This window comes from Brevundimonas faecalis, assembly GCF_040549405.1.
Classification (GTDB): Bacteria; Pseudomonadota; Alphaproteobacteria; order Caulobacterales; family Caulobacteraceae; genus Brevundimonas; species Brevundimonas faecalis.
The window spans coordinates 114,571-170,760 of the sequence record NZ_JBEPTF010000003.1; the positions used below are offsets into that span (position 1 = coordinate 114,571).

General features: G+C 67.8%; 47 protein-coding genes (2 of these 47 cut by a window edge). 28 read left to right on the top strand and 19 right to left on the bottom strand.

Going from position 1 to position 56,190, the window contains the following annotated elements:
- Positions 1–465, bottom strand: the 5' portion of a protein-coding gene (locus ABIE19_RS11435; RefSeq protein ID WP_354089326.1) for a LysR family transcriptional regulator. It extends 429 nt beyond the left edge of the window; 465 of the gene's 894 nt are visible here — the first part of the coding sequence; it begins with the start codon at positions 463–465; its stop codon lies beyond the left edge, outside the window.
- Positions 466–568: 103 nt separating this feature from the next.
- Here ABIE19_RS11435 and ABIE19_RS11440 point away from each other — a divergent pair, with 103 nt between their 5' ends.
- The gene (locus ABIE19_RS11440) at positions 569–2,071 is read left to right on the top strand and encodes a CoA-acylating methylmalonate-semialdehyde dehydrogenase (RefSeq protein ID WP_354089327.1); all 1,503 of its coding nucleotides are present in this window, start codon (positions 569–571) and stop codon (positions 2,069–2,071) included.
- A gap of 172 nt (positions 2,072–2,243) precedes the next feature.
- Here ABIE19_RS11440 and ABIE19_RS11445 read toward each other — a convergent pair whose 3' ends face one another.
- Positions 2,244–3,656: a short-chain fatty acyl-CoA regulator family protein gene (locus ABIE19_RS11445; RefSeq protein WP_354089328.1), complete on the bottom strand. Its 1,413-nt coding sequence runs from the start codon at positions 3,654–3,656 to the stop codon at positions 2,244–2,246.
- A gap of 156 nt (positions 3,657–3,812) precedes the next feature.
- Here ABIE19_RS11445 and ABIE19_RS11450 point away from each other — a divergent pair, with 156 nt between their 5' ends.
- The 5 genes from ABIE19_RS11450 to mce are packed head-to-tail and all read left to right on the top strand — an operon-like array spanning position 3,813 to position 11,289.
- A complete protein-coding gene (locus tag ABIE19_RS11450) occupies positions 3,813–5,348 on the top strand; it encodes an acyl-CoA carboxylase subunit beta (RefSeq protein ID WP_354089329.1) in 1,536 nt (511 codons plus the stop codon).
- 9 nt (positions 5,349–5,357) lie between these two features.
- Positions 5,358–7,334, top strand: a complete 1,977-nt coding sequence (locus tag ABIE19_RS11455) for an acetyl-CoA carboxylase biotin carboxylase subunit (protein ID WP_354089330.1) — start codon at positions 5,358–5,360, stop codon at positions 7,332–7,334.
- Positions 7,335–8,714 (top strand): methylmalonyl-CoA mutase family protein, encoded by a 1,380-nt coding sequence (locus ABIE19_RS11460; RefSeq protein ID WP_354089331.1) that lies wholly within the window; start codon positions 7,335–7,337, stop codon positions 8,712–8,714.
- Positions 8,711–10,870 (top strand): methylmalonyl-CoA mutase, encoded by a 2,160-nt coding sequence (gene scpA, locus ABIE19_RS11465; RefSeq protein ID WP_354089332.1) that lies wholly within the window; start codon positions 8,711–8,713, stop codon positions 10,868–10,870. The genes ABIE19_RS11460 and scpA overlap by 4 nt, the downstream gene beginning before the upstream one ends.
- The gene (gene mce, locus ABIE19_RS11470; RefSeq protein ID WP_354089333.1) at positions 10,867–11,289 is read left to right on the top strand and encodes a methylmalonyl-CoA epimerase; all 423 of its coding nucleotides are present in this window, start codon (positions 10,867–10,869) and stop codon (positions 11,287–11,289) included. The genes scpA and mce overlap by 4 nt, the downstream gene beginning before the upstream one ends.
- Before the next feature lie 38 nt (positions 11,290–11,327).
- Here the strand turns inward: mce and ABIE19_RS11475 are convergent, their stop codons facing one another.
- Together ABIE19_RS11475 and ABIE19_RS11480 are read right to left on the bottom strand one after the other, a co-directional pair.
- Positions 11,328–14,021, bottom strand: coding sequence for a TonB-dependent receptor (locus tag ABIE19_RS11475; RefSeq protein ID WP_354089334.1), 2,694 nt, complete (start codon positions 14,019–14,021; stop codon positions 11,328–11,330).
- A gap of 223 nt (positions 14,022–14,244) precedes the next feature.
- Positions 14,245–16,350: a TonB-dependent receptor domain-containing protein gene (locus tag ABIE19_RS11480; protein WP_354089335.1), complete on the bottom strand. Its 2,106-nt coding sequence runs from the start codon at positions 16,348–16,350 to the stop codon at positions 14,245–14,247.
- A gap of 139 nt (positions 16,351–16,489) precedes the next feature.
- On the opposite strand from ABIE19_RS11480, the gene ABIE19_RS11485 reads away from it, so the two are divergent.
- Genes ABIE19_RS11485 through tdh form a run of 4 tightly spaced genes read left to right on the top strand, consistent with a single transcriptional unit; the run spans position 16,490 to position 19,984 of the window.
- Positions 16,490–17,380: a DUF4232 domain-containing protein gene (locus ABIE19_RS11485; RefSeq protein ID WP_354089336.1), complete on the top strand. Its 891-nt coding sequence runs from the start codon at positions 16,490–16,492 to the stop codon at positions 17,378–17,380.
- Between the two features lie 39 nt (positions 17,381–17,419).
- Complete coding sequence (locus ABIE19_RS11490; RefSeq protein WP_354089337.1) at positions 17,420–18,622, top strand: glycine C-acetyltransferase; 1,203 nt, start codon at positions 17,420–17,422, stop codon at positions 18,620–18,622.
- An 11-nt stretch (positions 18,623–18,633) separates the two neighbouring features.
- Positions 18,634–18,933: a barstar family protein gene (locus ABIE19_RS11495; protein WP_354089338.1), complete on the top strand. Its 300-nt coding sequence runs from the start codon at positions 18,634–18,636 to the stop codon at positions 18,931–18,933.
- Positions 18,934–18,937: 4 nt separating this feature from the next.
- Positions 18,938–19,984 (top strand): L-threonine 3-dehydrogenase, encoded by a 1,047-nt coding sequence (gene tdh / locus ABIE19_RS11500; RefSeq protein ID WP_435521150.1) that lies wholly within the window; start codon positions 18,938–18,940, stop codon positions 19,982–19,984.
- Between the two features lie 58 nt (positions 19,985–20,042).
- On the opposite strand, the gene ABIE19_RS11505 is transcribed toward tdh, so the two are convergent.
- Positions 20,043–22,418, bottom strand: coding sequence for a TonB-dependent receptor (locus ABIE19_RS11505; protein WP_354089339.1), 2,376 nt, complete (start codon positions 22,416–22,418; stop codon positions 20,043–20,045).
- 274 nt (positions 22,419–22,692) lie between these two features.
- Between ABIE19_RS11505 and rlmJ the strand changes: the two genes are divergently transcribed.
- The gene (gene rlmJ, locus ABIE19_RS11510; protein WP_354089340.1) at positions 22,693–23,514 is read left to right on the top strand and encodes a 23S rRNA (adenine(2030)-N(6))-methyltransferase RlmJ; all 822 of its coding nucleotides are present in this window, start codon (positions 22,693–22,695) and stop codon (positions 23,512–23,514) included.
- Here the strand turns inward: rlmJ and ABIE19_RS11515 are convergent.
- On the bottom strand, positions 23,511–23,828 hold the full coding sequence (locus tag ABIE19_RS11515; protein WP_354089341.1) for an antibiotic biosynthesis monooxygenase family protein: 318 nt from the start codon (positions 23,826–23,828) through the stop codon (positions 23,511–23,513). The genes rlmJ and ABIE19_RS11515 overlap by 4 nt on opposite strands.
- 80 nt (positions 23,829–23,908) lie before the next feature.
- On the opposite strand from ABIE19_RS11515, the gene ABIE19_RS11520 reads away from it, so the two are divergent.
- Both ABIE19_RS11520 and ABIE19_RS11525 read left to right on the top strand, forming a co-directional pair.
- Positions 23,909–24,640: a glutamine amidotransferase-related protein gene (locus tag ABIE19_RS11520; RefSeq protein WP_354089342.1), complete on the top strand. Its 732-nt coding sequence runs from the start codon at positions 23,909–23,911 to the stop codon at positions 24,638–24,640.
- Positions 24,641–24,705: 65 nt separating this feature from the next.
- Positions 24,706–27,195 carry an ATP-binding protein gene (locus ABIE19_RS11525; RefSeq protein ID WP_354089343.1) on the top strand — a complete coding sequence of 830 codons (2,490 nt, stop codon included), beginning with the start codon at positions 24,706–24,708 and terminating at the stop codon, positions 27,193–27,195.
- A 42-nt stretch (positions 27,196–27,237) separates the two neighbouring features.
- Here the strand turns inward: ABIE19_RS11525 and hemF are convergent, their stop codons facing one another.
- Positions 27,238–28,092, bottom strand: a complete 855-nt coding sequence (gene hemF / locus ABIE19_RS11530; protein ID WP_354089690.1) for an oxygen-dependent coproporphyrinogen oxidase — start codon at positions 28,090–28,092, stop codon at positions 27,238–27,240.
- 178 nt (positions 28,093–28,270) lie between these two features.
- Here hemF and ABIE19_RS11535 point away from each other — a divergent pair, with 178 nt between their 5' ends.
- A complete protein-coding gene (locus ABIE19_RS11535) occupies positions 28,271–29,533 on the top strand; it encodes a dipeptidase (RefSeq protein WP_354089344.1) in 1,263 nt (420 codons plus the stop codon).
- Between the two features lie 3 nt (positions 29,534–29,536).
- On the opposite strand, the gene ABIE19_RS11540 is transcribed toward ABIE19_RS11535, so the two are convergent.
- Positions 29,537–30,307, bottom strand: coding sequence for a tRNA1(Val) (adenine(37)-N6)-methyltransferase (locus ABIE19_RS11540; protein WP_354089345.1), 771 nt, complete (start codon positions 30,305–30,307; stop codon positions 29,537–29,539).
- Between the two features lie 102 nt (positions 30,308–30,409).
- Between ABIE19_RS11540 and ABIE19_RS11545 the strand changes: the two genes are divergently transcribed.
- Positions 30,410–31,426, top strand: a complete 1,017-nt coding sequence (locus ABIE19_RS11545; RefSeq protein ID WP_354089346.1) for a polyprenyl synthetase family protein — start codon at positions 30,410–30,412, stop codon at positions 31,424–31,426.
- Positions 31,426–31,842 (top strand): hypothetical protein, encoded by a 417-nt coding sequence (locus tag ABIE19_RS11550; RefSeq protein ID WP_354089347.1) that lies wholly within the window; start codon positions 31,426–31,428, stop codon positions 31,840–31,842. Before ABIE19_RS11545 ends, ABIE19_RS11550 begins: the two co-directional genes overlap by 1 nt.
- Before the next feature lie 7 nt (positions 31,843–31,849).
- Here ABIE19_RS11550 and ABIE19_RS11555 read toward each other — a convergent pair whose 3' ends face one another.
- Complete coding sequence (locus ABIE19_RS11555; RefSeq protein ID WP_354089348.1) at positions 31,850–33,055, bottom strand: pyridoxal phosphate-dependent aminotransferase; 1,206 nt, start codon at positions 33,053–33,055, stop codon at positions 31,850–31,852.
- Between the two features lie 121 nt (positions 33,056–33,176).
- Here ABIE19_RS11555 and ABIE19_RS11560 point away from each other — a divergent pair, with 121 nt between their 5' ends.
- The 8 genes from ABIE19_RS11560 to ABIE19_RS11595 all read left to right on the top strand — a co-directional run bounded on the left by ABIE19_RS11560 (position 33,177) and on the right by ABIE19_RS11595 (position 41,303).
- Positions 33,177–33,899: a TVP38/TMEM64 family protein gene (locus ABIE19_RS11560; RefSeq protein WP_354089349.1), complete on the top strand. Its 723-nt coding sequence runs from the start codon at positions 33,177–33,179 to the stop codon at positions 33,897–33,899.
- A gap of 19 nt (positions 33,900–33,918) precedes the next feature.
- Positions 33,919–34,536, top strand: a complete 618-nt coding sequence (locus tag ABIE19_RS11565; protein ID WP_354089350.1) for a glutathione S-transferase family protein — start codon at positions 33,919–33,921, stop codon at positions 34,534–34,536.
- Between the two features lie 254 nt (positions 34,537–34,790).
- Positions 34,791–35,831, top strand: a complete 1,041-nt coding sequence (locus tag ABIE19_RS11570; RefSeq protein ID WP_354089351.1) for a rod shape-determining protein — start codon at positions 34,791–34,793, stop codon at positions 35,829–35,831.
- A 116-nt stretch (positions 35,832–35,947) separates the two neighbouring features.
- A complete protein-coding gene (gene mreC / locus ABIE19_RS11575; protein WP_354089352.1) occupies positions 35,948–37,135 on the top strand; it encodes a rod shape-determining protein MreC in 1,188 nt (395 codons plus the stop codon).
- On the top strand, positions 37,132–37,650 hold the full coding sequence (locus tag ABIE19_RS11580; RefSeq protein ID WP_354089353.1) for a hypothetical protein: 519 nt from the start codon (positions 37,132–37,134) through the stop codon (positions 37,648–37,650). Before mreC ends, ABIE19_RS11580 begins: the two co-directional genes overlap by 4 nt.
- A complete protein-coding gene (gene mrdA / locus ABIE19_RS11585) occupies positions 37,647–39,644 on the top strand; it encodes a penicillin-binding protein 2 (RefSeq protein WP_354089354.1) in 1,998 nt (665 codons plus the stop codon). Before ABIE19_RS11580 ends, mrdA begins: the two co-directional genes overlap by 4 nt.
- A complete protein-coding gene (rodA, locus tag ABIE19_RS11590) occupies positions 39,641–40,798 on the top strand; it encodes a rod shape-determining protein RodA (protein ID WP_354089355.1) in 1,158 nt (385 codons plus the stop codon). The genes mrdA and rodA overlap by 4 nt, the downstream gene beginning before the upstream one ends.
- A gap of 28 nt (positions 40,799–40,826) precedes the next feature.
- Entirely contained in the window at positions 40,827–41,303 is a 477-nt protein-coding gene (locus ABIE19_RS11595; protein ID WP_354089356.1) for a DUF6173 family protein, read from the top strand.
- A 41-nt stretch (positions 41,304–41,344) separates the two neighbouring features.
- Here ABIE19_RS11595 and pip read toward each other — a convergent pair whose 3' ends face one another.
- On the bottom strand, positions 41,345–42,319 hold the full coding sequence (gene pip, locus ABIE19_RS11600; RefSeq protein ID WP_354089357.1) for a prolyl aminopeptidase: 975 nt from the start codon (positions 42,317–42,319) through the stop codon (positions 41,345–41,347).
- Between the two features lie 34 nt (positions 42,320–42,353).
- A complete protein-coding gene (locus ABIE19_RS11605; RefSeq protein ID WP_354089358.1) occupies positions 42,354–42,725 on the bottom strand; it encodes a DUF423 domain-containing protein in 372 nt (123 codons plus the stop codon).
- Positions 42,726–42,774: 49 nt separating this feature from the next.
- Between ABIE19_RS11605 and ABIE19_RS11610 the strand changes: the two genes are divergently transcribed.
- Entirely contained in the window at positions 42,775–43,935 is a 1,161-nt protein-coding gene (locus tag ABIE19_RS11610) for an MFS transporter (protein WP_354089359.1), read from the top strand.
- 4 nt (positions 43,936–43,939) lie between these two features.
- Here the strand turns inward: ABIE19_RS11610 and ABIE19_RS11615 are convergent, their stop codons facing one another.
- The 3 genes from ABIE19_RS11615 to ABIE19_RS11625 all read right to left on the bottom strand — a co-directional run bounded on the left by ABIE19_RS11615 (position 43,940) and on the right by ABIE19_RS11625 (position 47,531).
- Positions 43,940–44,533 carry a hypothetical protein gene (locus ABIE19_RS11615; protein WP_354089360.1) on the bottom strand — a complete coding sequence of 198 codons (594 nt, stop codon included), beginning with the start codon at positions 44,531–44,533 and terminating at the stop codon, positions 43,940–43,942.
- 116 nt (positions 44,534–44,649) lie between these two features.
- Positions 44,650–47,205: a coiled-coil domain-containing protein gene (locus ABIE19_RS11620; RefSeq protein ID WP_354089361.1), complete on the bottom strand. Its 2,556-nt coding sequence runs from the start codon at positions 47,203–47,205 to the stop codon at positions 44,650–44,652.
- Positions 47,206–47,351: 146 nt separating this feature from the next.
- Positions 47,352–47,531: a hypothetical protein gene (locus ABIE19_RS11625; protein WP_354089362.1), complete on the bottom strand. Its 180-nt coding sequence runs from the start codon at positions 47,529–47,531 to the stop codon at positions 47,352–47,354.
- Positions 47,532–47,687: 156 nt separating this feature from the next.
- On the opposite strand from ABIE19_RS11625, the gene ABIE19_RS11630 reads away from it, so the two are divergent.
- Positions 47,688–49,166 carry a phospholipase D-like domain-containing protein gene (locus ABIE19_RS11630; RefSeq protein WP_354089363.1) on the top strand — a complete coding sequence of 493 codons (1,479 nt, stop codon included), beginning with the start codon at positions 47,688–47,690 and terminating at the stop codon, positions 49,164–49,166.
- On the opposite strand, the gene ABIE19_RS11635 is transcribed toward ABIE19_RS11630, so the two are convergent.
- The 5 genes from ABIE19_RS11635 to ABIE19_RS11655 all read right to left on the bottom strand — a co-directional run bounded on the left by ABIE19_RS11635 (position 49,151) and on the right by ABIE19_RS11655 (position 53,240).
- Positions 49,151–49,897 carry an endonuclease/exonuclease/phosphatase family protein gene (locus tag ABIE19_RS11635; RefSeq protein WP_354089364.1) on the bottom strand — a complete coding sequence of 249 codons (747 nt, stop codon included), beginning with the start codon at positions 49,895–49,897 and terminating at the stop codon, positions 49,151–49,153. The genes ABIE19_RS11630 and ABIE19_RS11635 overlap by 16 nt on opposite strands.
- A 65-nt stretch (positions 49,898–49,962) precedes the next feature.
- Complete coding sequence (locus ABIE19_RS11640) at positions 49,963–50,643, bottom strand: TPM domain-containing protein (RefSeq protein WP_354089365.1); 681 nt, start codon at positions 50,641–50,643, stop codon at positions 49,963–49,965.
- Entirely contained in the window at positions 50,643–51,476 is an 834-nt protein-coding gene (locus ABIE19_RS11645; protein WP_354089366.1) for a TPM domain-containing protein, read from the bottom strand. The genes ABIE19_RS11640 and ABIE19_RS11645 overlap by 1 nt, the downstream gene beginning before the upstream one ends.
- Positions 51,477–51,507: 31 nt before the next feature.
- Positions 51,508–52,206 (bottom strand): LemA family protein, encoded by a 699-nt coding sequence (locus tag ABIE19_RS11650; protein ID WP_354089367.1) that lies wholly within the window; start codon positions 52,204–52,206, stop codon positions 51,508–51,510.
- A gap of 110 nt (positions 52,207–52,316) precedes the next feature.
- Positions 52,317–53,240 (bottom strand): bifunctional methylenetetrahydrofolate dehydrogenase/methenyltetrahydrofolate cyclohydrolase, encoded by a 924-nt coding sequence (locus ABIE19_RS11655; protein ID WP_354089368.1) that lies wholly within the window; start codon positions 53,238–53,240, stop codon positions 52,317–52,319.
- A 95-nt stretch (positions 53,241–53,335) separates the two neighbouring features.
- Here ABIE19_RS11655 and ABIE19_RS11660 point away from each other — a divergent pair, with 95 nt between their 5' ends.
- Complete coding sequence (locus tag ABIE19_RS11660; RefSeq protein WP_354089369.1) at positions 53,336–55,180, top strand: PPC domain-containing protein; 1,845 nt, start codon at positions 53,336–53,338, stop codon at positions 55,178–55,180.
- A protein-coding gene (fni, locus tag ABIE19_RS11665) for a type 2 isopentenyl-diphosphate Delta-isomerase (RefSeq protein ID WP_354089370.1) crosses the window boundary here: on the top strand, positions 55,170–56,190 show its 5' portion. Its footprint extends 11 nt past the window's final position; 1,021 of the gene's 1,032 nt are visible here — the first part of the coding sequence; the start codon lies at positions 55,170–55,172; its stop codon lies off the right edge, out of view. The genes ABIE19_RS11660 and fni overlap by 11 nt, the downstream gene beginning before the upstream one ends.

Genomic DNA, 56,190 nt, shown 5'->3' on the forward strand with positions numbered 1-56,190 from the left:
AGGCTCGACGATCAGACGCGGGCTGTCGGTCGGGCTCAGGGTGATGGCCATGTCCACCTCACGGCGGCTGGGGGAGAGGAAGCCGGAACTGGCCGCCAGTTCGACGTTCAGGCCCGGGTGGGTCGCCAGCAGGCTGGGCAGGGCGGGAGCCAGGACGGCGCCGCCGAAGCCTTCCGAAGCGCTGATCCGTACGGTTCCGGCGATCAGGTCCGGTTGAGTGACTCGTCCCGCCGCCTCCATGGCGCTTTCGGCGTCCAGCGCCCGTTCCAACAGTTGCGCGCCCGTCGCCGTCAGGTGCAGGCCGGAGGCCGAACGCACCAGAAGCGTCGACTTCAGCGCCGTCTCCAGCCGCGCCACGCGCCGCCCGACGGTGGCCGCGTCCACGCCAAGTCGCTGCGCGGCCACAGCCAGCGACCCCGCCCGCGCGGCGGCCAGGAACAGTCTCAGATCATCCCAATCGAACATATGCAGAAATGCACATCATCACCTGCAAGATTGCAATGGGCCTGATCGATCCGCTCTGCTAGGGCAGGCTCACGAAGAACCATAATCAGCGGGAGAGACGCCAATGCGCGACATTCGCCACTTCATCGACGGTGCGGCTTTCGAAGGGGGCTCGGGCCGCTTCGGCGACGTCTTCAACCCCAACACCGGCGAGGTTCAGGCCCGCGTCCAACTGGCGACGCCGTCGGAACTGGATCGTGCGGTCCAGTCGGCGCAGGCCGCCTTCGAAGGTTGGTCCTCGACCAACCCGCAGCGCCGCGCCCGCGTCATGTTCGAGTTCAAGCGCCTGGTCGAGGCGAACATGAACGAACTGGCCGAACTGCTGTCCAGCGAGCACGGCAAGGTCATCGCCGACTCCAAGGGCGACATTCAGCGCGGCCTGGAAGTCATTGAATTTGCTTGCGGCATTCCCCACGCCCTGAAGGGCGAATACACCCAGGGCGCGGGCCCCGGCATCGATGTCTATTCGATGCGCCAGCCGCTCGGCGTCGTGGCGGGCATCACCCCGTTCAACTTCCCCGGCATGATCCCGATGTGGATGTTCGGCATGGCGATCGCCGCCGGCAACACCTTCATCCTGAAGCCGTCGGAGCGTGACCCGTCCCTGCCGGTCCGTCTGGGCGAACTGATGATGGAGGCCGGCGCGCCCAAGGGCGTGCTGAACGTCGTCCACGGCGACAAGGTCGCGGTCGACGCCATCCTGACCCACCCCGACATCCACGCCGTCAGCTTCGTCGGCTCGTCCGACATCGCTCACTATGTCTATCAGATGGGCGCCCAGCACGGGAAACGCGTCCAGGCCATGGGCGGCGCCAAGAACCACGGCATCGTCCTGCCTGACGCCGACATGGATCAGGTGATCAAGGACCTGACCGGCGCGGCCTATGGCTCGGCCGGTGAACGCTGCATGGCCCTGCCGGTCGTGGTGCCGGTCGGTCAGCGCACGGCGGATGAACTGCGCGAGCGTCTGGTCTCGGAAATCCCGAACCTGCGCGTCGGCGTCTCGACCGACGCCGAGGCCCACTACGGCCCCGTCGTCACTCAGACCCACAAGGATAAGGTCCTGGGCTGGATCAACAAGGGCGTCGAGGAAGGCGCCGAACTGGTTGTCGACGGCCGTGAGTTCAGCCTGCAGGGTCATGAGAAGGGCTTCTTCATCGGCCCGTCGCTGTTCGACCATGTGAAGCCGGAGATGGAATCCTATCGCGAGGAGATCTTCGGCCCGGTGCTGCAGATCATGCGCGCCGCCAGCTTCGAGGAGGCGCTGAGCCTGCCTAGCAAGCACCAGTACGGCAACGGCGTCGCCATCTTCACCCAGAACGGCCGCGCGGCCCGCGACTTCGCCGCCCGCGTCAACGTTGGCATGGTCGGCATCAACGTGCCGATCCCGGTGCCGGTGGCCTATCACTCGTTCGGCGGCTGGAAGCGTTCGGCCTTCGGCGACATCAACCAGCACGGCATGGAAGGTCTGCGTTTCTGGACCAAGACCAAGACCGTGACGGCCCGCTGGCCGGACAGCGATCTGGAACACGCGGACAGCAGCTTCGTCATCCCGACGATGGGCTAACTCTGACCCTCTCCCGATGGGAGAGGGCTTGAGTCTCGGAGAGCGAAGCGATCCGTTTAGGCGAAAGGGTGAGGGTTCCGCAGTCAGCCGTTTTTGCGGCGGCTTACGCCGACTGAGGCAGGGAGCCCTCATTCCGCCCCTTCGGGGCGCCTTCTCCCATCAGGAGAAGGATTCAGGTGAGTGTATAGGGGATCACCCCTCGCTCGTTCTCCGGTACGGCCAGGGTCCGGTCGATCGGCGGAAACGCCCTTTGCGTGCAATCCGTCCGTTCGCAGATGCGGCAGTTGACCCCCATGCGGGTCGGCGGGCCGTTCAGGTCCAGCCCGTCCGCATAGACCAACTGCGCCGCGTGTTCGATCTCGCACCCCAGCCCCAGGGCGTAGCGCCGGTCTGGCTCCAGGAAGGACCCGCCCGGCTTGGACACGCTCTTGGCGAGGCAGACGTAGCGGGCGCCGTCCGGCATTTCCGACAGGTTGACCAGGATGCGGTCCGGGGCGCTGAAGGCCTCGTGCACGTTCCACAGCGGGCAGGCGCCGCCGAAGCGGGCGAACTGGAAACGCGTCGCGCTGTGCCGCTTGGTGATGTTCCCCGCCATGTCCACTCGCGCGAAGTAGAAGGGCACGCCGCGCCAGCCCGGCCTCTGTAGCGTACTCAGCCGGTGGCAGGCCTGCTCGAAGCTGACGTGGAAGCGGTTGCGCAGGCGGTCAACGTCGTGCCGCAGTTCCCGCGCCGCCTCCAGAAAGGCGCGATAGGGCAGCAGCAGCGCCCCCGCCGCATAGTTGGCCAGACCGACCCGGCACACGTCGCGCGCGGCGGGGATGTCGAAGGCGGCGCGGTCCAGTTCGTGCTCGATCAGGTCCTCGAACCGTAAGCGAACCAACTGGTGCGTCATCTGGAAGGCTCGGGTGGCGCCCGGCAGGCTGGCGTCGACATGGAGGATGCGCGCGCCCGGATCGAAGCGCCGCATGGCGCCGTGCCCCTGACCCGTGGCGACGCGCACGCCGCACAGGTCGTTCAAGGCGGCCTCCAACTCGCGCTCGGGGTGGACGCCGTCGCCCAGGTTCAGCCGCGCCGCCAGATCCTCCGCCGCCCGGTCCAAAGCGTCGATGTAGTTGTCGCGATAGTGGAAGAAGTCGCGCACCGCCTCATAGGGCAGGGCGGGGGCGGCGACCGTGGCGTGTTCGTCGCGGCCCAAGGTTTCGTTCAGCGTCTTCAGCCGCTCGTCCAGACGGCGATAATCCTGATGCAGGGCCAGGAACTGCCGCGCCAGTCGGGGCGCGTTCATGGCCGCCTGCTTCAGCTCGCCTGCGGTCGGGGCTTCGGCGTGGCCGGTGACGTCGGTGGTCGCCTCGCGCAGATCGGCGATCAGCCGGGCGTCGCCGTCCAGATCGAACAGGCTGGCGTCCACGTCGAAGGCCCGCGTCAGGGCGATCAGCACCCGCGCCGTGGCCGGGCGCTGGTTGGTCTCGATCTGCGACAGATAGGAGGGCGACAGGGCCAGCCGCCCGGCGCACTGCTCCAGCGTCCAGCCGCGCGCCTCGCGCAGCTTGCGGACCCGGGTTCCGAGATAGAGTTTTTCAGCCATCGTCCCGCATCGGTCTTCCGGCATTGCAACTTTGCAAAAACGCCTGTGTCCCTTGGCAGGCTTACGCACTTGCATGGCTTTTGCAAAGTTGCGATTGCCTTTTTGCGATGAAGCGGCTTGTTGGACCCTGAACCAAGTCAGGGAGTCGCCCCAACCATGAGCCAGGCCATCCTCGAGGAGCTCGAGCGCCGTCGCGCCGCCGCCAAGCTGGGCGGGGGACAGAAGCGCATCGAAAGCCAGCACGCCAAGGGCAAGCTGACCGCCCGCGAACGTATCGGCGTCCTGCTGGACGAAGGCTCCTTCGAAGAGACCGACATGTTCGTGGAGCATCGCAGCCACGACTTCGGCATGGCCGAGCAGCGCATCCCCGGCGACGGCGTCGTCACCGGGCGCGGAACTATCAACGGCCGTCTGGTCTATGTCTTCTCCAAGGACTTCACGGTCTTCGGCGGCTCCCTGTCGGGCGCCCACGCGGCCAAGATCGTCAAGCTGCAGAAGATGGCTCTGACGGCGGGCGCGCCGATCATCGGCCTGTTCGACGCGGGCGGCGCTCGTATTCAGGAAGGGGTGGAGAGCCTGGCCGGCTACGCCGACATCTTCCTGCAGAACACGCTCGCCAGCGGCGTCATCCCGCAGATCTCGGTTATCATGGGCCCGTGCGCGGGCGGCGACGTCTATTCGCCCGCCATCACCGACTTCATCTTCATGGTGAAGGACACCTCCTACATGTACGTGACCGGCCCGGACGTGGTGAAGACCGTCACCAACGAGGTGGTCAGCCACGAGGACCTGGGCGGCGCCCGCGTTCACGCCGGCAAGTCGGGGGTCGCCGACGGCGCCTTCGAGAATGATCTGGAGGCCCTGTCGGAGGTCCGCCGCCTGATCGGCTTCCTGCCCTTGTCGAACCGCGAAAAGCCGCCGGTCCGCGACACTTATGACGAGCCGGATCGCGACGAGGCCTCGCTGGACACCCTGGTTCCGGCCAATCCGAACCAGCCCTACGACATGAAGGAGCTGATCCTGAAGACGGTCGACGAGGCCGACTTCTTCGAGATCGGCGCCGACTTCGCCAAGAACATCATCTGCGGCTTCGGTCGCCTGGACGGCCAGCCGGTCGGCATCGTCGGCAACCAGCCCCAGACCCTGGCGGGCGTGCTGGACATCGACAGCAGCCGCAAGGCCGCGCGCTTCGTGCGTTTCTGCGACGCCTTCCACATCCCGCTGGTCACTTTTGTGGACGTGCCGGGCTTCATGCCGGGTACGAAGCAGGAATACGGAGCCCTGATCAAGCACGGGGCCAAGCTGCTGTTCGCCTATGCCGAGGCCACCGTGCCCAAGCTGACGGTCATCACGCGCAAGGCCTATGGCGGCGCCTATGACGTCATGAGCTCCAAACACCTGCGCGGCGACGTCAACTACGCCTGGCCCACCGCCGAGATCGCGGTCATGGGCGCCAAGGGCGCGGTCGAGATCATCTTCCGCAAGGAGGCCGGCGACCCCGAAGCCCTGGCGGCGCGCGAGGCTGAATACAAGGAACGCTTCGCCAACCCCTTCGTCGCGGCTGGGCTCGGCTACATCGACGACGTCATCATGCCCCACGGCACCCGCCGCCGCCTGATCAAGGCGCTGAAGACGCTGAAGAACAAGACCCAGGAAAATCCCTGGAAGAAGCACGACAACATTCCGCTGTAAGGCCCAGAAATGTTCGATAAAATTCTGATCGCCAACCGCGGCGAGATTGCTGTTCGCGTCATCAAGACCTGCCGCCGCATGGGCATCAAGACGGTGGTCGTCTACTCCGACGCCGACGCCGGGTCGCTGGCGTGCGAGATGGCCGACGAAACCGTCCACATCGGCCCGTCGCCCGCCGCCCAGTCCTATCTGATCCAGGACAAGATCGTCGATGCGGTGAAGCGGACGGAGGCGCAGGCCGTGCACCCCGGCTTCGGCTTCCTGTCGGAAAACGCCAGCTTCGCGCGGCGACTGAAGGCCGAGGGCATCGCCTTCATCGGGCCGAACCCCGAGGCGATCGACGCCATGGGCGACAAGATCACGTCCAAGAAGTTCGCCGCCGAGGCGGGCGTCTCGACCGTGCCGGGCCACATGGGCCTGATCGAAACGCCGGACGAGGCGGTGAAGATCGCGCGCGAAATCGGCTATCCGGTCATGATCAAGGCCTCGGCCGGGGGCGGGGGCAAGGGCATCCGCGTCGCCCATTCGGACGACGACATGGCCGAAGGCTTCGCCGCCGTGAAGGCCGAGGCGCTGAACGCCTTTGGCGACGATCGCGTCTTCCTTGAGAAGTTCATCGTCGATCCGCGCCACATCGAAATCCAGGTGCTGGGCGACAAGCACGGCAATGTCATCCACCTGTTCGAGCGCGAATGCTCGATCCAGCGTCGCAACCAGAAGGTCATCGAAGAGGCGCCGTCGCCCCTGCTGGACGAGGCCACCCGCGCCGCCATGGGGGCCCAGGCCGTCGCCCTGGCTCAGGCGGTGAACTATGACTCGGCCGGGACGGTCGAATTCGTCGCCGGTCAGGACAAGTCCTTCTACTTCCTGGAGATGAACACCCGTCTGCAGGTCGAACACCCGGTGACGGAGCTGATCACCGGCGTCGATCTGGTCGAGCAGATGATCCGTTCGGCCTGGGGCGAACAACTGGCGATCAAGCAGGACGACCTCTCGATCAACGGTTGGGCCATCGAAAGCCGCATCTACGCCGAAGACCCCTATCGCGGCTTCCTGCCGTCGATCGGCCGTCTGGTGCGCTATGAGCAGCCTGAGGAAGGCGATCAGGGCGACTATACGGTCCGCAATGACTCGGGCGTCCGCGAGGGCGACGAGATCAGCATGTTCTACGATCCCATGATCGCCAAGCTGTGCGCCTGGGGCGAGACGCGCGACGACGCGGTGCGCGGCATGGCTCGCGCCCTGGAGGACACCCATCTGGCCGGTCTGGGCCACAACGTGCCCTTCCTGGCGGCGGTCATGGATCAGGAACGCTTCCAGTCCGGCCAGCTGTCGACCAGCTATATCAAGGACGAGTTCCCCGACGGTTTCCACGGCCTGGCGCCGACGCGGGAGCAGGTGAAGATCCTGATCGCCTCGGCCGTGGCCATGAACGAGGTCGTCGCTGAGCAGGACGGCGACCCCAGCGAGCGCACCGACTGGACCGTCCTGATCGACAAGACGGCCCATGAGGTCGAGGTCGGCTATGACGAGGCCGAGGACCTGATCGTCGTCATCGACGGCGAGGAGGTCTCCCTGTCCGAGATCGACTGGCGTCCGGGTCTGTCCCTGTTCAAGGCGGCGCTGGACGAGGACGCCTTCACCGCCGAGGTGAAGCGCGCCGCCGACGGCTTCGACATTCGCCACCGCGCGGCCAAGGCGCGGGTGCGGGTGTTGCGCCCCGACGTGGCGCACCTCTACGCCCTGCTGCCCGAGAAGCAGGCGGCCGACACCTCCAAGCTGGTGCTGTCGCCGATGCCGGGCCTGGTGGTCGACATCCCCGTGATCGAGGGCCAGGAGGTCAAGTCCGGCGAGACCGTGGCCATCATCGAGGCCATGAAGATGCAGAACATCCTCAAGGCCGAGCGCGACGGCAAGGTGAAGGCCGTCAAGGCCAAGGCCGGCGACCCTGTCGCCGCCGACGACGTGCTGGTGGAGTTCGAGTAGATGACGGAGTTCGCCGTCCCGACGCCGCTGGAATGGCGGGAATCCGCCATCAAGGCGCTGAAGGATCGCCCGCTGGAGAGCCTCGTCCATCTGGACGCGGACCAACTGGCGACGCGGCCGCTCTATGGGGCGGCGACGGGCGGCGAGGCCGTCTTTGCGCCCCGGCCCTCGGACTCCGAAGGTCGGGCCTGGGACGTGCGGACACTGAACGAGGGCGAGGACGCGGAGGCCCTGAACCGCGCGATCCTGACCGATCTGGTGAACGGGGCGGCTTCCGTCCTGATCGCCGGACCGGTCGCGACGGACGTCGAGCGACTGGCGCGCGCGCTGGACGAGGTGGCGCTGGAGCTGGCGCCGGTCGCGCTGGACGCCGGGTTCGACGGCGTGAAGGCGGCGGAGGCCCTGTCGGCGGCCGCCAAGGGCTCGCCACGCGCCAAGCTGGCCTTCCACCTCGATCCCATCTCGGCCTATGCCGAGGCGGGCGGGACGCCGGGCGATTTCGCAGCCCTCATGGCCGAGACGCCCACGGCCGCCGCCGCCCACGCCGCGACCTATCCCGAGGCGACGCTGTTCATGGCCTCTGGCCGCGTGGCGTATGAGGCGGGCGGCTCCATCGCGCAGGAACTGGCCTTCGCCGCGTCGTCGGCTGTCGCCTATGTGAAGGCCGCCGTGGCGGCGGGCCTGTCCGTCGAGGCGGTGCTGAAGGGCGTGGTTCTGGGCGTCGCCGTGGACCAGGCCTATTTCGACTCCCTGGCCAAGATCCGTGCGCTGCGCCTGGTCTGGGCCAGCGTTTCCAAGGCTTTCGGCGCCGAGGTTCCGGCGATCATCGAGGCGCGCTCGTCGCGGCGGATGCTGTCGGCGCGCGATCCGTGGCCGAACATGCTGCGTCTGACCGCCGCCGGGTTCGCCGGGGCCGTGGGCGGAGCCGATGCGGTGGTGCTGGACGGCTTCACCCGCGCGGCGGGCCTGCCGGACGACTTCGCCAAGCGTCAGGCGCGCAACACCCAGCTGATCCTGATGGAGGAGTCCAATCTGGGCCGTGTCGACGACCCGGCCAGCGGCTCCTGGTATCTGGACGCCCGCACGCGTGAGTTGGCCGAGGCCGCCTGGGCCGAGTTCCAGGCCTATGAGGCCGAAGGCGGCGTCATCGCCTGTCTGGAAGGCGGGGTGATCCAGCCCCGCATCGCCCGCGCTCGCGACATGGCCAAGAAGGCCTTCAAGAACGGCGCCGCCCAGATCGTCGGCGTCACCAAGTTCGTCGATCCGGACGTGCGTCCCGCGCCGGTGACGTCTCTACCTGCTGCGCCTGCTGTCGCCGGGACGTTCGAAGCCTTGGCGCCTGTCCGCTTCGCCGCCGCCTTCGAGGAGGCCGCTCAATGAGTTTCCCCGACTTTTCCAAGGTCGCCCTTGATCTGGACGCGACCGGCGCCGGGCCGGACCGCGCGGCATGGACCACGCCCGAGGGGCTGACGGTCGAGACGGCCTATGGGCCTGATGCACTGGACGGGCTGGACTTCATCCACGGCCTGCCGGGCTTCGCCCCCTTCGTGCGCGGGCCCTATCCGACCATGTATGCGGGCGCGCCGTGGACCATCCGCCAGTATGCGGGCTTCTCGACCGCCGAGGAGTCCAACGCCTTCTATCGCCGTAACCTGGCGGCGGGGCAGAAGGGTCTGTCGGTCGCCTTCGACCTGGCCACCCACCGGGGCTATGACAGCGACCACCCGCGGGTGAAGGGCGACGTCGGCATGGCGGGCGTGGCCATCGACAGCATTCTGGACATGCGGACCCTGTTCGACGGCATTCCGCTGGACCAGATGTCGGTGTCCATGACCATGAACGGGGCGGTGCTGCCGATCCTGGCCCTCTACGTCGTGGCGGGCGAGGAGCAGGGCGTCGACCACGCCAAGCTGACCGGGACCATTCAGAACGACATTCTGAAGGAGTTCATGGTCCGCAACACCTACATCTATCCGCCCGCGCCCTCGATGCGGATCATCGCCGATATCTTCGAATGGACGGCGAAGGAAACGCCCAAGTTCAACTCCATCTCCATCTCCGGCTATCACATGCAGGAGGCGGGGGCCTCGGCGGACATCGAACTGGCCTATACCCTGTCAGACGGGATCGAATACCTGCGCGCGGGCAAGGCGGCGGGCATGGAGATCGACCGCTTCGCGCCGCGCTTGAGCTTCTTCTGGGCCATCGGCATGAACTACTTCATGGAGGTGGCCAAGATGCGCGCCGGCCGCCTGCTGTGGGCCGAGGCGGTCAAGCGGGAAGGCGGCGTCAATCCGAAGTCGCTGTCCCTGCGGACCCACTGTCAGACCTCGGGCTGGTCGCTGGCGGCGCAGGACGTGTTCAACAATGTGCCCCGCACCATGGTCGAATGCATGGCGGCGGCGGGCGGCCAGACGCAGAGCCTGCACACCAACGCCCTGGACGAGGCCCTGGCCCTGCCGACCGACTTCTCGGCCCGGATCGCGCGTAACACCCAGATCCTGGCCCAGGCTGAGACCGGCCTGACGCGCGTCATCGACCCGTGGGGCGGCAGCTTCTACGTCGAGCGCCTGACCCAGGAACTTGCGACCAAGGCCCGTGCCCTGATGGAGGAGGTCGAGGCCTACGGCGGCATGGCCAAGGCCATCGAGGCGGGCATCCCCAAGCTGCGGATCGAGGAGTCCGCCGCCAAGACCCAGGCTCGCATCGACACCGGCCAGCAGACGGTCGTGGGCGTGAACAAGTATCTGAACCCCGTGGTCGACGACATTCCGATGCTGAAGGTCGACAACGCCGAGGTGCGCGCCCGCCAGATCGAGAAACTGCAACGCCTGAAGGCCGAGCGCGACGAGGCGGCGACGCAGGCCGCCCTGGACGCCCTGACCGAGGGCGCGCGCGGCAGCGAGAACCTGATGGAGCTGGCGGTGCGGGCAGCCCGCGCCAAGGCCACCGTGGGCGAAATCTCCGACGCGCTGGAGGCCGCCTTCGGCCGCCACGTGGCCACGGTGAAGACGGTTTCGGGCGTCTATGCGAAAGAGGCCGGGAACGATCCCAAGGTCGCCCGCGCTCGCGAAATGGTCGCCGCCTTCGTCGAGAACGACGGCGGTCCGCCGCGCATCCTGATCGCCAAGCTGGGGCAGGACGGCCATGACCGGGGCCAGAAGGTGGTCGCCACCGGATACGGCGACATCGGCTTCGACGTGACGGCGGGGGCGCTGTTCCAGACGCCGGCCGAGGCGGCCAAGGATGCGGTGGAGAAGAACGTCCATGCGGTCGGCGCCTCGTCGCTGGCGGCGGGGCATCTGACGCTGGTTCCCGAGCTGAAGGCTGAACTGGCGAAGCTGGGGCGCGAGGACATCATGATCGTGGTCGGCGGGGTCATTCCGCCGTCGGACGTGCAGCCCCTGCTCGATATGGGCGCGGCCGCCGTCTATCCGCCCGGCTCGGTGATCGCCGAGACGGCGGCGGACCTGATCGAGAAGCTGAACCAACGCCTGGGCTATGCCCAGCCGACGCCTGTGGAGACGAAGAAGTGATCGGCAATCTGAACCACGTCGGCGTCGCCACCCCTTCCATCGCCGAGTCGATCAAGCTGTATCGCGACGTGCTGGGAGCGACGAAGATCGGCGAGCCGTTCGATCTGCCGGCCCAGGGGGTGAAGGTCTGCTTCATCGACACCCCCACGGCCCAGATCGAACTTATCGAGCCCTATGACGATACCAGCCCCATCATCGGCTTCCTGGCCAAGAACCCCAAGGGCGGCCAGCACCACGTTTGCTTTGAAGTTGCGGACATCCATGCCGCCGTCGCGGAGATGCGGGCCAAGGGCGTGACCATCCTGGGCACGGGCGAACCCCGTATCGGCGCCCACGGCACGCCGGTGGTCTTCCTACATCCCAAGGAGATGGGCGGGGTGCTGATCGAACTGATGGAAACGCCGAAGGGCGGTCACTGAAATCAAAAGGCCCGGTCGCTGACCGGGCCTTTTTCTTGTCAGTACAGAATCTTGCGGAAGCTGATCCGGAAGGTGCGACCCAGCGGGTCCATATAGTCCGGTTGATAGGACAGCGGCGTCTCGCCCAGGCCGTTACGGACGTCGATCCGTTGGTCGAACAGGTTCTCTACGCCCAGACTGACCCGCGCGCCCTTCAGCCAAGGATAGCGGGACACCAGATTCTGACGCGACGACAGGTCGGCGAACAGGTTCAGATTCACGGTCGTCAGGTCCGAGAAGGTCAGGTCGTCGCCAGAACCTGGGCCGCCGTTGACGCGCGTGGATTCCTTCCAGTTGGCGTTCAGGAATCCGCCCATGCCGCTCTTGAACACCCCCATCTGGAACTGGATCTCGTTGCGCGGCTGGCCGCCGTTGGCGCCGGTGGCTGAACCGCCCAATAGATCGAGCACGGGCAGGCCGTCGCGGATCGTGACTTCGTCCTGGATCCGGTAGGTGTGATAGAGCGAGACGTTGAAACGGCCCTGGCCCGGCTGCATGGCTGCGCCGCCGCGGCGTCCGCCTCCGCCGCCCGGACCCATGCGCATGCCGCCGCCGGGAGGCGGACCGCCCTCTGCTCGCATCACGGCGCCCGGACCGCGTCCGGCGCCTCTCTGCCCCATGCGAGCCGCCGCCGCAGGGTCGGGCTTTCCGAACGGGGTGGAGAAGTTCAGGCCCCAGCGGATCTCCTGCTGTTCGGCCTTCTCGAAATTCAGCGGCCGGGCGTCGATGGACAGCAGGTTGCCGTCCAGATCACGCACGAAGCGATCGGGCAGGGCGGCTTCCAGTTCGGGCGTTATGGTGGGGAAGGCTGCGATCGATCCTTCCGTCTCCGTGCGGGTGTAGCCTGCGGTGAAGCGCAGATCCTTGTCCTTCAGCGGGGTCAGATTGATCCCCAGCTTCAGCACGCGCTTGGTTTCCTCGGACAGGCTGGGATCGCCGCCTTCGATGCGGGTGATGTTGACCGACTGGCCGGTGCGGAAGTCATAGACCGGCACGTTCGGCGTCGAGATGGTCGGATCGTTCAGTTGCGACATCGACGGGGCGTTCTTCTCGTCGGCCCAGCTCGCCGTGAAGTTGAGGGGCTCCCACGGCGACCAGTTCAGACCGATCGTATAGGCCGACAGACCGCCGAAATCGGACAATTCCTGATAGGCGAGGTTCAGGTTGGCCGACAGGTCGCCCAACAAGGGCAGCACTTCCCGGTCGCGACTGGCGATCGGCAGGTTGAAGTTGCCCGAAAGGCTGGTGCGGTCGCGCGACAGGGATCGTTCCGAATAGTCGCCGGAACGCAGGCTTTCGGAATCCAGAGACTGGGTGTCGAAGCCGAGCTTGAAGGTCGAGGACAGGTCGCCCGCCGGGCCTTGCCACAGCTTGCCGTTGACGACGCCTTCCAGGTTGGCGCTGCTGGACACCGACCTGGCCGTGTCGAACGGCAAGACGGGCAGGTCGCCCAGATCGCCGAAGGGGTCGATGGTTCCCGCCGTCACGCCGGCCTGCAAGGCGGAGGCGTTCAGGCCCTTGCCGGTGCGGGTCTTGGTTTCCGTGCGATTGTATCCGCCGGTGAGGGTCCAGCGCCAGTCGCCCAGATAGCCGTCCAGCAGGGCGCCGACCTTGCTGGTCAGGGTGTCGGTGGTGCGCGACATGGCGTCCGGCGCATTCAGATAGCGGTACGCCAGGACATCGTTCGCGAAAGGAGACCAGGGGCTGGACGCGGGCAAGGTCAGTCTGACGCCCGGCAGGCCCAGATAGGTCTGGCTCTGACTGTCATCCAGGCTGGCGCTCAGAGTCAGGGCCATGGTGTCGTTCAGGTCGCGCACCAGAGAGCCGGCGATGGAACCCGTCTCCTTCTTGGGCAGCATGGTGCGGTAGGCCGTCAGGTCGTCTTCGCGCGCCCCGAAGCTGAAGTCGCCCAGGCTTGCTCCGCCTACAGCGCCGGCTCCGACAGAGGCCGTATTCGTCGTGCGGCCCAGCATGGCGGACAAGGCAGGGTCGATCTCGCCGCCGTTGAGGCCCGTCACATTGCCCAGCAGGTCATAGGGGGCGTCGCCGGCTTCGCGACGGATGTTCCGTTCGGTTTCGAACAGCGGGCTGTCGTTTTCGTATTCGAGGTCCAGGGTCCAGCGCTGCTTGCCGGATATCCGCAGGACGTTGCTTTCCAGATCGCTGACCGTGCGGCCGCCCTGATCGGGACGACGGACGCTGGCCTGCATGGTCACAGAGCGGAAATCGGCCTTCAGCACGAAGTTCACCACCCGCTGGTCGGCGCTGTAGCCGTAGGCCAGGGCGGTTTCTTCCGGCAGGATTTCCGTACGCTCGATGGCTTCGGGCGGAATGCCGCGAATTTCCTGGAAGCCCGAGATGCGACGGCCGTTGACCAGGAAGACGGGAGACCCGCCGCGCGCGCTGCGGGTGACGGGCTCCAGCAGGGTCATCAACTCCTGGATGCTGCTGGCGCCATAGGCCTTGAGCTGCTCCTCGTCGAGCACCAGTTCGGGCTCATAGTCGCCCAGGGCCGCGCCGCGACGCCTGGTCGAGACGGCCTGGATCTCGCCCAGGTCATAGGCGTCTTCGTCGATCTGGGGCGTGGCCTGGGTCTGTTCCGGCGACTGGGTCTGAGGCGCGCCGACGACGGCCGCAGCCGTGACGGCGGGATCGAGAGAGGCGAGGGCGAACAGCAGGGCGACAGGGGACATGCAGGGTCCTGATAGAGCCGAACGAAGAGGCGTCTCCGCCCCTTCAAGGATGTCGATCCGTTTGCCGACCAATGCGCGCTGTAGAGGGGCGATCCAGACGCCCTTGGATTAAAGGCCTGTAATGACGCGCAAATGTTACAACCGATCCGACATGGGCTCTAACGAGGCAGGGGGCGGAGTCCGTCGGACTCCGCCCCCTGTTTTTTTTCTTGCGGTTGGGAAATCAGAAGCGGGCGCGCACGCCCACGGTCAGGTTCCGGCCACGGAGCGGCGCGGTCTCGGCCAGGAAGGAGGCGTGGTTGAACGCCGTCTCGTCCAGCAGATTGGTCCCGCGCAGGAAGATCTGCGACCGCACCGGCCCCAGGTCGATGTCATAGGCCACGGTGGCGTTGACCATGTCGTAGCCCGGCGTCTCATGCTCGAAAGCGGCGATGTCGGTCTGCTTGAAGGTGCGGCTGTATTCGACGTCGCCCGACCACGGCCCCTGGAAGGCGGCCAGGCGCACGCCCGCCCGCGCCGCCGGGATACGCGGCAGGTTCCCGCCGTCGCCCTTCAACTCGCCCTGGACGTAGTCGCCGAAGACCGTGCCCGACAGCCACGGCGTGAACCGCTGGGTCAACTCGCCCTCGACGCCGGTGAAGGTCGCGTCGGCCTGACTGTAGCGGATCAGGCGGAAGTCCTCGTACTGATCCAAGGTTCGGGCGAAGATGTAATCGTCATAGACGTAATGATAGGCGCTGACCGAGCCCGTCAGGGCGCCCGAGGTCTTGCGCAGGGTCAGTTCGATCGAGTTGGCGGTTTCGACGTCCAGCTTGGCGTCGCCGATCTCATAGGTGTTGGTCGCCAGGTGGACGCCGTCGGCATACAGTTCCTGGGCCGAGGGCGCGCGTTGCGAGCGCGACAGCGACAGGGCACCCGACCAGCCGGGGGTGAAGTGCCACACTGCCGAGCCGGAGATGGAGAAGGGCTTGTGCTCCGTGTCGGGCAGGCCGACGGCCGAGGCTTCCTGCCATTCCTGACGCAGGGCGCCTTCCAGGTGCCATAGGCCGATCTCGTATTCTTCCATCACGAACAGGCCGGTGTTCTTGGTCGTGCTGGGGGCCAGGAAGCTCTCCTCGCCGACGGCGGCGAAGTCGCTCTTGCTCAGTTGCAGGCCGACGACGCCCTTGAAGCCGCCGATCGGCTTGTGCTGGACCTCCAGGCGGCCGTCGTAGCCCTGGTTGGTGAAGGTGGTCGAGACGACGCCTTCCTCCAGTTCGCTGTGTTCATAGTCGGTGTAGCCGGCGCGCAGGCGAATGTTCTCGACGCCCGCCATGGGATCGCGAAGCTCGCCGCGCAGGTCGACGCGCCGGCTCTTCAGCCGAACCTCCGGTGCGGCATGGTCATGATCGCCCTCATGATCATGGTCCCCGTCGCCATGGTCATGGTCGCCGTCGTCGTGACCGTGGCCCCCGCAGTGCAGATGATCGCCATGCGGGTGGCAGCCCTCGTATTCATGGGTATGGCCCGCCAGGCCATAGCGGCTGGTCTGTTCGGTATAGGCGGCGCCCAGATAGCCGCGCGATCCGATCCAGGAGGCGCCCAGCGTCGCCGTCGAGGTCTCGTTGTAGGAGCCGTCCAAGCGCGGCTCGTCCCAGCCCGGAACCTTGTAGTCGTCCGACTTGCGTGCGGCCGCCTCGACGCGGACGGCGAAGTTTCCGGCGCCGACCGTCAGGCCGACCACGCCGGCTTCCTCGTTGTCGACCGAGCCGCGACGGTATTCGGCCACGCCCTCGCCGCCGTTGGCCGGGACGCGGGTCGGGATCTTCTTGTCCAGCAGGTTGACCGCGCCGCCGATGGCGCCGCCGCCGTAGAGCAGGGCCGCCGGGCCACGCAGGATCTCGACGCCTTCCAGCAGCAGGGGCTCGCCGCTGACGGCGTGGTCGGGCGAGACTTCAGAGGCGTCCATCAGGCCGGCGCCCTCGCTCAGCACCTTGACGCGCGGGGAGGTCTGGCCGCGCACCACCGGGCGGCTGGCGCCGCCGCCGAAGGTGTCTGAGTTGACGCCGGGAATGCTGCTCAGGGTGTCGCCCAGGGTCGATTGGCGCCGGTGAACCAGGTCGTCGCCGCCTAGCAGGGCGACGTGCGAGCCGACGTCGTCGCCCGCGCGGCCCAGGGGCAGGGCGCGCACCACCACGTCCTCGACCTCATAGGCGGCCTGGTCGCGGGGCGTGTGGTCGTGCGGGTCGCCTGTCCGTTGTTGCGCCGCGTCCTGGGCCATGGCGGGCGCGCAAAGTCCCGATAGGGTCGCCGCGCCGGCGGCGGTCAGCAGAAGGCTCCGAAGGTTCATCTCACGCGTCCCCGTACAATGATGAGGTGTGTGATATGTTATAGTATATCATTACGCAACCGCTCAGTTGCGCTCTTTTCAAAAGCGGAGCCTTTTGACCTCCGTCGGCGTTCGGGTGACTGCTGTCGGGAGGGAGCCGATGATGATCCGATCCGCCGTCGCCTTGATGTCTTGCGCCCTGGCCTTGGGGGCCTGCTCGCGGGAAGCGCCGCCTGAACCCAAGGGGCCGATCCAGGCTTCGGAAACGCGCGACGCCGCCGCCGTCGGCTATGCCTGCGAAAGCGGCAAGACCATCGCCGTGGCCTATCCCGACGCCCAGACGGCGCGGCTGGCCTACGACGGACGCGACTACGTCCTGACCAGTTCAAGCGCGGCCAGCGGCGCCCTCTATGCAGGACAGGGGCTGGAGTGGCGCACGGTCAGCCGCGAGGGGCTGGAGGCGGCGACCCTCAGTCGGCCTGGCCCGGGAGATCAGGCGGGCGGCGCCGTGATCGAGCGATGCAGCCGTCCGGTTTCCGCCCTGGCGCCCGCGCCGACGGGTTCGGATCGTCCCGTCTCCGATCTACGGCCCTGTTCGGCGGCCGATCTTCGCCTGACGATAGAGGGAGGCGACGCCGGGGCGGGCAACCGCGTCACCACCCTGGGCCTGCGCAATGCGGGGATCGAGGCGTGCAGCTTGGCCGGCTATCCGACCGTGACCCTGGCTGACGCTCAGGATCGCGTCCTGACGTCGGTGAAGGCGGTTCAGGCGCCGGGGAATTACTTCTCAAAGGGAGGCGGCCCTACGCCGGTCGCCCTGCCGCCGGGCGGCAAGGCTTGGTTCGACCTGGCCTGGAACGTCATTCCTCATGAATCCGAGGGGGAAACCGTCTGTCCCGACGCCCGCACCCTGCGCCTGACGACCCCGGCAGATGCGGCTGTAGCCAGCCTGTCGATGGCTCTGACGCCGTGCGGGAGGCAAATTCGTGTCAGCCCCTTCAGGCCAGTTTCGGACGACGCAGCCGCTCCTGCCTCCGACCCTGCAAACTAGGGGTTCAAACCTGCCCGGATTCAGCGTAGCGGAGCAAACATGACCCAAGACACGAATCCAGCCTTTTATGATCGCGTCGCCGCCGAGTTGGCGGACATCGACGCCCAGGGGCTGACCAAGCCCGAACGCGTCATCGCCTCGCGCCAGGGGCCGGTGATTTCGGTCAACGGGCGAGAGGTGCTGAACTTCTGCGCCAACAACTACCTGGGCCTGGCGGGCGACGAGCGCGTGACTCAGGCTGGGATCAAGGCCCAGGAGAAATGGGGCGCGGGCACGGCCTCGGTCCGCTTCATCTGCGGCACGCTGGAAATCCACAAGGAACTGGAACGCGCCATCGCCGACTATCTCGGCTTTGAGGACACGATCCTGTTCGCCGCCGCCTTCGACGCCAACGGCGGCATTTTCGAGCCCCTGTTCGGCGAAGACGACGCCATCATCTCCGACAGCCTGAACCATGCCTCCATCATCGACGGCGTGCGCCTGTGCAAGGCCAAGCGCTATCGCTTCGCCAATTCGGACATGGCCGATCTGGAAGCCAAGCTGAAGGAGGCGCGGGCCGCCGGGGCGCGCGACATCATCATCGCCACCGACGGCGCCTTCTCGATGGACGGCTATATCGGCAAGATCGATCAGATCCGCGCCCTGGCCGACCGGTACGGCGCCCTGATCATGGTCGACGACTGCCATGCGACCGGCTTCCTGGGAACGAAGGGCAGAGGGTCGTTCGCCCACTGCGGCGTCCAGGTCGACTTCGTCACAGGCACCTTCGGCAAGGCTCTGGGCGGCGCCATGGGCGGCTTCATCTGCGCCCGGTCGAACGTCGTGGCTCTGCTGAAGCAACGGGCACGACCCTATCTCTTCTCCAACGCCCTGGCGCCCGCCGTCTGCGGATCGTCGCTGGAGGCCATCCGCATCGCCGCGGGCGATGAGGGCGATAAGCTGCGGACGCAACTGTTCGCCAACGCCGCGCGCTTCCGTGCGGCCATGACGGCGGCGGGCTTCGACCTGCTGCCGGGCGAGCACCCGATCATCCCGGTTATGCTGGGCGACGCCAAGCTGGCGCAGGACATGGCGGCGCGGATGCTGGAACTGGGCGTCTACGTCATCGGCTTCAGCTTCCCCGTGGTGCCGCGTGGTCAGGCCCGCATCCGCACCCAAATGTCGGCGGCCCATACCTTTGAACAGATCGACGCCGCCGTGGCCGCCTTCACACAGGCGGGCAGGGAACTGGGCGTCATCTGACGGAGGCGGGCGTGGAAGTCGTGTTCGACGGTCGTCGCATTCGCAGCCGTGATGACTTCTATGCCGAGATCGAACGGATCGAGGGCGTGCCGGATTGGTTCGGGCGCAACCTGGACGCCCTGTTCGATCTGGTTCTGGCGGTCCTTCCAGGGCCTCTGACGATCCGTTGGACCCATGCCGAGGCGTCGGCCGAGGCCATGGGGGCGGACTTCGGTGTTGTCGTCGGCGTCTTGCGGGACGCCGAGGGCGAATCGAAATCGGAATTCAAACTGCGCCTGTGCAAGGGCGCGACAACCGCGTTTAGGGAGTAAGCCGATGGCTGACATGATGAAGGCCCTGGCCAAGACGAAACCGGCCGAGGGGCTGGAGCTGATCGACGCCCCCATTCCCGTGGCGGGCGACGAGGACGTGCTGATCAAGGTGCACCGCACCGCCGTCTGCGGCACCGACATCCACATCTGGAACTGGGACGAATGGTCCCAGAAGAACGTGCCGGTGCCGATGATCACCGGGCACGAGTTTTCGGGCGAGATTGTCGCCATCGGCAAGGATGTGGATCGTCGTCTGAAGGTCGGTCAGCGCGTCTCGGCCGAGGGTCACGTCATCGACCTGAACTCCGAAGCAGCCCGCGCCGGTCACTTCCATCTGGACCCCGACACGCGCGGCATCGGCGTGAACCGCCAGGGCGCCTTCGCAGAATACGTCGTGGCTCCGGCCTTCAACGTCATCGAACTGCCCGACGATGTCCCCTATGAGATCGGCTCGATCCTGGACCCGTTCGGCAACGCCGTGCACACGGCGCAGCAGTTTGACCTGCTGGGCGAGGACGTGCTGGTCACGGGCGCCGGGCCGATCGGCATGATGGCCGCCGCCGTCGCGCGTCACGCGGGCGCCCGCACCGTGGTCCTGACCGACATCAACGACTTTCGTCTGGAACTGGCCCAGAAGGTCGCCCCCGGCATCCGCGCGGTGAACACCACCAAGGAAGACCTGCGCGACGTCATGCATGAGCTGGGCCTGAAGGTCGGCTTCGACGTGGCGCTGGAGATGTCGGGCTCGCCCATCGCCTTCAAGCAATGCGTCGACACCCTGATCATGGGCGGGGGCATGGCCATGCTGGGCATTCCCAGCAAGCCGATGGAGACCGACTGGGGCGCCATCATCCTGAAGGCGCTGACCATCAAGGGCGTCTATGGCCGCGAGATGTTCACCACCTGGCGCAAGATGCTGGGTCTGCTGAAGGCTGGCCTGGACCTGACGCCCCTGATCACCCACCAGATGCCCTATAAGGACTTCGAGGCGGGCTTCGAGGCCATGAAGTCGGGCAAGTCCGGCAAGGTCGTCCTGAACTGGGCCGACTGAGGTCTTCGTGATTGAAAGCAAAGGCCCCTCGTCGGCAAGGCGAGGGGCCTTTGTCGTTCTAGTACCGCGCGCGCAGGGTCAGGCCCAGGGTGCGCGGATCGCCGGGATTGCCGATGACCAGGCCGGAATTGCCGGACTGGACGCTGACGAACTGCAGATAGTCCTGGTCCAGGGCGTTCTTGATCCAGACGAAGGCCTCCCAGCCGTTGTCGGCGCGGAAGCCGGCGCGCAGATTGAGCAGGGCGTAGCCCTCGATCTCGGTGTAGCGGGAAACCGAGGCGTCGGAGTTGTAGGTCGAGCGGTAGCTGGCGTCCGCGCCGCCGAAGAACTCGCCCGCCAGCCCCAGGAACCCGCCGCGGGCGCGCGCCTCGCCGCCGATGGAGGCCGCCCAGGGCGAGACGCCGGGCAGGTTTTCGCCGGACAGGTCGCAGGCGACGGTTGAGGCGCCGATGCGCTCAAGCGGGCAGGGGCCGTTGGCGAAGGAATCATACTGCGCGTCGGTCCAGGCCAGGTTGGCGTAGAGGTCCAGGTTCGGGGTTGGGCGGGCGAAGGCGTCCAACTCCACGCCCTGGATCACCACCTTCTCGGCGTTGGCCAGATAGCCGCGCAGGGCGCCCGGGCCGCTGTCGACGACATTGGCCTGAAAATCCTCCACGTCGGTGCGATAGGCGGCCAGGTTGGCGGTCAGGCGGCGACCGAAGCTCTGGGTCTTGAGGCCCAGTTCCCAGGTGGTCACGACCTCGGGTTTGACGACGGCGTTGGTCAGGGCGGGCTGACCGTTCGGCAGGTTGGGGATGCCCGCCATGTTGATCCCGCCGGACTTGTAGCCCCGCGCGACGCCACCATAGGCGAGAATGTCGGGCGCCACGTCCCAGGCCAGGGAGATCTGGCCCGACAGGTCGTCGTCCGACAGGTCGGCGGCGTAGGCCTGAGGCCGCGCCACGCCCAGGCGGCGAGAGATCAGGGTCGCGTCCGTGGTCTGAAGGCCGCCGGCGACCCGTGCTTCATACCAGCCGGACTTTTCTTCCTTGGTGTAGCGGAGGCCGGGGGTCAGGTGCAGGCGGTCGGTGATGTTCCAGGTGACCTGACCGAAGACGGCGTAGGAGTCCGTTTCGATCCGGCTGTCGTTGTAGACGGTGTAGCCGTCGAGCAGGGCGGCGGGCAGGTTGGGGGCCAGCAGCCAATGGACGGCGTGCTTGCCGTATTCGGTGACGCCGTGAGTCTCCACCGCCTGATGGAAGGCGTAGAGGCCGACGGTCCAGTCGATGCGGCCGGTTCCGTTGGAGGACAGGCGCAGTTCCTGGCTCCACTGGTCCTGCCATGAGGGATTGGCCGACTGACGCGTGATGTCCAGGGCGGTGTAATCGCGGTCGTTCTTGGGCCCCCAGTCCCAGCTTCGCCAGGCCGTAACGGAGGTCAGCGTGCCCCAGCCCAGGTCGTAGTCGATCACGGCCGAGACGCCCCGATGGATCTGATCGGCCTGAATGGCGCTGTCGACGTCGGCCAGCCGGGAATAGGGATTGGCGCTGGGCGGGGCATAGCCCAGGCCGGCGGCCAGGGCGGGGAACTGCTGGGCGGCCGGCTTCAATGTCGGGCCGTAGGTCACATAGACCTGGGTGCAGCAGTCGGGTGTAAGGTCGGCGTAGTCGGCCGAGAGGCGCAGGCTGAGTCTGTCGTTGGCCCGGAACAGCAGTTGGCCGCGCAGGCTGATCGAATCCTGCGAGTTCTGCTTTTCGCCCGTGGTCACATTGTCCAGCACGCCGTCGCGGCGGGTGGAGACGATGGAGAACCGGCCCGCCAGTCGGTCGGCGAGGATGGGGCCGGAGAAGGTGGCCTTGGCCTGCAGGAAGCCGTAGTCGCCGATGCTGAGCTCGGCCTGTCCTTCCGGCGTGAAGGAGGGCGCGCGGGTGGTGATGTTCAGGGCGCCCGCCGTGGTGTTCTTGCCGAACAGGGTGCCCTGCGGACCGCGCAGAATCTCGATCCGGTCCAGATCGACGAAGTCCAGGGTCGCGGTCGCCGGGCGGCCGTAATAGACCTGATCCACATAGATGCCGACGCCCTGTTCCAGACCGTCGTTGGCCAGGCCGTAGCTGGCGCCGAGGCCCCGGATGGTGACGGCCGTGTTGCGCGGGTTGGAGGACAGCAGCTGGACGCTGGGCGCCAGCTGAGTCACCTGGGCGATGTTGTAGGCGCCGGTCCGGTCAAGAAGCTCCTCGTTCACGACGGTCAGGGCGATGGGCACGTCCTGGGCGCGCTCGTCCCGGCGACGAGCGGTGACGACGATGTCGCCGACACTGGCGACCACGGGGGCCGAGCCTGGGCGAACCTGTTCTTCCTCAGCGTGAGCTGCGGAGGCCAGGCCGGAAACGACGCAGGCGGCCGACGCCGTGGTCAGCAGGAGCCGACGGATGAACGGATGCGCGCTTGTGGACATTTTCCCCTCCTGAGCAGGTGCAGCAAGGCCGGAGTTGGTCAGGGCGGCGGTGTTCGGGCAATCGACGTTCTTCTAAATTAACGAATAGAAAATCTATCATCTGCGACTCCAGTGTGCCGTAACGTCGAAGTTAGAGCGGGATGTAGGGGTGGTATCGGATAGAAAATATGCCCTATCGCTACGCGACGTGGTGGTTGCGCTTCTCGGGAAGGGAAGTCGGCGTCGCCGCCGTCATTCGGCTTGACCCCGAACCTCAGGCGGGGGACGAGCAGGGATGAACTATCGTCACAGCTTTCACGCCGGAAACTTCGCGGACCTGGTCAAGCACGCCCTGGTGCTGTGGCTGCTGAAGGAACGGCAGGAGCGGGGGCCGGTCACGGTCATCGACACCCATGCAGGTGCGGGTCTGTACGATCTGTCGGGCGACGCCGTGCGGTCGAAGGAGGCCGAAGCGGGCGTGGCGCGGTTGATGACGGCGGCGAACCGTCCGCCGCTGATCGAGGCCCTGGCCGCCGAGGTCGCGGCCCTGAATCCTGAGGGCGGGGTCCGCTTCTATCCGGGGTCGCCCGTCCTGATCGCGCGGGCGCTGCTGAGCGACGACCGCTATCTGGGCTTTGAGTTCAACCCGCCTGTTCAGGCCATGCTGTCCGAGGCCCTGACCGACTGGCCCGCCGCCGAGGGACGCGCGGGCGACGGCTATGTCGAGGCCTTGAAGGCGGCTAGGGCGGTCAAGGGGCCGCTGGTCCTGATCGACCCGCCGTTCGAGCGGCCCGACGACTATGTGCGCTCGGCCGAGACCGCCGCCGCCATCCTGCGCCATGACCGCACTGCGACGGTCGCGATCTGGACGCCGCTGAAGGACATGGAGACCTTCGACGGCTTCATCCGGCGCCTGGAAGAGGCCAGGGTCGGCCGCGTGCTGGTGGCCGAGGCGCGCCTGCGGCCGCTGAACAATCCGATGAAGATGAACGGCTGCACCATGACGGTGGTCAATCCGCCCTCAGGCGCGGAGGCCGCAGCGGCCGAAATCTGCGGCTGGACGGCTGCGACCCTGGGCGACGCGGGCGCGCGGGCCGAGGTCTGGCGCGCCGGCTAGGCTTCCACCACTTCGCCGGGTTCGTAGAGGTGCGGCTCGAAGGTGGCGATGGCCAGGATGGGGCCCATGGCGTTCACCACCTGGGGATGGCGGGTCATGGCCTTCCAGTGAGCGGCGTCGGTCCAGACGGCGTGGTTGGCCACGACGCGTCCGTTCAGCCCCCGATGCAGGACGCCGGAGACGAAACCGGGCAGGCCGCGCTGCACCTGGGCCAGGGCGGTCAGATGCTCCAGCAACTCGTCCTGGCGACGGGCGTCGCACTTGAAGATGTTGATCAGGACGACGGGAGAAGCGTCGTTCGTCTCGACGGACATGGGCGGCCCTCGTTGCAATCCGGCGACTTCTACCCCAATCCATGGGCGGACGCCTCCTCCTCCCGTCGGAAAACGCTGCAATGACCCGTATCGCTATTCTCGAGACCGGCCATCCGCCTGAACACCTGCGCGACGCCTTCGACGACTATCCGGCGCGTTTCCGTTATCTGCTGGGAGAGAACGTGCCGACCACGCGGTTCGACGTGCAATCGGGGCATCTGCCGGACGACCCCTCCATCTTCACCGGCGCCATCGTCACCGGGTCCGCGGCAGGGGTCTATGACGATCTGCCTTGGATACAGCCCCTGGTGGAATGGCTTCAGGCGGCGCGAGGGCGGACGCGGCTGCTGGGCATCTGCTTCGGGCACCAGGTCCTGGCGCACGCCTTCGGCGGCAAGGTGGAGAAGTCGCACAAGGGCTGGGGCGTCGGCCTGCACCGCTACGACGTGGTCGGCCGCGAGCCCTGGATGCACCCGCGCGCCGCCAGCATCGCCATTCCGGTGTCGCATCAGGACCAGGTGGTGGCGGTGTCAGAGGACGCCCGCGTGATCGCCTCCAGCGCCTTCACTCCCTATGCCGGCCTGGCCTGGGGCGAGGACGCCCTGAGCTTCCAGTGCCATCCGGAGTTCCAACCGGCCTATGCGGCGGCCCTGATCGAGGGGCGCCGAGGGCATCGGATTCCGCACGACCTGGCGGACGAGGCCCTGCTGAGCCTGGAAGGGGCGAATGATCGGTCGGTGCTGACGGCCTGGATCCGGGCCTTCCTGTTGCTGACCCCGCCGCCGGTCGAAAGCGACGGCAGCGGCATCTAACCGTCCGTCGATAAGTCTTGCGCAACTTCTGACGTGGCATGGTCGGGCGTCAATTCGGATGCGCCATGTCGCCGTTTAAAGTCGCGGTCTTCGCGCTCGCCCTGCTGTCCTTTCCCGTCGCCGTTCAGGCGCAGCCGGATGCTGCGTCCGCCGATCTGGCGCGGGTGGTCGAGGAGCGGGCCGCAAGCACCAATTTCCAGGACCTGGAGGCCTTCGGCGAGGTGGCGGCGCGCAGGCGCGACCGCGAAGGTCTGAACCGCATCTATCATGTGACCTGGATATTCCTGAACCAGGGCGAGTTCGAGAAGGCGGGCTATTGGAACCGCCGCCTGGCCGAGCGGGCGCAGGCGTTGGGCGACAGGCGCTATGTCGAAATCGCCAAGCTGAACGACCTGACCCTCCGTTATGATCAGGGCGAGCGCGGCGTCGAGATCGAGATGCGGCGCATGATGCAGGGCGGCGTCGACTGGTTCGTCCGCGCCCATGCGACGCGTCTGGTGGCGCTCAGCCTGATGGACCAGGATCGGATCGGGGAGGGGCTGAGGCTGCTGACCCAGGTCGAGGCCGATATTCCCGACGAGGATCCCTACGCCAAGATCGCCCATGCGGGACTATGGGAGGTGACGGGCATGGGGTTGATGACCCTGAACGACGTCGAGGGCGCCACGGCGGCCTTCCGCCGGTTCGAGATTGAATACTCCAACCCCAGCTATCCGCGCCCGGACTTCGACAGCCTCTACAACCTGACCCGCATGGCGCTGCAGGTCGGGGATCTGGCGCAGGCGCAGCATTATTTCGAGGCCCACAGGCGGCTGAGCGAACGCGCAGGATTGGACAATCTGAAGGTCTTCGACGCGGCTCTGTGCGCCCATGTCGCCTATGCCCGGCGAGAGTATCAGGCTGTCCTGGCCTGTCTGGCGCCCTATGGCGAGGAACTGACCTCTGCGACCTTCCTGGCGCTGGACGCCCTGCCGTTACGGGCGGTGGCGCGGGCGCGGACCGGCGATCTGGATGGAGCGCGGGCTGACCTTGATCGGTTGATCCCGTTGGAGCGGAAGGAAGAGGCGCAGTCCTATTCGCCGCTTGTGCAGGCGGAGATCCTGTTCGCCTCGGGTCAGGAAGGCGAAGCCTATGAGGTGTTGCGCACCTATCAGACGGCGCGCGAGCAGCATGTGGCCCGACGCTACAGCGCCGGCATCCGGCAGGTCACGGGCGACATCCAGGAACAGCTTCAACGTCGTCGGGAGCAACTGGAGACGGCGCGGGCCAACACCGAACTGCAGCGGACGGTGATCCGCTGGCAGAACTGGATCGTCGGCATCGCCGTGGTCTTCGTCCTGTCGGCCCTGGCGACCCTGCTGTGGCAAAGGCGACAGGCGCGGCAACTGAGCGTGGCCCGCAGGCGGGCCGAAGACGCCAACCGCGCCAAGAGCGAGTTCCTGGCGAACATGAGCCACGAAATCCGCACGCCCCTGAACGGGGTGGTGGCCATGGCCGACGCCCTTTCCCGTCGATCGATGGCGCCGGAAGAGCACGACATGATCGAGACCATCCGGTCGTCGGGCGTGACGCTGGAGCGGTTGCTGTCCGACATTCTCGACACGGCCCGGATCGAGTCGGGCCAAGTAACCATTGAGCATGCGCCCTTCCATCTGGGGCGGGCCGTGCGGGACGTGGCCGCCCTATGGCGCTTGCCGGCCGAGGAAAAGGGCGTCGAGGTGCGGGTCGAGGTCGATCCCATGCTGGACCGGGCGGTCATGGGCGACGCCGTGCGCGTACGACAGGTCCTGACCAACCTGGTCAGCAATGCCCTGAAGTTCACATCGAGAGGCGAGATCGTCCTGAAGGCCGAAGCGGGTGAGGAAGGCCAGGTCCGCTTCACCGTCGTCGACACCGGGGTGGGCTTCGACCAGGAACAGAAGGACCGCATCTTCGGCCGCTTCCAGCAGGCGGACGGGTCGATCACGCGTCGTTATGGCGGGACCGGGCTCGGGTTGGCCATCTCTCGCGACCTTGTGGAACTGATGGGCGGGGTGCTGGAGGCCGAGAGCGAGCCGGGGCGGGGCTCATGCTTCTGGTTCGACATACCCTTGCCGCCAGTCAAGGCGGCCGATCCTGAAGCCGAGGTCGCGCCGTCAGGCGAAGTCGTGCGCGAGCGGCCGCTGCGGGTGCTTCTGGCCGACGATCATCCGGCCAACCGCAAGGTGATCGAGGTCATGCTGTCGGCCACGGCCATGGAGCTTGTGGCGGTCGAGGACGGCGCCCAGGCGACGGCAGCCTTCGCCAAGGACGCGTTCGACCTAGTGTTGATGGACATGCAGATGCCTGTCATGGACGGCCTGACCGCCACGGCCGCCATCCGGACCTTCGAGCAGGAGAACGGTCGAGACCGCACCCCGATCCTGATGCTGACGGCCAACGCCATGGCCGAACATGTCGCGGCAGGCCGGGCGGCAGGCGCGGACGGCCATCTGACCAAGCCCTTGACCATGGCCGTCCTATTCGCGGCGATCGAACGCGTCCTGTCCGGCGAAGACAAGGAAGAGGTCGCCTGAAGCGTCAGGCTGCGGGGTTGATCCCGGAACGAAGATTTCGTCTCAGGGCCACTTCACCACGGGCGGCATGGAACTGAGGATCGACTCGACGTTGCCGCCGGTCTTCAGCCCGAACATGGTGCCGCGGTCGTAGAGCAGGTTGAACTCGACGTAGCGGCCGCGCCGGATCAGTTGCTCTTCGCGTTCTTCAGGCGTCCAGGCCTCGGTCATGCGGCCGGCGACGATCCTGGAATAGACGTCCAGGAAGGCCTTGCCGATGTCCTGGGTGAAGGCGAAGTCGCGTTCCCAATCGCCGCTGTCGTGGTGGTCGTAGAAGACGCCGCCGGTGCCGCGTGGCTCGTTGCGGTGCGGCAGGAAGAAGTACTCGTCGCACCACTGCTTGTACTTGGCGTGCCATGACGGGTCATGAGCGTCGCAGGCGCCCTTCATCGCGGCGTGGAAGGCCAGGGTGTCGGGATGGTCGTCGCGCCGGTCCGCGTCCAGCACGGGCGTCAGATCGCCGCCGCCGCCGAACCAGGTCTTGGTGGTCGAAATCAGGCGGGTGTTCATGTGCACGGCCGGCACGCGGGGGCTGACCGGGTGACAGATCAGGCTGATGCCGGTGGCGTAGAAGCGCGGGTCTTCCTCGGCGCCCGGGACGTTTTTCGCATAGTCGGCTGGGAAGGTTCCGTGGACGGTCGAACAGTGAACCCCGACCTTTTCGAACAGGCGGCCGTGCATCATGCCCATGACGCCGCCGCCGCCCTCCTTACGGTCCCAGGGGGTGCGGACGAAACGGCCGGGTTCGCCGGGGAAGAGTTCGGCGGGGGCGGCGTCCTCCAGGGCTTCGAAGCCTGCATGGATCTGATCGCGCAAGGTCTCGAACCAGGCGCGGGCGCGTTCGCGTTGTTCGACCATGGGGGCGGGGGTCTCTTGGATCATCAGGGCTTCAACCATGACGGGCGGCCTTTGTGAACAGGGCGGGATGCGCGCTTCATGCCGGTTTCGGCGAAACTCGGCCTTGATCCAGATCAGACCCGGTTCCCATGAGGTTCCGGCTGTGCAAGCGTGGCCGCTTCAGTTCAGAGGGGACACCATGATCCGCACCGCCTTGCTCGCCGCCGTTTCGCTCGCCGTCCTGAGCGGACCCGCCCTGGCTCAATCGCAGGCGGACGAGGCGCGCGTGCTGCAGATCCTGCGTCGTACGCCCTTGATCGACGGGCACAACGACCTACCGTGGGCCCTGCGCCAAGGGTTCGGCAACGACCCCTATCGCGTCGATCTGACGACCAATCTGGCGGCGACGACGCGTCTGCACACCGACATTCCCCGCATGCGCGCAGGCGGGGTCGGGGGCCAGTTCTGGTCCGTCTACGTGCCCGCGAGCATGGAGCCGGTCGAGGCGGCCAAGGCCACCTTCGAACAGATCGACACGGTAAAGCGTATCGTCGCCGCGCATCCGACCGTCTTCGAGATCGCCACGACCGCCGACGACATCGCCCGCATCCATAAAGCAGGCCGCATCGCCAGCCTGATCGGCATGGAGGGCGGCTACTCCATCGACGATTCCCTGGGCCTGCTGCGCGAGTTCTATGATTCGGGCGCGCGCTACATGACCCTGACCCATTCCAAGACCACGACCTGGGCCGACAGCGCCACGGACGCGCCGAAGTGGGGCGGCCTGTCGCCCTTCGGCGAACAGGTGGTCAAGGAGATGAACCGCCTGGGCATGATGGTGGACCTGAGCCATGTATCGGAAGACACCATGGTCGACGCCATTCGCGTCTCGACCGCCCCCGTCATCTTCTCGCACTCGTCGGCGCGGGCGGTGACCGCCCATCCGCGCAACGTGCCCGACGCCGTGCTGCGCATGGTTCCGCAGAATGGAGGCATCGTCATGGTGACCTTCGTGCCGGGCTTCATCAGCGAGAAGGTTCGCGCCTGGGGCGCCGGTCGCGCGGCCGAGGATTCGCGCCTGAAGAGCCTGAACCCGGGCGACCCCGATGCGGTGAAGGCCGGGCTTGCGGCCTGGGAGGCGGCCAATCCGGCGCCGAACGCGACCCTCGAGGATGTGGTGGCCCATATCCAGCATGTCCGCGACGTGGCCGGGATCGATCACGTGGGCCTGGGCGGCGATTTCGACGGAGTGGGCAGCCTGCCGGTCGGCGTGGACGGGGTGGACGCTTATCCGCGCATCCTGGCGGAACTGATGCGTCGGGGCTGGACCGAGGCGGACATCCGCAAGATCTCGGGCGAGAACCTGCTGCGGGTCATGCGCGGCGTCGAACAGGCCGCCACGGCGCGTCGCGGCGATCGCCCCAACCTGGCGCAACTGCCCAACGACGGCGCGCCGGAATAGGCGTCACCAGGTCAGGGAGGCCTCGCCCCTGAGGATGGCTTCAGCCTCGGGCGTGTGCTTGGCGCCTGAGCGGTCATGCAGGATCAGCGGGGGCAGGAGGCGCAGGGGGGCCTTCCCGGTCTTGATCGCCTGGACCAGCACCCGCTTGGCCGGTTGGTCGGCGTAGGGGTGGACGGGGCGGATGGCGAAGGAGCCTGCCTTGTCGCCCAGCAGGGCCAGCAGGTCGGCCAGGCGGTCGGCGCGATGGATGACCACGATCCGTCCGCCTTCACGCACGGCCTTCAGCAGGAAGCCGGTCCAGGCCGCCAGGCCGTCGTCCGCCATCCAGGCGCCCCGCTTGCCTGGCGCGGGCGCGCGCAGGGCGCCCGCGTCGTCGAAGAAGGGCGGATTGCTGACCGCCCAGTCGAAGGGCGGCAGGTCCAGGGCGCGAAACCCCTGCGCCACATCGCCGCTGATGACGGCGGTCCTGTCGGCGACGGCGTTCAGGACGGCGTTTTCCCGAGCCAGCTCTGCGGCGACGGGATCGCGCTCCAGTCCCGTCAGGGCGACGCCCGGACATCGAGCCGCGACCTGCATCAGGACCGCGCCCGCGCCGCAGCCTGCTTCGATCAGGCGTTCGCCGGGTTTGGCCCCGACCGCGGCGGCCAGAAGGGCGGCGTCCATGCCCGCGCGATAGCCCTTGACCGGTTGGCGCAGGCGGACGCGTCCGCCCAGCAGGGCGGATTCCGCTACATCGGCGGCGACAGTAGGGGATGACCCGGCTTGACCCGTCATGACGCCGCCACCATTGTGCGCCGCATCGCGTTCGGGCAAGCGGACGCGTGTGGAATTCCGGGCGAATCCTCCCCTTTCGCCCCTGTGTTGAAAGAGATTTTCGTGGACGCAGCTCTCGCCGTCGCTTCCCGGCCCAAAGGCGATGTCGACGCCCTGGTCCGTCTGGCCAAGGACGACATGGCGGCGGTCGACGCCCTGATCATCGCCCGCATGCAGTCCGACGTGCCGGTGATTCCCCTGCTGGCCGAGCATCTGGTGTCTGCGGGCGGCAAGCGTCTGCGTCCGCTGCTGACCGTCGCCGCCGCGCGGGCCGTGGGCGCCGCCGACGACATCCTGGGCGCGCGCAAGCTGGCCGCCTCGGTCGAGTTCATCCACACCGCCACCCTGTTGCACGACGACATCGTCGACGGCTCCGAAATGCGACGCGGCAAGGTGGCGGCCCACCTGATCTGGGGCTCGGCCTCTTCGGTCCTGGTCGGCGACTTCCTGTTCGCGCGGGCCTTCGAACTGATGGTCGAGACCGATTCCCTGCGCGCCCTGGGCATCTTGGCCAAGGCGTCGAGCGTCATCGCCGAGGGCGAGGTCCTGCAACTGACCCGGGCGCACGACCTGAACCTGGACCGCGACACCTATCTGCAGATCATCCGCGCCAAGACGGCCGAGCTGTTCGCCGCCGCCGCCGAATCGGGCGCGGTCGGGGCGGGGGCTTCGGATCGCCAGGTGGCGGCTATGCGAGACTACGGCATGGCTCTGGGCATCGCCTTCCAACTGGCGGACGACGCCCTGGACTACGGCAGCGACACGGCCACCCTGGGCAAGAACGCCGGCGACGACTTCAACGAGGGCAAGGCGACCCTGCCGCTGCTGCTGGCTGTCCAGCGCACCAAGGGGATCGAGGACATGTTCTGGGATCGGGTCATCACCAAGGGCGACCGCAAGCCCGAGGACTTCGCCCGCGCCCGCGAACTCATCCTGGGCAGCGGGGCGGTCGCCGCCACACTGGACGCCGCCGGTGACTATGCCGACCAGGCCAAGGCGGCGCTGTCGATCCTGTCGGATAGCCCCTGGCGCCGGGCGCTGGAAGACCTGGCCGACTTCGCCGTCAGTCGAGCGGCCTGATGTCCGTCGCGGTGATCCTGGCGGGCATGCTGGCGGTCGCCGCTCCGCAGGACGCGCCGCGATTCACCTTGCGACCTGAGCCGGGCGACGCGCTGAAGGCGGAACTGTTCCGTCTGGCGCCCGGCGATCCCGCCGTGCAGGCGCGCGCCCTGCTGGACGGCGAAGAGGCGAGGGCGGAGGATTTCGAGACGCGGGTCACCGGACCCCTGGTCATGCTGTACCGACGCGCTGTCGGGCCGGTCGGCGGCATGGTGCTGTACGCCGCGCCGAACAAGGGGATCGCCGTGGACGCCGCCTGCCTGCTGACGCGCAATCCAGGCGGGACGCATGACAATTCGCACCGCGCGACCGACTGGTGCCTGTCCTTCGTGCTGAAGACGGCGCCGACGTTGAACATTCCGCCGGCGCCGCTTTAGGCGGTTCCTATTTCAGGCTGGCGCAGAAGCGCTGGATGCGCGTGCAGCCTTCTTCCAGCACGGCTTCCGACGTGGCGTAGCTGATACGGAAGTAGGGGCTGAGGCCGAAGGCCGCGCCCTGGACCACGGCCACGCCCTCGGCGTTAAGCAGTTCCGCCGTGAAGACCTCGTCGTCGGTGATGACCACGCCCGAGGGCGCCGTCTTGCCGATCAGGCCCTCGATCGACGGATAGACGTAGAAGGCGCCTTCCGGCGTGGGGCAGCGCACGCCCGTCGCCTGGTTCAGCATGGACACGACCAGGTCGCGACGACGTTCGAAGGCCCCGGCGCGCTCGGCCAGGAAGTCCTGCGGGCCGTTCAGGGCCTCGACAGCGGCCCATTGGCTGATCGACGACGGGTTGGAGGTCGTCTGGCTGGCCACCTTGCGCATCAGATCGATCAGCGGCTTGGGGCCGCCCGCATAGCCGATGCGCCAACCGGTCATGGCGTAGGCCTTGGACACGCCGTTGCAGGTCAAGGTGCGGTCGTAGAGATCGGGAGCCACCTGGGCGATGGTGACATAGTCGAAGTCGCCGTAGACGAGGTGCTCATACATGTCGTCGGTCAGGATCCAGACCTGCGGGTGCTTGCGCAGCACCTCGGCCAGGGCTTCCAACTCGGCGCGGGTATAGGCGGCGCCGGTCGGGTTGGACGGCGAGTTGAGGATCAGCCACTTGGTCTTGGGCGTGATGGCGGCGTCCAGAACCTCGGGACGCAGCTTGAAGCCGTCGGCTTCCTCGCCGATCACGGTCACGGGTTCGCCGCCGGCCAGCAGCACCATGTCCGGGTAAGAGACCCAGTAGGGCGCCGGCACGATGACCTCGTCGCCGGGGTTCAGCGTGGCCACGAAGGCGTTGTAGATCACCGGCTTGCCGCCCGAGGCGACGTGGATCTGGTTGGTTTCGTACTTCAGGCTGTTTTCGCGGGCGAACTTGGCGACGATAGCGGCCTTCAGTTCGGGCATGCCGTCGGCGTCGGTGTACTTGGTCTCGCCGCGGTTGATGGCCTCGACGGCCGCCGCCTTGATGTTGTCCGGGGTGTCGAAGTCCGGCTCTCCGGCGCCCAGGCCGATCACGTCGCGGCCTTCGCGTTTCAGTTCACGGGCCCGGGCGGTCACGGCCAGGGTGGCCGAAGGCTTGACGCGAGCGAGGGCGGAGGACTGAAGGCTGGACATGTCTATCCCGTCTGGTGGATGTGGTGAGAGCCGGGGAGGCGAGGCTTGATACGCAACCCCGGGGCGGCGCACAATGTTTGTGCGCCTGCTTGGCGATCAAAAGGCGATTTGGGCGAAATTCATGCGGCGGATCGTCGATTTTCTGCTGAATATGGAGGCCAAGCGGTGGCGGACCCTGGCGGTCAGTCTGCTGCTGCTGGCGGGAATCATCGCCCTGTTCGCCTTCGGCAAGAGCCACCTGACCCTGGGCGCCGAGGAAAGGCTGGAGGCTTGGCTGGCCGGGTATCGGGTCGGGCCATGGGGCTTGGTCGCGGCGATCGCTGTCTTCACCGTTTCGGCCTTCCTGGGCGTGCCGCAGTTCATACTGATCGCCGCCTGCGTCGTGGCCTTCGGGCCCTGGTATGGTTTCCTCTACAGCTGGATCGCTACCGTAGCCTCGGCGGCCGTCACCTATTGGCTGGGGCGAGGGCCGACGGCGCGGGCGCTGGAACGGTTCGGCGGCGGGGCCGTGCAGAAGCTGCAGCGCTTCGTCGGGCGCAACGCCTTCACCGCCAGCTTCATCATCCGCAATGTTCCCTCCGCGCCCTTCATCGTGGTCAACATGGCCTTCGGGGCGGTGCGGGCTTCGTTTCCCGGCTATCTGGCGGGCTGCGCCCTGGGCGTCCTGCCCAAGACGGCCCTGGTGGCCTTCTTCGGCGGCTCCTTCATGGCGGCGGTCAGCGGAGACGGGGTATGGACGTCGCTGATCCTGGCGGGCGTGGCCGTGGTCTGGCTGGCGCTGATGATGGCGGTTCGCGAATGGATCAAGCGCCGGGAGGCGGCGCGCGACCTGACCCTGGATTGATCGAGCACGGAGAAAGACGATGCTGAAACTGTATTACTCGCCCGGCGCCTGCGCCCTGGCCTCGCACGTGGCCCTTGAGGAGGCGGGGGCGACCTATGAATTGCACAAGATCGATCTGCGCCAGGGGCAGCAGAAGACGCCGGAATATCTGGCGATCAATCCGGCGGGCGTGACCCCGGCCCTGGCGACGGACCAGGGCGTGATCACCCAGAACGTGGCCATCCTGACCTATGTGGCCCAGACCCATCCCCAGGCCGGTCTGGTCGATTTCGACGATTCCTTCGCCTTCGCGCGGATGCAGGCCTTCAACGCCTGGATGGCGTCGTCCCTGCACCCGGCCATCGGCAAGGCGCTGTTCTCCAGGCCGCCGCTGGAAGGCGCGGCGCGGGACGAGGCGATAGAGCAGGCCCTGGCCAAGTACGACCTGGCCGAGCAGCACCTGTTCGTCGGTCCCTGGGCCCTGGGTGAAAACCATTCGGCCACGGATGGTTATCTGATTGTCTTCACGCGCTGGGCGCGGCAGGCCGGCCTGCTGGACGCCGGACGTTTCCCGCGTCTCAACGCCCATCTGGACAAGGTCCAGGCCCGGCCCGCCGTGGCGCGCGTGCTGGAGGTCGAGGGGCTGACGGCGGTCTGATCGCCGCCGACCCGCAAGCGGGGCCGGAAAGCTTGGGCGGACAGCCTTCAAAGCCTTGCCGTGACAAGGCTGTGATCGGGTTGTCATCGGCGCTTGCAATCGGCTCCGCATGCGGGCAAACGGGCCTCTAGTCGGCCGGGCGAGGACGATCAGGACAGCTTTGCGTTTCGGCGCGGAGCGGGGGAAGGGCGTCGCCACTGCGGACGAAAAAATCTCACGCCCTTGCAGGCCCGAACAAGCGGTAACCGACGCCCATGCTTTCACCCCTCTTCGGCATGATCTCCAATGACATCGCGATGGATCTGGGGACGGCTAACACCCTGATCTACATGCGCGGCAAGGGGATCGTCCTGAACGAGCCGTCCGTCGTGGCCCTGCGCAACGTCGGCGGCCGCAAGATCGTCCACGCCGTGGGCTTGGAGGCCAAGCAGATGCTGGGCCGAACGCCTGGCCACATGGAAGCCATCCGTCCGATGCGCGACGGGGTCATCGCCGACTTCGAAGTCGCCGAAGAGATGATCAAGCACTTCATCCGCAAGGTTCATAACCGCAAGGGCTTCGTGAACCCCAAGATGATCGTCTGCGTCCCCTCGGGTGCCACGGCCGTCGAGCGTCGCGCCATCAATGATTCCTGCCTGAACGCCTCGGCCCGCCGCGTCGGCCTGATCGACGAGCCCATGGCCGCCGCCATCGGCGCCGGTCTGCCGATCCACGAGCCGACCGGCTCGATGGTCGTCGACATCGGCGGCGGCACGACCGAGGTCGCTGTCCTGTCGCTGTCGGGCATCGTCTATTCGCGTTCGGTCCGCGTCGGCGGCGACATGATGGACGACGCCATCATCAGCTACATGCGCCGCAACCATAACCTGCTGATCGGCGAAACCACCGCCGAGCGCATCAAGAAGGACATCGGCACCGCCCGCATCCCGGCCGACGGCGAAGGCCTGTCGATCGAGGTCAAGGGCCGCGACCTGATGCAGGGCGTGCCGCGCGAAGTGAAGATGAGCGAGCGTCAGGCCGCAGAGGCCTTGGCCGAGCCGGTGTCGCAGATCGTCGAGGCCGTGAAGGTCGCCCTGGAGGCCACGCCGCCGGAACTGGCCGCCGACATCGCCGACAAGGGCATCATGCTGACGGGCGGCGGCGCCTTGCTGCGCGGCCTGGACGCCGAGATCCGCGACCACACGGGCCTGCCGGTCCAGGTGGCCGACGATCCGCTGTCCTGCGTCGCCATCGGCTGCGGCAAGGTGCTGGAGCACCCGTCGTGGATGAAGGGCGTCCTCGAGTCGTCGCTCTGAGGCTGATCAGCCTGTCGTGACCGCCGGTTTCCGCGGGAATCGGTTATTGCGATAGGCTCTCGCTTATCGGTGGGCGGCGTCCCGCCGATCCCGAACCTCTAGCAGGAAGGCTGGCCGTGGCGTTTCGCGACGGACCGTTCGAGAATCTGAAGGTGCCGCTGGCCTGGACGGCCGCGGTCGTCGTCGTCGTCGGCGTGGCGGGGGCGATCCTTCTGCTGGCCGGCGAACGTGGCGGTCCCGCACGCGACCCTGGCCTGGCGCCGGTCCGGGCGGGCTTCGACGCGGGAGCGGCGCCGGTCGGCGGCGTTCTGGCCGCGCCCGTGCGCTGGACCGGCGACGCGGTCGACTACGTCAAGGGCTACTTCTTCGCCGTCTCCGAGAACCGCCGCCTGCGCCAGGAGATCGTCGAACTGAACGCCTGGCGCGACGAGGCGATCGCGCTGAAGAACCTCAACGCCCGCTATGAACAGATGCTGGGCGTGAAGACCGAGCCGCCCATTTCCATGGTCACGGGCGTGGCCATTTCCGATGCGCGCGGCCCCTTCGCGCGGGCGCGTCTGGTGAACCTGGGCGCCGGCAAGGGCGTGAAGGTCGGCAATCCGGTGTTGAGCGAACACGGCCTGGTCGGCCGCATCGTCGGCGTCGCTCCGGGCGCCAGCCGCATGCTGTTGCTGACCGACGTGGCCTCGCGGACCCCGGTCCTGGTCGAACGCACTGACGCGCGCGCCATGTTGACCGGCGACGGCAGCGGCAGTCCGCGCCTGGACTATGTGCGCGGCCAGGGATCGGTGCAGGAAGGCGACCGCGTCCTGACGTCCGGCGACGGCGGGGGCTTCCCGCGCGGCCTGCCTGTCGGCGTGGTGGCCAAGGGCGTGGACGGCAGCTGGCGCGTCAAGCTGTTCAGCGACCGCACGGCCATCGACTATGTCCGCGTCCTGCTGTTCCAGGACTTCGGCCAACTGGCGGACCAGAACGCCTTGAACGCGGCGCCTCTGGCCGGCCTAGGCACCGCGCCTTCGCCGACGCCTCAGCAGGCGGCCGCGATCCAGGACGTGGCCACACGCCGCGCCGCCGCAGCAGCCGCTACGGCCGAACGCGTGCGAGCCGCCAACGCCGTTCCGCCGCCGGTCGCCGCTCCTGTCGCGACTCAACCGGCTGCGACCCAACCCGCCGCCGCTCAGCCGCGCGCGACCTCGCCCCGACCCGCTGCGGCGCGCCCGGCGCCCGCACGGCCCGCTGCGACTCCGCCTGCGGAACCTGTGCAGCCGACGACCGACACGCCCACGCCGGGAGGCCCGGAGTGAGGCGCGCGATCACGGTCCGCGTCGTCGGCCCGATGCAGTGGATCGTCTATCCCGCCCTGGCGGCCGTTGCGGCGACCATTCTCCTGGCCACGCCGCTTCAGCTTTTCGGCCTGAGCCTGCCCGAGCCGGTCTTTCCTCTGGTGCTGGCCTTCGCCTGGCCCCTGATCCGGCCTTCCATGCTGGCGCCGGCGGTGCTGTTCGGCCTGGGGCTGTTCCTCGACCTGTTCTGGGGCGGGCCTTTGGGCCTGTGGGCGCTGAGCCTGATGGCCGTCTACGGGGTCATCCTGCTGGCGGCCAAGTTCCTGGCGGGGCAGGCGACCATCGTCCTGTTCGCCCTCTACGCCGCTTCGACGGGACTGGCCTTTATTCTGGTCTATCTGGTCACCATCATGCTGACGGGCAATGCGCCTAGCATACTGGCCGTCCTGGGGCAGGTGGCGCCGACACTGCTGCTCTTCCCCCTGGCCGACTGGCTGATGGAACGGTTTGACGATACGGACGTGCGGTTCCGATGAGCAGCGAACCCCATATCTTCTTCTCGGACGTCAATGAGCGGCAGGGATCCTTCCTGCGGCGCACCATGCTGTTGGGCGGGGCCACGGTGATCGGGGGGATCGCCCTGGTCGGGCGTCTGGCCCAGTTGCAGATATTCCAAGCCGAGGAATATGCGACCCTCGCCACCAAGAACCAGTTCAACTTCCGCTTGGTCCCGCCGCCGCGCGGCCTGATCAAGGACCGCAACGGGGTCGTCGTCGCCGGGAACCGGCCTAGCTTCCGCGTCCTGGTCGTGCGCGACGAAACCAAGGATCTGGACCAGACGCTGGACCTCCTGGGACAGCTTCTGCCGGACACCCTGGAACGGCGGCGCACCATCATCCGCGAGGTCAACGCTGCGCCGCGTTTCTCGCCCGTTCCGGTCAAGAGCGACCTGAGCTGGGAGGAGTTCTCCAAGGTCAATCTGCACGCCGCCGAACTGCCCGGCGTCATGGCCGACATGAACGAGGCCCGCTACTACCCCTTCGGCGGCGCCTACGCCCACTTGGTGGGCTATGTGGCCAAGGTGTCGGATCGCGACGTCAAGGCGATCCGAGACAAGGGCGAGGAGCCGCCCTCCATTCTGTTCAACCCCGGTTTCCGCATCGGTCGTCAGGGTCTTGAGAAGGCGCTGGATCAGGATCTGCGGGGCGTGGCGGGCGGCAACCGGGTCGAGGTGGACGCGCGCGGCCGAGTGGTCGCCGAGGACGCAGCGGGTTCGCGCCCGGCGGTCCAGGGGTCGGAAGTCGTGCTGACCATCGACAACGACGTGCAGCAGCGCGCGCTGGAGGTCTTCGGCGAGGAAGCCGGAAGCTGCGTCGTCATGGACATCCGCAACGGCGACATCCTGGCCATGGTGTCGTCGCCGTCCTTCGATCCCAACCTGTTCGTCTCGGGCGTGCCGTCGAGCGTCTATCGCGCCCTGGCCGATTATGAGCGCAGGCCGCTGACCGATAAGGCACTGAGCGGCACCTTCGCGCCGGGGTCGACCTTCAAGCCGATCGTCGGCCTGGCGGCGATGAAGCGGGGCGTGGACCCCAGCCGTCGCATCGTCTGCAACGGCAGCTTCTATCTCGGCAGACGCTTCGCCTGCCTGGGACGGCACGGGGCGGTGGACCTGCGCGGCGCGATCAAGGCCTCCTGCAACGTCTACTTCATGACCCTGGCGACCGAGATGGGGCCCGACGCCATCGCAGAGACGGCGCGCGACATGGGCTTCGGCCAGACCTACGACATCGGCATTCCCGGTCAGAGGGCGGGGCTGGTGCCGGATCGTGAATGGCGCCGCAAGAATCCGGTGCGCGGCGACGGCAAGTGGTATCCGGGCGAGACGCCCAGCTACGGCATCGGGCAGGGCGCCCTGACGGTCAACGCCCTGCAACTGGCGGTCTACACCTCCCGGATCGCCAATGGCGCGAAGGCGGTGACGCCGCGTCTGGTCAAGTCGATTGGCGGCGTGGAGCAACAGGGCGGCGCCTTCGCCGACCTGCCCTTTGCGCCGGACCTGCTGAAGGTGCTGCGCGACGGGATGGAGGCCGTGACGGCCGCCGGCGGCACTGGCTTCCGCAACAGCCAGCTCGGCCTGGGCGCCGTCCGCATGGCCGGCAAGACCGGCACGGCTCAGGCTCGGAACTACGGCGCCGGATCGCGCAAGGGCGCGGGGCGTCCCTGGTCCCAGAAGGACCACAACCTGTTCATCGCCTATGCGCCGACGGACAATCCTCGCTACGCCGTCTCGGTCATCGTCCAGCATGGCGGCCTGGGCGGCGGCACGGCCGGCGCTCCTCGCGCCCGCGAAGTGATGAAGGTGGCCCTGCTGAAGGATCCGGAAATCCGCGCCCGCATCGAGCAGGCGGGCTTCGAAGCGCCCGAAGACGCCGGGGCCCGCGAGGCCGAGGCGCGCGGCGCCGCCGACCCCATCGAGGCGCCTACGGTCGAACCGGTCGCGCCGCCCCCGCCGGAGGTCGCAGGATGACCGCTTCCGCCCTGACCCGTCCCGGCGAACGGGACCGCCTGTCGAGCAAGATCGCCGAACTGGACTGGCGGGTGATCGGCCTGCTCTGCATCCTGGCCGGCATCGGCACGGCCATGCTCTATTCGATCGCTGGCGGCCATTGGTCGCCATGGGCGTGGAAGCATCTGCTGCGCTTCGGCGTTCTGCTGGTCGCCATGATCGGCATGGCCATGATCCATCCCAAGTGGTGGTTCCGGACGGCCTATCCCCTTTACGGGCTCCTGCTGTTCCTGGTCCTGCTGATCGAGTTCACGCCCCTGGGCTATACGGCGGGGGGCGCCAAGAACTGGTTGAACCTGGGCTTCATCCGCATCCAGCCAGCCGAGTTCATGAAGATCGGCCTCGTCCTGGCTTTGGCGCGTTGGTACCACAGCCACTCGGCTCAGGACGCGCGCTGGTCGTGGAAGCTGTTGATCCCGGCCGGGATGATCGGTCTGCCCTTCCTCCTGGTCGCCAAGCAGCCGGACCTGGGATCGGCCATGGTCATCGGCCTGACGGGGGCGGCGATCATGTTCATGGCGGGGCTGAGCTGGCGCGTCATCGCGGCGGCAGGCGCGGCGGCGGTGGCGATCATTCCCCCCTTCGTCATGTTCGTGATGCACGACTATCAGCGCAACCGGGTCCTGACCTTCCTCAACCCCGAAGCCGATCCTTCCGGCACCGGCTACAACATCATCCAGTCCAAGATCGCCCTGGGATCGGGCGGCTTGATGGGCAAGGGATACGGTCTGGGCAGCCAGAGCCAGCTGGAGTTCCTGCCGGAACGGCACACCGACTTCATCTTCTCGACCGTGTCGGAAGAGTTCGGCTTCATGGGCTCCTTCACCGTCCTGGCCTGCTACATCGCCCTGATCCTGATCTCCCTGCGCATCGCCTCCCTGTCGCATAGTCACTTCGGGCGCATCAGCGCGGCGGGCATGACGGCCTTCCTGGCCATCTTCATCCTGGTCAACGGGGCGATGGTCATGGGCCTGGCGCCGGTCGTGGGCGTGCCCATGCCGCTGCTCTCCTATGGCGGTTCGACCATGATGACGGTGATGGTGGGCTTCGGCCTGATCCTGTCGATGCGGGTGCACCGCTATGTCGAACTGCCGAAGGGGCAGGGCCTGTTCTAGGCACGGTCGGGGAGCGTAGGCTGAGGGCATGACTGTTCAGACGCCCCCCGATTCCGCCGCCGCCATGCCCAAGGCCGAGGCGGCCATGTTCTCCGACTGCGGCGATACGCCTTGCCCGCAACCCGTCCTGACCGACCCGAAGAATGAGGCGGCGGTCCAGGCCGAGGGCGTGCGGATGCGCGACAACCCGGCCGAATGGGCCTTCGTCCGCCTGTCCAAGCTGATCGAGGAATTCGAATCCAACCTCGACAAGGACGAGGAGGTCGGTGTCCGCATCGTCGGCCTGCCGGGCGAGGGGACGATGCAGATCATGGACGTCGGCTTCTGGGGGCCGGACCTGATCATGTTCTTCGGTCGCAACGCCGACGGAAAGCCTGTCCGCCTGATCCAGCACTACGCCCAACTGAACGTGGTGCTCAGCGCCGTGAAGAAGCCGGAGGAGCGCGAGGCGCAACGCATCGGCTTCCAGCTCAGCGAACTGGTCGAGAAGACCAACCCGAAATAGGCCCTCGTCCCGAGGGGCTCGGGACGAGGAAGAGCGCTTGCTTAGAGCGACGCCGCCCAGTCCGTGCCGCGGATCAGGCTGTCGATGATGCCCGGCTCGCTGGAGGCGTGGCCGGCGTCGCCGACGACGTCCAACTTGGCCTCGGGCCAGGCGCGATGCAGGGCCCAGGCGCCCGAGATCGGCGTGACCACGTCGAAGCGGCCCTGGGCGATCCAGCAGGGCAGGTGGCGGATCGTGTCGACGTTTTCCAGAATCCAGTTCTCGCTGTCGAAGAAGCCGCCGTTGGTGAAGTACCAGTTCTCGATCCGGGCGAAGGCCACGGCGAAGTCGGGCTCGCTGAACTTGTCGGGGCGGGCGGAAGGACCCTGGACGCTGACGGTGTCGCCTTCCCAGGTGGCCCAGGCCACGGCGCAGCGGCGCTGCTCCTCCACGTCGTCGCCGGTCAGACGCTTGTAGTAGGCGGCCATCAGGTCGCCGCGCTCGGCCTCGGGAATGGGGGCCAGGAAGCGTTCCCAGACGTCGGGGAAGATCATCGAGGCGCCATCCTGATAGAACCAGTGCAACTCCTTCTTGGTCAACAGGAAGATGCCGCGCAGGATCAGGGCCAGGCAGCGGTCGGGGTGCTTGATGGCGTAGGTCAGTGACAGGGTCGAACCCCAGGAGCCGCCGAACACCACCCACTTGTCGACGCCCAGGAGTTCACGCAGGCGCTCGATGTCGGCGATCAGGTCCCAAGTCGTGTTGTTTTCAAGCGAGGCGTTGGGACGCGACAGACCGCAGCCGCGCTGGTCGAACATGATGATGCGATACCGGGCCGGATCGAAGTAGCGCCGCATGCCGGGATTGACCGCGCCGCCCGGACCGCCGTGCAGGACGATGACGGGCAGACCGTCGGGGTTTCCGCTCTCTTCGTAATAGACCTCGTGGATGCTGTCGGTCTGCATCCAGCCGGAGTTGTAGGCTTCGATCTCGGGATAGAGATCGCGGCGAGGGGCGTCGTTCGTCGGCAAGGCCATGGGGATTGGAAGCCTTCTGAAGTTGCTGAAAAGGTCAGGATTGGAACGTGCGTGTACGCAATGCGGCGACAGCCAGGACGACCCAGCCGATGATCATCAGGGTTCCGCCGATCGGCGCCACGGCGCCCATCCAGCGAAGGCCCAGAAAGGCGATGGCGGCCAGGGACAGGCAGAAGATCAGCCCGCCCGAGACGGCCAGCCACCCGGCTGCCCGCGCGCCGCGTCCGCCGCCGACCCACAGGGCGCAGGCGACGGCCAGAACCGCGTGGATCATCTGATAGTGGGCGCCGGTGGACAGAAGCGCAGCCGCCTTCGGCGCGGCGCCGTGGGCGGCGAATGCGCCGAGCGCGACAGCCATGGCGCCGTTGACGGCGGAGAAGGCCAGAAGGATTCGGTCGCGATTCATGTGCAAGGCCTAGCCCACATCGGGCGCGAAGTCTGCTATCGGAGCGCCGATGAATTCCGCTCCGCGCATGGCGCTGCAATACATCCTGCTGTTCGCCGCCAGCGGCGTGACCCTGCCGTTCGCCGGCCTGTGGTTCCGTGAACAGGGATTGAGCGGCGCAGAGATCGGCGCGCTTCTGGCCATTCCCATGCTGGGGCGTCTGGCAACGGGCCCTCTGATCGCAGTCTGGGCCGACGGTTTCCGCCATCGCCGCACGCCGATCGCCCTTCTGGGCCTGGCCATGGCCCTGGGATACGGCGGGGCGGGCCTGGTCGAAGGCTTCGCGGCCTGGGCCGTCTGCTGGTTCGTGGGGGCCACGGCGGCGGCGGCCCTGATCCCGCTCAGCGACGTGCTGACGTTGAAGCTCGCACGGCGCGAGGGCTTCAACTTCTCCCTGCCGCGCGGATGCGGCTCGGCGGCCTTCGTGGTGGCCAATATCGGCATGGGCGCCTTGCTGACGCGCGCCACGCCGGACGTCGTCATCGTCTGGATCACGACGGCGGCCGTGCTGATCGCGGTCGTGGCCTGGCGCTTCCTGCCGCCGGAGACGGTGACGGACGGAGCACCTACGCCGAGGCTGGATCGATTTCGCGGACTGGGGCGTCTGGCGACCGATCCGGTCTTCATGACGGCCATCTTCGCCATCGGGGCGGTGCAGGCGGCTCACGCCTTCTACTACGGCTTCTCGGCCATCGCATGGAAGGCGCAGGGGATTTCAGAAGGGACGACGGGCCTGTTGTGGGCTTTTTCCGTCCTGGTCGAGATCGGTTTCATGTGGGTGGTCGAGCCCTGGCGGCGACGCCGTGGGATCGGCCCCTTCCTGATGCTGTCCATCGGCGCAACGGCGGCGGTCGTGCGCTGGAGCCTGATGGCCTTCGCGCCGCCCTTGTGGGCCCTGTGGCCGCTGCAGGTCCTGCACGCCCTCAGCTTCGCCGCCACCTATCTGGCGGGGGTGGAGATCGTCGAGCGGCTGTCGCCGCCGGACGGGCATACGGCGGCGCAGACCCTGAGCTCCGTCCTGTCGGCGGGCGTGCTGATCGGCCTGGCCACGGCTGTGTCGGGACCGTTGTACGACGCCGTGGGGCTGAAGGGCTATCTGGCCATGGCCGTGCTGGCGGCCGCGGGCGGTCTGGCGGGCGCGGCCCTGCGCCGACGATTGGCGACGTCCTAGGGCGTCAGGCCAGCGCCGGACGGGGCAGGGGCGCCAGGTGGCGGGCGATGACGCCGGCCGCCGTCTTCACCGCCGACTGAACCTTGGCGGGCTGGGCCTCTGCGGGTGCGCGGATCAGGCCCACGGCGGGCGAGGCCGCGCCGTCCGGCAGATCGGCCAGGATGCGATAGAGGATATAGCTGCCGGCATCCTCTTCCGCTTCGGAGTCGGCGACGGCGGCCAGGCCGGCCTGGTTCAGGTCGCGCACGATCTCGGCGGCGGGGGCGGTGGCGCGGGCGACGCCGGGGCCGGTGTGATCCAGCCGGTCGTGACGGTCCAGGCGACGGTTCTCGGCCCGCAACTGCAAACGGAAGGCGTCGGAATGATGGGTGGCGCCGACCAGCAACAGGGCGCTGCATTCGCCGCGCGCCAGCATAGCGCTGAGTTCGGTCGCCAGATCGTCGGCGGCGGCCGATCCGGGCACCGGCAGGGTCCGGGCGCCGACTGGATGCCAGGGCTCTCCGGACAGATCCTCGACCGGATCCCATGCGGTGAAGCTGGGATCCCAGGCGCAGATGGCGATGGCGGGGCGTCGGTCGGGACGAAGCCCGGATTCCATGTCCAGCAAGCTGTCCATCCTGAATGGCGCGTCGGCGTCGATGGCCAGACCGTGATGTCAGACCGGCGGCAGGTCAAGACCGCCGGGTTAAATTCAATCCGGACAAACGGTTAAGATCAGGCCAGATCGCCGACGGCTGCGTCCAGAAGCATGAAGGCCCGACCTTCGTCGGTGGCGAGGCGCGCCATGACCTGCTGCAGATCGCCATGACGGGCGTGTTCCTGCATCTGGCGGGCGAAGGCGCGGACATAGGCGTCGGCGTCGTCGCGCAGTTCCGCGTCCGTCAGGATTCGGCGCGAGACGCTGCGTACGGCGGCGGGCGCCACGCGACGGACGATCTGGCGCGCGCGATCCGGTTCCTGTTGCGCCAGGGCGCGGGCGGCTTCCTCGACGCGCGGACGGGGCAGCAGGGCGTTGGGGTCGACGCCCATGCGCCGGATGGCCGCGGTGACGCGATCGGCCAGGGCCTCGGCGTCTACGGGAACGCCCGGTTCCAGGGGGGCTTCGTCGACGGCGCGGTCGTGGCGCTCGACCAGTTCGTTCCAGCTCAGGTCCGTGTCGTTGGAAGGCGGCAGGGGCGCGGGCGCCTCGGCGACGGGCTCCAGCCGCACGCGGCGCAGACCCGCGTCATGCTCTTCGGCAGCAGGCGGCGCGACGGGGGCTGCCGGCTGGGCCGCCGGGCGCGGCGTATAGCGCGGGGCTTCAGCCGCCCGGCCGCCCAGCAGGGGCTCGCGACGGCGCTGGCCGCTCGTCTCGCCCGAGACGACGCCGACCAGGCGGACGGCTTCGCTCAGCATTTCGTAGTTGCGGCGCACCCGCTCCTGGAAGCCGGCGTCCAGGGCCGCGGTGTCGTCGGCCGCCTTGCGCGAGGCGGCGTCCAGGGCGGCCAGGCCGTTCTCGACCGAGGCGCGAACAGCCTCGACCCGGGCGGCGGCCTCTTGCGGCAGGCGGTCGGCGCGGGCGTCCATTTCGGCCACGGCGGCCTCGATCTGGGTCAGGGCGCCGGTCATCCGGGCCATGGCGCCCTCGACGCGCTCGATGATCTTCTCGCCGGTCAGATCGACCATGTCGGCCGTCTGGTTGACGATCTTGCGCGCGCCGTCGATGCGGGATTCCGCCGCCTCGTCCGCCTTCTGGGCGGCGTCGAACAGGGATTCTCCCAGGCGATCGGCGCGAATCTGGGCCTGTTCGATGGCCAGGGTAGCGGCGGCGCGCTGTTCCTCGGCCGTGGCTTGCAGGGCAGTCAAGGAACGGCGGGTCTCCTCGACCAGCAGGTCGCGGGATTCGGCGGCCAGGGCCTCGAACCGGTCGAGGGCCAGCTTGGTGGCGCTGTCGAAGCCGTCGGCCTCGCGCTGGGACATGTCGACCAGGGCGCGGAACTGATCCAGCACGGCCTCGACCTGGGCCTTGATCGCGGTCGCCAGTTCGTCGCCCGTCTGGTTCAACTCTCCGGCGGCCGAGCGGGTCTGAGACAACTGCTCGGTGAACTGGGCGCGCTGGCTCTCGATCTGGGCGGAGAAATCCTCCTGATCGGTGCGCAGGGTGAAGGCGGCGGTCACCAGGGCGGCGCGCTGCTGGCTGAGGCCTTCCTCGACGGCCTGAATCTGTTCGGCCACGCCGGTCCCGGCGGTTTCCAGGCGCAAGGTCTGGCGCGACAGGTCGTCGGCGGCGGCGCGGGCGGCGTCCTGGGCTTCGTTGGCGGCTGCGGCCAGGTCGGCGGCGCGGGCGGCCAGGGCGGCCTCGGCCTCGCGAAGCTGGGTCTGGGCCAGGTCGGAGGCGTCCACCACCATGCGCGACTGGCGTTCCACCGCATCGACCACGCCGGTCGCCTGAGCGTCCAGTTGCACGCCCAGAGTTCCCAACTGCTCGCGCTCACGGCCCAGTTGCTCGGTCAGGCGACGGGCGGTGCGGCCGGCGGTCTCGGCCGCCTCGTTCAGGCGCTTGGTCTCGTCGGCCAGGGCTTCGCGCAGCAGGGACATGTCGTTGCGGGCGCGTTCAGCGGCCAGAGCGGCCTGGTCGATGTCGCCGCGCAGGGCGGTCAGGACCTGACCCGCTTCGCGTGAGGCCAGGGCGGTCGGACCGACCAGGGCTTCGGCCATGTCGCGCGCACGGCGGGTCTCCAGAGCTAGGCCGGCGCCCTGACGCACGGCATGGGCCAGCATGACGGCCAGGCCGGCGGGGGCCAGGGCGATCAGGGCGTAGACGGCCAGACGTAGGGGCTCCAACTCCACCGCGCCCGACCCGAACTCATAGGCGAACCAGGAGGCGACGCCGCCGATCCACAGGGCAGAGGCCAGCCCGGCGATCAGATAGGCGTTGCCGGCGGGGGCGGCGGTCTTGGTCCGCGTCCGGGTCGCCACGGGTGGCGGCGCGGTCTCCACCGTCGCGGGCGGCGCTTCGGCGGAAACGGCGAGGGGCGACGAAAGGGCGGGCGGCGGTTCCGGCAGGTCGAGGGCGGCGGCGCGTTGCTCGGCCTGACGCCTTTCCTCCGCCATGCGACGGCGCTGCCGTTCGGAGATCGGCTTCTTCGGCTCCGGCTGGAGCTCGGCTTCCGGTTCGGACTCGGACGTCGCCTCTGTCAGAGCATCCTCGACCGACGCGGGAGCGTCGTCCCGGACCTCTTCGGGTTCCGGGTCGGTCAGGTTGAGCGGCGGCCGATGGCTGGACTTCATGGGGCGTCGTTCTCGATCACTATTCGCCGGATACGCGGCGAGGGCGCGCGGAATGATCGACCCTAACGGCTTGATCCGGTCGCGCAAAGGCTCGGGCGGCGCGATTCACGGGGAAGTTGGGGGCGAGCGGCGTAAGGCCGCCAGGATCAGCAGTCGCGACGGACGGCGACCGAGGTCGAGGAGGCGGGCTTGTCCTTGCAGTCCTGAACGCGTTGAATCTCACGTTCCGGCTTGTGCGGGGCATGCAGATCGACGCCGAATTGCGACAGCGTCGCCGCAGCGAGCATGGCGATCAGGCCGGCCAGCATTTCGAGCAACATCTGCATGGCGCGGACAATGGCAGAACTTCGTCACGTTTACAATGAGGCGGCAATGTGAAGCGGGGCCGCGCCAGGCGGCTGCGGGAACGAAGAGCGGTTTCGCACGTCAAGCTTTCATAGGGGGCGTGTGGGCTCGTCACGCGAATCAGACAGTCTGGCGGAATGAGGGATCGGGGCGACAGTTATGAAGGCGGTCTGCTCGAGCCGGGCCGGACCTGCTGGCGGACGGCGCGGGCGCATCGGTTCACGCCCCTGATGGAGAACGACGCCTATTTCGACGCCCTGGCCTCCAGCCTGGCCAAGGCCAAGAAGTCGATCGTCGTCCTGGGCTGGCAGTTCGACCCGCGCACCCGACTGGACCCGCAATCCCCCCTGACCGACCGGCGCGGAGAAATTGGCCATCAACTGCGCAGTCTGGTGCGGCAGAAGCCGGAGTTGGACATCCGTCTGCTGATCTGGAAATCGCCCCTGCTGATCGCGGCGTCACAGGGCTTCTATCCGCACCGGGCCCAGGGCTGGTTCCGCAAGCGAACGGTCGAGTTCCGGCTGGATAAGCCGGGCATCCTGGGGGCCTGCCATCACCAGAAGGTGGTGATCATCGACGACAAGATCGCCTTCTGCGGCGGCGGGGACATCGCCACGGATCGCTGGGACACGGACGAACATCAGGACGACGATCCCCGGCGTTGCCAGCCGTCCGGCCTGTTCAGCGCGCCCCGGCATGAGGTCATGAGCGTCATGGACGGCCCGGCGGCCCGGGCCCTGGGCGACCTGGCGCGGGAGCGCTGGTTCCGCGCCACCTGGGAACGCACCCTGCCGGAGGAAACCGACGAGGACCCCTGGCCCGACGGCGTCGAACCGGCCCTGACCGAGGTGGAGGTCGGGATCGCCCGCACCGAGCCCCGGCTGGACGGCCGGCCCGAAATCCGCGAGAACGAAGCCCTGCACGTGGAAGCGATCCGGCGAGCGAGACGGCTGATCTATATGGAGAACCAGTACTTCACCTCTCCGGTCATCGCCGCGGCCCTGGCTGAACGTCTGGCGGAACCGGACGGGCCGGAGATCGTCCTGGTGTCCACCGGCCGCAGCCCGAGCTGGTTCGACGGCCTGACCATGGACACGGCCCGCGCCGAGGTCCTGTATCGACTGGAGCAGGCCGACGCCTACAACCGCTTCACCGCCTTCAGCCCCCGAACGGCGGGCGGAGAGCGGATCATCGTCCACGCCAAGATGACCATCGTCGACGACCGCCTGCTGCGGATCGGATCGACCAACCTGAACAACCGCTCGCAGGGCCTGGACACGGAGTGCGACGTGGCGGTCGAGCCGACCTCGGACGAGGCGCGCGAGACGATCCGGCGCTTCCGCCGACGCTCCATCGGCCATTTCATCGGCGTCTCCGGCGAGGCATTCGCCCAGGCGGAGGAGATCATGGGATCGGTCGGCCAGGCGATCGCCACCTTTGGATCGGACCGGATGAGCCTGCTGGGATCGACGCCGCCTTCGCCGGTCGAACGGATGATCGCCGAGTGGCAGTTGGGCGATCCGACCTCGTCGTCGGACGCCTGGAGGCCCTGGCGGCGGCTGAACCGCTCGCACAGGACGCTCCCGCGCTTCGAAGGCGGTCAGGCCCCGGGCTGAGCCGTGAACTCGAAATCCACCGCCAGGGGCAGGTGGTCGGAGGCGGCGCGCGCGACCGGATCCAGCGGCGTCATGACGCCGGTCACCCGGATGTCGGAACTGACGAAGCAGTGGTCGATGCGGATGGCGGGGAAGCTGGAAGGAAAGGTCTTGATCGAGGGCTTCAGTCCCAATCGCCTCTGGGCGTCGGCCAGCCGGCGGACCAGGGTCTGATAGGGGCGGGTGATGGAGGTGGCGTTGAAGTCGCCCGTCAGGATCGTCGGACCCTTGCAGGCCGGATCGCCCAGCCACTCTGATCCGGCCAGGGCGGCCGCCTGCAACCGCTGCTCACGCGGGACCAGGCCCAAGTGGGTGTTGAAGACGTTCAGCGTGATCCCGTCGAAGTCGATGGCCGACCACAGGGCGCCGCGCGGCTCTAGTCCCCGCAGATTGGGCAGGGTCGGCAGGGCGGCGGCCCGCATCAACTGCTCGGGTCGCGAGGTCAGGATGGCGTCGCCGTACAACTCGCTTTCGATCGTCATGGCCGGATGAAAACGGAAGGCCATGGACAACTGCTTGGCGATGGCTCCGGCCTGATCGACGCCTCCCGTGCGGGCGCGGCCCACGTCCAACTCCTGCAGGCAGACGATGTCGGGTTGCAGCGCGGCCAGGACGTCGGCGATGCGCGAGACATCCAGCTTGCGATCGACGCCGACGCAGCGGTGGACATTATAGGTGACGAGTCTGGGCATGAAATCTCGGTCGGCGGCGGGGAGGGAATCGCCTCCGCTGCGATTCCGGCGCCGTCCTAGCCGCCTTAGATGACAACCAGACGGTCGGGAACCTCGTTCACATCAGCGGGCCTGGGCGGAAAGCGTTCCGCCAGAACCTGACCGCACAGGGCGACGGCCTGCTCAAAGCCCTCGACCGGACGTTCCTGCTTCAGGCTGCGGGTCAGGGCCAGGGCCGCCTCGGCCCAGACCTCGGGGGCGACGCAGGAATGGATGGCCTCGTCGGCGATGACCTCGACCCGGTGATCCTCCATGGCGGCGAAGATCAGGACGCCTGTCCGGGCCTTGGTCACATGGACGCCATGGGCCAGGAACTGTTGCAGGGCGGCGCGGCGCACCCGGTCGCGACGCAGGGCCGGCGGGGTCAGCATCCGCCGCAGCGGCGGGATCAGGATCAGCAGGAAGACGGCGACGAAGACCGTCGCCTGAACCAGGGCGTAGGCCGTCAGGGCGCGCGCCGTCTGGGCCGAGGCGGCCGGATCATGACCCGCCTCCCAACCGCCGAACGACAGCCATTCGCCGTTGAAGCCGAAGGGAATCAGCGCCAACGGAACCAGCAGGGCCGCCGCCGCGGCCCAGCCCAGGCTGACCTCGCGATAGGCGGAGACCTGTCGGGCCACGACGCAGAAGATTTCGCCGGACGTGTTCGCCTCGGCCTTGGCGATGGCCGCGGCGACGCGCGCATGGTCTTCCGAGGTGAAGCGCATCACCAACCTCCCGAGGCGCCGCCGCCGCCGAAGCCGCCGCCGCCTCCGCTGAAACCGCCGCCTCCGCCGAAGCCGCCTCCAAATCCGCCGCCGCCCCGGTCGTCGTCCCGACCACGGTTCCGCATGGCTTCGCTGGCCCCCCAGATCAGGACGGAGCTCAGGCCGTCAGAGCCGCGATAGCGTCGCCCGCGACGTCCGCCGCCCAGGGCGCCGACGACGGCGAACAGGATGAACATGACGACCAGGAAGCCGATCACGCCGATTTCATCGCCGCCGGATTTCTCCTGCGCCTGCTTGGCCTCCTGCGCGCGGGCGGCGGCTTCCGCCGGATCGGCCGTCAACTGGGCGATGACGGCGTCGGTCCCACGCATGACGCCCGTGGCGTAGTCGCCGTCACGGAAGGCCGGCAGGATATCGTTGCGGATGATCATGGAGGCATAGGCGTCGGTCAGGACGCCTTCCAGCCCATAGCCGACCTCGATCCGCACCTTGCGTTCGTTCGGCGCGACGATCAGCAGGGCGCCGCCGTCGTTTTCCTTCTGGCCGATGCCCCAGTGACGGCCGAGCTGATAGCCGAAGTCCTCGATCTCCCGGTCCTGGAGCGAGGGCAGGGTGACGACCACCAGCTGATCGCCGGTCTGTTGTTCCAGCATGGCCAGCTTGCCGGTCAGGGCGTGCTCCTGATCCGGCGTCAGAAGCTGGGCGTCGTCGACGACCCGACCGGTCAGGGCAGGAAACCGGATTTCGGCGGCGAAGGCGGGCAGGGCCGCCAGCCACAGGGCAAGCCCCAGCAGCAGCGCCGGAACCAGCATCCGCGCCTTGCCATCCCTCATGGCGAGGGCCGAAGGGGTCATGTCAGGTCGACTAGGCCGCCGGGGCCGGGGCGGGCGGCGTCGAGCCCGGGGCGGCGCCCGGCGTGGTCGCCGGCGCGCCTCCGCCCGGTTGCGCGCCGGGAACGCCGAGGTTGAAGTTCACGGTCGGCGCGGATTGAGCCTCGGCCGTGGCGGTGAACAGCTGCATGGGCTTGGAGCCGCCGTGCAGGGTCTTGGCCCAGATCACGCTGGGGAAGGTGCGCAGGGTCGTGTTGTAGTCGCGAACAGCCTCGTTGTAGTCGCGGCGCGCCACGGCGATGCGGTTCTCGGTGCCTTCCAACTGCGACTGCAGGGTCAGGAAGTTCTGATTGGCCTGAAGCTGGGGATAGGCCTCGACCGTCACCAGGAGGCGGGACAGGGCCGACGACAGTTCGCCTTGGGCTTGCTGGTACTGCTGGAAGGCGGCGGCGTTATCCAGGTTGGAGGCGTCGATGTTGACGCTGGTGGCCTTGGCCCGCGCCTCGATCACCTGAGTCAGGGTGGTGCGTTCCTGGATCGCCGCGCCCTGGACGGTGGCGACCAGGTTCGGCACCAGGTCGGCCCGGCGCTGATACTGGCTCTGGACGTCGGCCCAGGCCGCTTCAGCCCGTTCCTGCTTGGTCGGAATGGTGTTGTAGCCGCAGGCGCCCACGGCGGGGGCCAGGACAACGACGGCGGCGACGGCCGCGAGACGGGGCGAGAAACCAGCCATGAGATCAAAGTCCTCCGGGCGGTCGGCAGGACCGCTGATCCGCTAAAGACTATCGGGGCCGAAAGGCTCCGCTTCAAGGCCGGATTTTTCGTCCGATCCCGGGCGGAGGCTCAGCCGTTCAGGTCCTCGGGTTCGACCCCGGCGGAGCGACAGGCGGCGGTGTAGGTGTTGGCCAGCAGGCAGGCGATGGTCATGGGGCCGACGCCGCCCGGGACGGGGGTGATGCGCCCCGCGACCTCGACCGCCTCGTCGAAGGCCACGTCGCCGACCACGCGGGTCTTGCCCTCGGCCGCCTTGACCGGATCGCGCGAAGGGACGCGGTTGATGCCGACGTCGATGACCGTCGCGCCCGGCTTGATCCAGTCGCCCTTGACCATCTCGGGACGGCCGACGGCGGCGACCAGGATGTCGGCGGTGCGGCACAGGGCGGGCAGGTCGCGGGTGCGCGAGTGGGCCACGGTGACGGTGCAGCTTTCGCCGATCAGCAGTTGCGCCATCGGCTTGCCGACGATGTTGGAGCGGCCGACGATCACGGCGTTCAGGCCCGACAGATCGCCCAACTGATCCTTGAGCAGCATCAGGCAGCCCAGCGGCGTGCAGGGGACCAGACCGGGCAGGCCGACGGCCAGACGCCCTGCGTTGACCACGTGGAAGCCGTCCACGTCCTTGTCCGGCGAGATGGCGTCCAGGACGGCGGCCGAATCGATGTGCTTCGGCAAGGGCAGTTGCACCAGGATTCCATGGATGCCCGCATCGGCGTTCAGCGTGGCGATCAGGGCCAGAAGTTCGTCCTGCCCGGTGGTGTCGGGCAGACGGTGGGTGTCGGACCGCATCCCGGCCTTCAGCGTCGTCTCGCCCTTGTTGCGGACATAGAGCTGGCTGGCGGGGTCCTCGCCGACGATGACCACGGCCAGGCCGGGCTTGACGCCATGGGCGGATTCCAGTCGTGTAGCGGCGTCGGCGACGCGCTGAACCAGGGTCTGCGAGAAGGCCTTGCCGTCAATCAGGGAGGCGCGAGCGGGTTCGACAGCCATAATTCGGCTCCATGGGTCGGGAACTGGAAAGCGTGGCCGCGATTTACAGCCGTGACGGTTCGGCGTCTATGATGGCGCCAACCAAAGAGGTTTTCATGCGTCACTCTCTCTTCGCGGCGGCCAGCGTCGCCGCACTGCTGTCGTCCGGCTCCGCCTTTGCGCAGTCCGCAACGGATATTCGCATCGGCGACGAGGTCCGGGGGAGGCTGGAAGAGAGCGACGCGCGAACACGCGGCTCCGACGCCTATCGTTATGACGACTATCGGGTCCAGTTGCGCGCGGGCCAACGGCTGCAGGCCGAGCTCCGGTCCAGCGATTTCGACGCCTATCTGGCCGTCTACGCCGAGGGGCGCACCTCGGGCGATCCTCTGGCCAGCGACGACGACGGCGCCGGCAGCGGCACCAGCGCCCGCCTGCGCTTCACGCCCGAAAGCGACGGCGTCTACATTGTTCGCGCCCGACCCTTCTCGGGGCTGGAGACCGGCGCCTACACCCTGTCGCTCAGCGAACGCGTAGCCCCGCGCTTCCCGCGCGCCGAGCGGATTTCGGTCGGCGGACGCGCCTCCGGCCGCCTGGCGTCCGGCGACGCCGAGGACGAGGACGGCAATACCTTCGACGCCTTCAGCTTCCGCGCCGCGGCGGGCGAACGGGTGGCTATCCTGCTGGAATCCGACGATTTCGATCCGGTGCTGCGCGTCGGCCGCCTGGTCAACGGCGCTTTCGTCAAGTCCGCCGAGAACGACGACGGTCAGGGCAAGGGCCTGAACTCCTACATCGTCTTCACGGCCGGCCAGGCGGGCGAATACGTGATCCAGGCCTCTTCGGTCGGCGGCGACGGCGAGGGCGCCTACACCCTGTCGCTGGAGCAGGGGCCGCCTGCGCCCCAAGCGCGCGCCATCACCATCGGCGAGGAAGTCAGCGGCCGCTTGAACGAGGACAGCGCCTCCAGCGACGCCGGCGGTCGGGCCGATCTCTATCGCTTCTCCGGCAAGGCCGGGCAGCGGGTGGCCATCAGCCTGAAGGCCGATGATTTCGACAGCTATCTCGAACTCTTCGACGCCAACCATAACAGCCTGGCGACCGACGACGACAGCGGCGGCGACCTGAACGCTCGCCTGACCTTCACCCTGCCTGAGGACGGCGACTATCTGGTCGAGGCCCGCGCCTTCTCCGACGGGGAGGGCCGCTATGATCTGAAGATCGAGAACGTGCCGCCTCCGCCGCCGCCCTCGGCCGTCAGCTTCGGCCAGACGGTTCAGGGCGAACTGAAGCAGAACGGTCCGACCGATGATCAGGGGCGGCTCTACGACGCCTATGTCTTCACGGGCGTCAAGGATCAGCGCGTTCAGGCCGTCATGCGCTCCGGCGATTTCGACGCCCTGGTCCAGGTGGGCCGGATGGAAGGGGACGAGTTCGAAGAACTGGCCTCCGACGACGACGGTCTGCGCCAGGGGACGGACGCCCGGTTGACCTACACCCTGCCCGACGACGGCGAATATGTGCTTCGGACCATGCCCTATTCGAGCAGCGGCAAGGGGCTCTATTCGCTGGAGTTCAGCGATCGCGGACCGGAGCCGGGTCCGGGCAGCCTGCTGATCGGCTCGACCGTCCGCAGCAGTCTGACGGACAACGACGCCCTTGACGACGACGGGATCGCCTACGACGCCTACAGCTTCAAGGCCAAGGCGGATGAGAAGCTGCGCTTCACCTTGATCTCCAACGGTTTCGACGCCGTGGTCGAGGTGGGGGAGGACAAGGAGGGCGACTTCCGCAGCCTGGCCGAGGACGACGACAGCCTGTCGGACACCCACGCCCGTCTGGACTGGACCGTGCCGCGCGACGGAACCTATGTGGTCCGCGCTCGCAGCTTCGCCCCGAACTCGACCGGCGACTATGTGCTGATCGTCGAGCGGCAACCCGACGGACGAAATGGGCGATGAGCTGATCCTGGGCCGCAAGGACCAGCACCTGGACGTGGTGCTGGCCGGCGGAGGGCGGCATGCCCTGGAGACCGGATTCGACGACTGGCGCTTCCTGCATGAAGCCCTGCCGGATCTGGATCACGCCAAGATCGACCTGGGCGCCGACTTCATCGGTCGGCGTCTGCAGGCGCCCCTGTTGATCAGCGCCATGACCGGCGGCCCGGCCCGGGCTTCGGCCATCAACGCCCGCCTGGCGGAGGCGGCCCAGCACCTGGGCATAGCCCTGGCCGTCGGCTCCCAACGCGCGGCAATCGAGGGGGATGCTGCGGCGGGGCTGGACCGATCCCTGCGCGATCGCGCGCCCGACACCCCCATCCTGGCCAATATCGGCGCGGCCCAGCTGACGCGCGGATTCGGCCTGGAGGAGGCGAAACGGGCGATGGAGATGATCGACGCCGACGCCCTGGTGGTCCACTTGAACCCCTTGCAGGAAGCCTGTCAGCCGGAAGGCGACCGAGACTGGTGGGGCGTGGGCGCGGCCCTACAGGCCCTGATCCGCGGCCTGGAGCGGCCGGTGATCGTCAAGGAAACGGGGGCGGGGGTTTCGGCCGTCACGGCCCAACGGCTGATCGCCATGGGCGCGGCTGGGATCGACGTGGCTGGCGCCGGCGGCGCCAACTGGGCCCTGATCGAGGGCGAGCGCGCGACCGATCCGGCGGACAAGGCGCATGCCGCCGCCTTCGCCGCCTGGGGCATACCCACGGCCCGCGCGGTGGCCGAGGCGCGGAACGCTCTGCCCGAAGCCCTGATCATCGGCTCAGGCGGGGTGCGCGACGGCGTCGACGCGGCCAAGGCCATTCGTCTGGGCGCCGACGTGGTCGGCATGGCCTCGGGCGTGATCCAGGCCGCGACCGTTTCGACGGAGGCGGTGATCGACCGTTTCCAGACCGTCATTCGCCAGCTCAGGACCGTCTGTTTCTGCACCAATGCCGCAAACCTGGCCGCCCTTAGGCGCGTGCCTTTGCTTG

What these genes read in the sequence shown, in the direction of transcription:
- ABIE19_RS11525 (WP_354089343.1), top strand. Translation starts at nt 24,706, where the DNA reads ATGTCGCCGTTTAAAGTCGCGGTCTTCGCGCTCGCCCTGCTGTCCTTT.
- ABIE19_RS11640 (WP_354089365.1), bottom strand. Translation starts at nt 50,643, where the DNA reads ATGCGCTTCACCTCGGAAGACCATGCGCGCGTCGCCGCGGCCATCGCC.
- ABIE19_RS11550 (WP_354089347.1), top strand. Translation starts at nt 31,426, where the DNA reads ATGTCCGTCGCGGTGATCCTGGCGGGCATGCTGGCGGTCGCCGCTCCG.
- rlmJ (WP_354089340.1), top strand. Translation starts at nt 22,693, where the DNA reads ATGAACTATCGTCACAGCTTTCACGCCGGAAACTTCGCGGACCTGGTC.
- ABIE19_RS11560 (WP_354089349.1), top strand. Translation starts at nt 33,177, where the DNA reads ATGCGGCGGATCGTCGATTTTCTGCTGAATATGGAGGCCAAGCGGTGG.
- mrdA (WP_354089354.1), top strand. Translation starts at nt 37,647, where the DNA reads ATGAGCAGCGAACCCCATATCTTCTTCTCGGACGTCAATGAGCGGCAG.
- ABIE19_RS11615 (WP_354089360.1), bottom strand. Translation starts at nt 44,533, where the DNA reads ATGGAATCCGGGCTTCGTCCCGACCGACGCCCCGCCATCGCCATCTGC.
- ABIE19_RS11515 (WP_354089341.1), bottom strand. Translation starts at nt 23,828, where the DNA reads ATGTCCGTCGAGACGAACGACGCTTCTCCCGTCGTCCTGATCAACATC.
- hemF (WP_354089690.1), bottom strand. Translation starts at nt 28,092, where the DNA reads ATGGTCGAACAACGCGAACGCGCCCGCGCCTGGTTCGAGACCTTGCGC.
- ABIE19_RS11475 (WP_354089334.1), bottom strand. Translation starts at nt 14,021, where the DNA reads ATGTCCCCTGTCGCCCTGCTGTTCGCCCTCGCCTCTCTCGATCCCGCC.
- ABIE19_RS11630 (WP_354089363.1), top strand. Translation starts at nt 47,688, where the DNA reads ATGAGGGATCGGGGCGACAGTTATGAAGGCGGTCTGCTCGAGCCGGGC.
- ABIE19_RS11605 (WP_354089358.1), bottom strand. Translation starts at nt 42,725, where the DNA reads ATGAATCGCGACCGAATCCTTCTGGCCTTCTCCGCCGTCAACGGCGCC.
- ABIE19_RS11650 (WP_354089367.1), bottom strand. Translation starts at nt 52,206, where the DNA reads ATGGCTGGTTTCTCGCCCCGTCTCGCGGCCGTCGCCGCCGTCGTTGTC.
- tdh (WP_435521150.1), top strand. Translation starts at nt 18,938, where the DNA reads ATGGCTGACATGATGAAGGCCCTGGCCAAGACGAAACCGGCCGAGGGG.
- ABIE19_RS11565 (WP_354089350.1), top strand. Translation starts at nt 33,919, where the DNA reads ATGCTGAAACTGTATTACTCGCCCGGCGCCTGCGCCCTGGCCTCGCAC.
- ABIE19_RS11535 (WP_354089344.1), top strand. Translation starts at nt 28,271, where the DNA reads ATGATCCGCACCGCCTTGCTCGCCGCCGTTTCGCTCGCCGTCCTGAGC.
- ABIE19_RS11570 (WP_354089351.1), top strand. Translation starts at nt 34,791, where the DNA reads ATGCTTTCACCCCTCTTCGGCATGATCTCCAATGACATCGCGATGGAT.
- ABIE19_RS11645 (WP_354089366.1), bottom strand. Translation starts at nt 51,476, where the DNA reads ATGAGGGATGGCAAGGCGCGGATGCTGGTTCCGGCGCTGCTGCTGGGG.
- ABIE19_RS11555 (WP_354089348.1), bottom strand. Translation starts at nt 33,055, where the DNA reads ATGTCCAGCCTTCAGTCCTCCGCCCTCGCTCGCGTCAAGCCTTCGGCC.
- ABIE19_RS11520 (WP_354089342.1), top strand. Translation starts at nt 23,909, where the DNA reads ATGACCCGTATCGCTATTCTCGAGACCGGCCATCCGCCTGAACACCTG.
- ABIE19_RS11595 (WP_354089356.1), top strand. Translation starts at nt 40,827, where the DNA reads ATGACTGTTCAGACGCCCCCCGATTCCGCCGCCGCCATGCCCAAGGCC.
- ABIE19_RS11445 (WP_354089328.1), bottom strand. Translation starts at nt 3,656, where the DNA reads ATGGCTGAAAAACTCTATCTCGGAACCCGGGTCCGCAAGCTGCGCGAG.
- ABIE19_RS11485 (WP_354089336.1), top strand. Translation starts at nt 16,490, where the DNA reads ATGATGATCCGATCCGCCGTCGCCTTGATGTCTTGCGCCCTGGCCTTG.
- ABIE19_RS11440 (WP_354089327.1), top strand. Translation starts at nt 569, where the DNA reads ATGCGCGACATTCGCCACTTCATCGACGGTGCGGCTTTCGAAGGGGGC.
- ABIE19_RS11450 (WP_354089329.1), top strand. Translation starts at nt 3,813, where the DNA reads ATGAGCCAGGCCATCCTCGAGGAGCTCGAGCGCCGTCGCGCCGCCGCC.
- ABIE19_RS11635 (WP_354089364.1), bottom strand. Translation starts at nt 49,897, where the DNA reads ATGCCCAGACTCGTCACCTATAATGTCCACCGCTGCGTCGGCGTCGAT.
- rodA (WP_354089355.1), top strand. Translation starts at nt 39,641, where the DNA reads ATGACCGCTTCCGCCCTGACCCGTCCCGGCGAACGGGACCGCCTGTCG.
- ABIE19_RS11625 (WP_354089362.1), bottom strand. Translation starts at nt 47,531, where the DNA reads ATGCAGATGTTGCTCGAAATGCTGGCCGGCCTGATCGCCATGCTCGCT.
- pip (WP_354089357.1), bottom strand. Translation starts at nt 42,319, where the DNA reads ATGGCCTTGCCGACGAACGACGCCCCTCGCCGCGATCTCTATCCCGAG.
- ABIE19_RS11660 (WP_354089369.1), top strand. Translation starts at nt 53,336, where the DNA reads ATGCGTCACTCTCTCTTCGCGGCGGCCAGCGTCGCCGCACTGCTGTCG.
- ABIE19_RS11480 (WP_354089335.1), bottom strand. Translation starts at nt 16,350, where the DNA reads ATGAACCTTCGGAGCCTTCTGCTGACCGCCGCCGGCGCGGCGACCCTA.
- scpA (WP_354089332.1), top strand. Translation starts at nt 8,711, where the DNA reads ATGAGTTTCCCCGACTTTTCCAAGGTCGCCCTTGATCTGGACGCGACC.
- ABIE19_RS11540 (WP_354089345.1), bottom strand. Translation starts at nt 30,307, where the DNA reads ATGACGGGTCAAGCCGGGTCATCCCCTACTGTCGCCGCCGATGTAGCG.
- ABIE19_RS11610 (WP_354089359.1), top strand. Translation starts at nt 42,775, where the DNA reads ATGAATTCCGCTCCGCGCATGGCGCTGCAATACATCCTGCTGTTCGCC.
- ABIE19_RS11490 (WP_354089337.1), top strand. Translation starts at nt 17,420, where the DNA reads ATGACCCAAGACACGAATCCAGCCTTTTATGATCGCGTCGCCGCCGAG.
- ABIE19_RS11455 (WP_354089330.1), top strand. Translation starts at nt 5,358, where the DNA reads ATGTTCGATAAAATTCTGATCGCCAACCGCGGCGAGATTGCTGTTCGC.
- ABIE19_RS11460 (WP_354089331.1), top strand. Translation starts at nt 7,335, where the DNA reads ATGACGGAGTTCGCCGTCCCGACGCCGCTGGAATGGCGGGAATCCGCC.
- ABIE19_RS11505 (WP_354089339.1), bottom strand. Translation starts at nt 22,418, where the DNA reads ATGTCCACAAGCGCGCATCCGTTCATCCGTCGGCTCCTGCTGACCACG.
- ABIE19_RS11620 (WP_354089361.1), bottom strand. Translation starts at nt 47,205, where the DNA reads ATGAAGTCCAGCCATCGGCCGCCGCTCAACCTGACCGACCCGGAACCC.
- ABIE19_RS11655 (WP_354089368.1), bottom strand. Translation starts at nt 53,240, where the DNA reads ATGGCTGTCGAACCCGCTCGCGCCTCCCTGATTGACGGCAAGGCCTTC.